We start from the raw sequence: 56,769 nt of genomic DNA, 5'->3' as shown, positions 1-56,769 counted from the left end.
AATCATACCGTCGAATGGAATCGCAGAAAGGCCTTCTGTACCGTTGAAGTTGCCTTCTTGCGTTGCTGTTAGCAGCGGGTGAAGCACTTTGATTGGTGCTTTGAACATCTCAACGAATTCCATTAAACCTTGGTTTGCTTTACACAGCGCACCGGAGTAGCTGTAAGCGTCTGGATCGTCTTGCGAATAGTGTTCAAGCTTACGAATATCGACTTTACCAACCAATGATGAGATATCTTGGTTGTTTTCATCGCCTGGTTCAGTTTTGGCAATACCGATTTGGTCAAGGATAGAAGGGCGTACTTTCACTACTTTAAATTTGGTGATATCACCACCAAACTCGTGAAGACGTTTAGCGGCCCAAGGAGACATGATCGAGCGAAGATAACGGTGCTCGATGCCATACTCTTTTTTCAAAATATCGCCATCTTCTGTGGCTTTGAATAGGCAGAATGGATGGTCATTCACTGGGCTGCGTTCGCCGTTAGCAGTAAGAACATAAATAGGCATCTGTTCCATCAGAGCCTTAAGCTTTTCTGCAAGCGAAGACTTACCGCCACCTACAGGGCCGAGTAGGTAAAGAATCTGCTTACGCTCTTCTAGGCCTTGCGCCGCATGTTTTAGGTAAGACACAATTTGTTCTATGGCATCTTCCATGCCATAAAAGTCTTTAAAGGTTTCATAACGAGAGATAACACGATTCGAGAAGATTCGGCTTAGTCTCGGATCCTTTGCCGTATCGATTATCTCTGGTTCACCAATCGCCATCAGTAGGCGTTCTGCTGCATTAGCATAAGCGCTTTTGTCATCTTTACACAGGGCTAAAAACTCCTGTAACGACATCTCTTCATCTTTTGCAGCTTCATATCTTGATTGATAGTGGTCGAAAATACTCATGTCGCTTTCCCCTTTAATAGTCAGTCTACCGACGAACGTTGATTCAGGCTTTCCACCAACAGTTATGCTCGTTGTTGTTTGAATATACGTCCTGTTATCACATTTGGTTCGTACAGAATGTAAGATTGGCGACACCAAAGACTTTGCTTTATGGACGGTTTTTTCGTTACAACGGTGAGCGGTGGATATGAATTTTTCAATCACAGCCTTTCTCTACTTAAGCCTAGTCGGGGATTTGCAATTTTGCTTAACAATTATGAATTTATTGTAAAAGTGACATTTGAATCACTCTTTTATTAAGGACGAATTTATGTCGTGAATAGGTGCAATAGAAATCAAATATTTGGCAAAGACGGAAGAGTCTCAGTGATTCGTTGTTCTACATTGAGCAAGGCAAGTGAAAGAGGTAGGAAGAGAGCAAAGTCTTAGATAAGTTTGTGACAGGGTAAATAACAAGGAGAGCGGGCGCTCTCCTCATTCTTAGACGACCATTTTATGCGCTGAAGATTTGCGCTAGTTCGTTTTCACATAAATGATACTGACGAGGGCAGTTACGCCAAGTTTGCAGCATACGGCGGTATTTATCTAGCATCGGCATTTGGCTGTTAAAGTGATGATCTGCCTTGTCAAACTGAGGGTACAAACCTTCAGAATCGATGAGAAAACGTACGTAATGTACTTGTTGCGCTTCTGAAGCGATATCAAATCCCAAGAACTTCAAGCGACGTTGATCCACGTTGCTGCGATCTTCATCGTCTAGCATGTTGTAAGACTCTTGCATCGCATGATACATCTCCATAACGTCGATGATCTCACGACACTCTGCTTCTGAGAGGCAGCCGAAATCTTTGTTCAACTCTCGCATTTGTAGTTCATAACCACGTTCAACGATCGTTTGTAAGCGTTTGTATTTGGCCGCATTACTTGGATCAAGTTGAGACATAAGGTTGTATTGGTTTGATAGAATCAAACGTTGAGCGTTTGACATTTCCATGGTGACCTCACTAGATATCTAATACATTTTTAATGTGCTTAGGTTAACGCTTAAGACATGAGTGAAACATGATCTCAACACATATTTAATACTAAAAAATGGCAAGAACTGTCACTTTTGACCAGTTTGAAAACACTTATTTATGGTAATGATTGTATATGTAGTCTCGGTCTGAAAATACTCTCAGCCACTCTGGCTTGAATACGGTTAAAACCGCCAGTGCCATACCATTTAATAGACCTTCTGGAAAGGCGAGCAACGGCACAAAAACAAAGTAGTTATGTTGAATGGTTTCCCAATCGTAGTGACCAACTGATAGGTGATAAAAAGAGTTAATGATGAGGTGCAGACTTCCTGTTATCGCGCCATTGAAAAATCCAGCAACGAAGATGAAAACAAAAATGTTTCGTGGCAAGTAGTGGTAACTCAGAAGAAACACTAAGTAACTAATGAAAATCGGAATTAGGGCAGATAGAACTAACGACGTGGGTAAGAGTAGCAAGGACACATCATGTAGTAGGTGGTTGACCAGCATTGCAGGGATACTGAGTAGAAATGCCATACGCCAACCATACATCATCGTCAGCGTTGTTAGCGCAAGAAAATGAATCTGTAATCCTTCTTTTACACCTGCTTGAGCTGTCCATAAAATACTGAAAAAGAAGAGCGTTGCAAAAACGAGGTGCTGAAATCCTTTCTCTTTTTCCAGTTTGGGCCAAACGACTTTTTTCCAATCTGGTAGGCAGTAGACTACTACTATCCAAATTGAGACAACAAGAGAGCCTAAGTTAAACAAATCCATGTTACTTCCTTCCTATGCGAACATGACGCAATCATTTCTATCGTTCTTTTTCTACCTAAATGACCGCAGAGAAACTCACTGATAAGGCTTAGATATAATCAAAAAAATACCAGCAATAAGCTGGTATTTTAAAGAGGTTAGTCTTGCGGTTCACTTAGTATTTTACGTTATCGTTGTATTGAGCAAGAATGGATTGAATTTCATCCATGGTTTCTTTCGGTGGCGGGTTTACGCCTTCGAGTGGGTATTCTAAGCCTAACGCTTCCCACTTATGAGCCCCTAATTTGTGGTAAGGAAGTAACTCGACCTTTTCGATGTTATCCATGTCTTTAATAAATTCACCAAGCATGTGTGCTGCTTCTGGGTCATCTGTGTAACCAGGCACGACGACATAGCGAATCCATGTTTTCTTTCCGATTTTTTGTAAGTAACGAGCAAAGTCCAATGTGCGTCGGTTGGATACACCGATGAGATCTTGGTGCACTTCGTCTTTCATGTGTTTGATGTCAAGCATGACTAAGTCTGTTGCATCCAGTACTTCATCGATAACATCAGTGTGCTTACGAACATAACCGTTAGTATCTAGACATGTATGAATGCCTTCGGCCTTAGCAGCGCGGAAAAAATCACGTACGAATTCCGGTTGAAGCATCGCTTCGCCGCCAGAACAAGTAACGCCACCACCTGATGCATTCATGAAGTGGCGGTAACTTTTCGCTTCGGAAATGATTTCTTCAACCGTGACTTCTTTGCCATCATGCGTGTCCCAAGTATCGCGGTTATGGCAATACTTACAGCGCATTAAACAACCTTGCAAGAAGACGATAAATCGAATACCAGGTCCGTCTACGGTACCACATGACTCAAATGAGTGAATACGACCAGCTGTTGACATCTTTTGCTCTCATTACTAGTAAATTCTAGCTGTTATTTTATTACAAAAAGCAGGGTTAAAACAGCTTTGTCGGTACTAAAGGCAAGGTTATTTGAAGAAAGAAAATAGATGGAGCCAATCTACATAAACGCTTGAACACGAGGTGGTTAATACCTACCCCGAGAACTTGCCGTGTATCTAGATTGACTTCGATGCTGGGATAATCCAGTTTTTAGAAAAAGGCGAACACGGAGAACGAGCCTGTCCCATAAACATCGGTTTGGGCTTCTTCATAATCCGGTGTTTTAATTGTAAAGGTGATGCTTGCACCGTAATTTTGGTTGTACCAAGATACCCCCGCGACGGCACTTGCTTGCCAATTTTGCAGTGTGACGTCGTATGGCGCTGACGGTTCAGGAATGCCAGGACGATCTCCTTCGATAGTCATGTCATTAAAGCGGTAACGACCTTCAAACCCGGTGAACAAGAACCAACTCGACGTATTCTGAGCGATCATACTTGCTGAAAAAGGGCTTTCGACACTGATATTGGCGGCTCCGATGCTATTCGCTAGGTTTGTACCCCAACGAAACATGACGCCTTGAGAGACATCACTACGGAAGTTACCCGCATTGATGTCGTTAATGTTGGTGATCTCCCATTGTGTTTTTTGTTCTTCGCTGCGCATCAATTTGTTAAATACGCGGTAACCAAGGCTGAACGCAACTTTATCTTCAATCTGGTAATCCCAACCTTGAGGGTCCGTCGATCCTGTTATGCCGTGAACGATTTCTTGCGCCTTTTCTGATAGCGAACTTTCACCCGTAGCTCCTATGGTGAAATTGTACCGTACAGCTTTGTCACTCGTTAGGGAAAGGTAGTTGATTTCGGTGTGTAGGTAACCGGCATATGGGCGATCATTGATTAGTGGATAATCGGCTTCAATGTCGCTTGGAGTCCACATTTTGTGGCCAAGAACCAACTCTATTTTATCGATATTGGCGTGCTCTGAGTTAGCTAGACTCAGCCATTTCCATTGGCTTTCTTGTATCAGTTGGTCTGTCGCGTACGAAAGGAAAACACCATTCGTATAGTCTTGATCGACGCCAAAAATACCATCGTTGTCGATGGTAAAAGAAACCGTAGACTTAGTGGATGCTATTGCAACTGGAGAAAGAAGGGTAAGAATAATTAATTTACTAAATCTCATAGACTTTATTTGCTAACTTTTTTCGCATCATACGTAAGAATGCGGGCAAAAGTCTTTCGCGATATCACAACTTTCATTCAAGAAATAAAAAAAGGCTGATGCTACTTAGCATCAGCCTTTGTTGTATTACTAGAACGTTATTTCGCTATAGTCTTATAGAGACTCAGTGAATGTACGTGCGATTACGTCAGCTTGTTGCTCTGCAGTTAGAGAGTTGAAGCGAACAGCGTAACCAGATACACGGATTGTTAGCTGAGGGTATTTCTCTGGGTGCTTAACTGCGTCTTCTAGAGTTTCACGGTTAAGAACGTTCACGTTTAGGTGTTGGCCACCTTCGATACCCGCTTCGTGGTGGAAGTAACCATCCATCAGACCAGCAAGGTTAGCGCGTTGTGAACCCTCATCTTTACCTAGTGCGTTAGGTACGATAGAGAATGTGTAAGAGATACCATCTTGTGCGTCAGCAAACGGCAGTTTAGCAACTGAAGTTAGTGATGCTACAGCACCTTTCTCGTCACGACCGTGCATTGGGTTTGCACCTGGAGCAAATGGAGCACCAGCACGACGACCGTCAGGCGTGTTACCAGTTTTCTTACCGTAAACCACGTTTGAAGTGATAGTAAGAATTGACTGAGTAGGGATTGCATCACGGTAAGTCTTAAGCTTACGGATTTTGCCCATAAATACAGAAACAAGTTCACATGCAATGTCATCAACGCGTGGGTCGTTGTTACCGAATTTAGGGTAATCGCCTTCGATTTCGAAGTCGATTGCTAGACCGTCTTCGTCACGAATTGGCTTAACTTTTGCGTATTTAATTGCAGATAGTGAGTCAGCTGCAACAGATAGACCAGCAATACCACAAGCCATAGTACGCTTAACGTCACGGTCGTGTAGAGCCATTAGCGCCGCTTCGTAGCTGTACTTATCGTGCATGAAGTGGATAGCGTTTAGTGCAGTCACATATTGTTTCGCTAGCCAATCCATGAAGTGGTCCATTTTCTCCCACAGTTCATCGTAGTTAAGAACATCGCCTTCGATCTTAGGCATTTGCGGGCCAACTTGGATTTTTAGCTTCTCATCCACACCACCGTTGATGGTGTAAAGCATTGTTTTCGCAAGGTTCGCACGAGCACCGAAGAACTGCATTTGCTTACCAACAACCATTGGAGATACACAACATGCGATCGCGTAGTCGTCGGAGTTCATGTCTGGACGCATTAAGTCGTCATTTTCGTACTGAATAGAAGAAGTATCGATAGATACTTTCGCACAGAACTTCTTGAAGCCTTCAGGTAGTTGCTCAGACCAAAGAACAGTGATGTTTGGCTCTGGAGAAGGACCCATAGTGTATAGTGAGTTTAGGAAACGGAAGTTTGTACGAGTAACTAGCGTACGACCGTCAAGACCCATACCCCCCATAGACTCAGTTGCCCAGATAGGGTCGCCAGAGAATAGATCATCGTACTCAGGAGTACGTAGGAAACGAACCATACGTAGTTTCATTACGAAGTGGTCGATCATTTCCTGAGCTTGTTCTTCAGTTAGCTTACCAGCCGCGATATCACGTTCGATGAAGATGTCTAGGAATGTAGAAGTACGACCTAGAGACATAGCCGCACCGTTTTGAGATTTAACAGCAGCTAGGTAACCGAAGTAAGTCCACTGAATAGCTTCTTGCGCAGTTTCAGCAGGACGAGAAATATCACAACCGTATTTTGCAGCCATTTCTTTGATTTGACCTAGAGCACGGTGTTGCTCTGCGATCTCTTCACGAAGCTGCATTGTCATTTGTAGGTCTTCGCCGTTCTCAAAACGCTCTTGTAGAGAAGAGAACTGCGCGAATTTATCCTTCATTAGGAAGTCAATACCGTATAGAGCAACACGACGGTAGTCACCGATGATACGACCACGACCGTATGCATCTGGAAGACCAGTCAGTACGCCAGATTTACGACACGCCATGATTTGAGGAGTGTAGATATCGAAAACGCCTTGGTTGTGAGTTTTACGGTATTCTGTGTAGATTTTTTTAACTTGTGGGTCTAGCTCGCGGTCGTAGGCTTTGCATGAACCTTCAACCATGCGGATACCACCGTTAGGGATGATCGCACGTTTTAGAGGAGCGTCAGTTTGAAGACCTACGATAGTTTCTAGGTCTTTTTCGATGTAGCCTGCATCGTGAGCAGTGATGGTAGAGATAACTGAAGTATCAAAATCAACAGGAGCGTGAGTCGCGTTCTCTTGTTTGATGCCTTCCATTACCTTAGCCCAAAGCTTGTTAGTCGCTTCAGTACCTTCAGAAACTAGGAAAGATTCGTCGCCTTCGTACGGAGTGTAGTTCTTCTGAATGAAATCACGAACGTTTACTTCGTTTTGCCAGTCGCCTGCAGCAAAACCTTCCCAAGCTTTAGCAAATTGCTCTGCCATGACATACCTACCTTTTTAGTAGAAAAAAATACGTACTGCTTCGCCGTTGAGCCAGCTATCCCCAGATAAAAGAGGGGAACAGTACACTCTTATGAATAACAATATTTATAGTCTTAAATTTACGTATTCGATTTACAAAACTATAAATATTGTCACTAGTTTTAACGTTTCTCTTTTTAAGCAACAGTTAGAGGTTAAACTAAAATTTTTTTGCAAACCTTAAACTAAATCAATAAATCCTCAAAAATCTCGATAAAAATGGGGTAGCGACGAGCGCTACCCACAAATTTCTGGACTGCTAGCTTATAGCCAAGCTTGGATGCCATACTGGCCTTCAAGCATACCAACTGCAAGCATAGCAACTAAACAGATAACAAGTACGCTTACTGGGATCACAATCTTGTCTACAAATGATAGGCGAGACGCGCGCTCTTTATCTCCAATTAAACCGTTGTTATCTAAAAGCATAGTTAGTGCCCAAGCTAGAACTGGGTTAACAACGGCAGAACCAAAGATACAGATACCTGCTGCTTGTGAGTCTTTCGAGTCCTTCACCATCTGCATGCCAGCTTCAAGCAGTGGTAGAGATACACCAACGAGAAGAGCAACGCGCATAACTGGAGGCCATACTGCAACGTCCATAGGAAAACCAAGGATTGCAACAATAATACATAGAGAGCCTAGTAAGATGGCACCAGCAGGAATAGGGCGTTTCGCGATTGCAGCAGGGATCATGTAAGTCCCCCAAGATGATGTGATGTTACCACCACCCACTGCAGTACCGACCATTTGGCGAACGGAACACATTGTCATTGTGTCATCAACGTCCATCAGCACTTTCTCACTCTTACGTGGGTAGTTCATCTCTTGGAAGATACGGTGACCCAAGAAGTCAGGTGACCACATTGCTACCGCAAGAATGGCGAATGGTAGTGAAGCGATGAAGTGTTCCATATTAGGAAGACCAAGCATCCAACCTTCTTCTGTTGAACCCCACCAGTAGATTGGATTTAGGTTTGGAAGGCCTGTCTCGGTTACGAATTTAATATCGAAGCCTGCGCCAAGAGCAAGTGCGATTGCAAGGCCAGTGAAGGCACAAACAGGGATCGCTAGCCAGCGTTTGTTCACTTTAGCAAGGAACGCGTATAAGCCAATGGTAACCGCAAGAACAATTAGACCGATGTAACCCATGCTACCAGCGGCAACCGTATCGGATTGCAAACCAACAGCCCAAGCTTGAATAGAGTTAATTTGGCTCATGGTTCCGGTTAAACCTAAGAAAATAAGAAGGCCACCAGCCGTACCTTCAGAGGTGAGGTTAACCAGTTTTGACCCACCTTTTAAGAGGCTCAAAATCAAACCAAACACACCAATGAGAATTGCTAATGCAAGAGGATGAGCACCAGCAAGAGCGATGGTACCAATAAGAGGGATCATTGGGCCGTGGTTGCCTGCTAGGTTGGCTTTAGGGTTAATAAAACCAGAGGCAAGTACACAGAAAAGAAGTGCAGGGATGAGCATTTCTACACGCGCAACTTCGATAGCAAAGTCCTTGCCTAAGTTTACGTGGTCCCATGCTGCAGTAAGACCTTCAGCCCAAGACATCATTACCGCAGAGTACATTGCGATAATACCGATAGTACCAGCAAGCGCTGGAACAAGGTCTTCAAGCTCAAAGCGGAAGTCACGACCTGGCAAGTTCAAGCCAAAACGACGTGGCTTCATAATTTGTAGTTCGTGGTCTAGGTAGTCTGAACGGCTTGCGAACTCAGATGCTGGACGATGAAGCTCACGGTAGCTCTTGGTCTCGATATCTGAATCAGAGTGCGTTTTGTTAACTGCGTCTGACATAGATTCCTCATATATTTAAAAGTTATGAATTCTTCATTCAATTGTGTTAATCCGCATCCTGCGGCACGCTTATGCTAGCTATTGTTAGATTTGTTACACGTCGACACTGTGCCTAAGCATAGCTAATAACTTATTGTGTTGAGGCACAAAAAAAGCCTCATCTTTTGGCAGGAGTCTAGCAAGATAGCCATTTAGGGTGATTGATTTAGATCACTTTAAGAATGGTTGTGAAATAAAACTACAGAAAGTTTCTGGCATGCGAATGAGATGCGGAGATCTTGTGTAATTTCATTACACAAGTTGCATAAAATTAGAACTTTTTGTCCTTTTGCACGAGATGCAGATTAAATGTCAATATTCACGGTGATTATATAAAGCTGGCTTTATTCTTGCTTTGGACAGAGCAAAGACAATTTTTTGGCTAATCATTGCCGCTCAGTTTAGGAAAAAGACATGAAACAGCTTAAAGTACTGCCACTAGTGGCAATCATCTCAGGGTTAATGGTCGGTTGCGGCGGCGGTGGCGGCGGTGGCGGTGGTGCAGCGCCGAAAACTGCCTTTACTTTTGATTTTGCTATACCAGCAACAATGACTGAAAGTGAAGCAACTACGAAAGGTTGTACTGTATATGACCACAAAACTGAGCTGAACGGCGATAAAACGGTTTTAACCTATAGTGCAGCGTCAAAAGAGCAAGTGACCAACTATGTTATCGGTTACTACTCTGATGCCGATGGCAAAAGATCCGGAGACATTATCAAACCTACCACTGATAACTTTAAGTTTTATCTTGAAGATATCCCTGACGGCGGCTTTGTAACGTTTCAAGCAATAGAATTTAACGGCAAAGAAGCTCGCGTAAACACGTTTTCAAAAGAGTTCTTGCAAGATAAGAAACTACGTAATGCTACTTTTGCACTAAACCGAGACTCTTTGAACAAATGCTTTACTGGCGGTAACTTAGCAAGCAATAAGTTTACTAACTTAGATTACCGAAACGCTGAATCAGGTGGCGGAGATTACAACTTTGTCTCGCAAACCGATATTTTCACGTCTCCGAACCCTGATATGTTGCCTACTGATGAACTGATGGGGCTTAAAGGTGAACCAACGGCATTGTTTCAGTATGAATCAGGTTCAAGCGACAAAGCGCTTTACCAGTATGGTATTGGTTCGTGGGGAACTGGTGAGATAGCCTTAGTTAGAGCGGATAATACGTCAAACATTTATTCGTCTTCTGACTATACTTACGACTCGCTCAACATTGGCTTTGTTACTAACGGCTTTGCATATGACGCGTTGAAGCTGGATAAAACGGCCGTTGAATATAATCGCCCTAGTGCAACGAATAAAGAAACTTGGGTATACATGGCGTTCTCAGAGAATCAAGTTAATGGTTGGGAGTCTCTACTTAACGAAACGATCTCTGACGGATGGGATATTGACGTTGATCCGAGTGCTTACTTAAATATTGATAACCTGCCGAACACAAAACCAAGTGTATCAACGCAAGGAAGTGCAGAGTCCGTGATTGATCTGGACATGGGCTTAACATCGTCTACTGAAGGCTTTACTCGTGTCGCTTACTTTGCAACTTCAGGCGACTACAGGGTCACACATCGCATTTTCACAACAAGTGATAGTGATTCTGTTGTTGTTCCAGAATTGCATTACTACAACTTCCCAACATCGGCCGTTAACGGTTTGAAAGTTTCAGCTTCGGACGATTTTAATCGCACTGCTTTGGTAGTGAATGAAGATAGTAATATTGATTCTAAAGTTTTCATGAGCTTCTTCTCCAATGGTGAAGCGTCAGAGCCTGAACTAGATGAAGACCTAGATGGCATCATTACTTCTGAAAAAGAAGGCTTAGAAAATGAGGTGACATTACGTACTTCAAACTCGTTGGTAGTCAGTCGTTTTAATTAATTCATTGCGACCTCGAATAGGTTTCAATTAACACTTTTGTAAATTTACTAAGCCCCTTTGAAAGGGGCTTTTTTATATTTAATATTCAACTTTTGAAGAATATGTTGCTATATATTGCATATTAATTTGTCTATAGTATCTTTCTATTCGAATTATTTAGGTTAATAATTTGTTGCAAGTTTCAAAGGGCGGTGCTAATTTGTTCCGAATTAGAGAGGGCGGAGTCCCTTAATTGCAGTGACAAAAACACAGGGAGTAGGGCGCATGAATGATGTACCAGCGCTAGATATAAAAGACCTGCACAAAACATTTGGACAAAATGAAGTTTTAAAAGGCATTTCACTTGCCGCGCACAAAGGAGATGTTATCTCCATCATTGGCTCTTCCGGCTCAGGTAAGAGTACCTTTCTCAGATGTATCAACTTGCTAGAAACGCCTACCGCGGGCGAAATTTGGGTAAATGGTGAATTAATCCAAATGAAGAACAACAGAGCAGGTGAATCTGTTCCTGCTAATGAAAAGCAAGTCCAACGTATTCGCTCACGCCTGGCAATGGTTTTCCAAGGTTTCAACCTCTGGTCTCACCTAACCGTACTAGAAAACGTGATTGAGGCGCCTGTTCATGTCTTAGGCGTGCCAAAAGCTCAAGCGATTGAAAATGCAGAAGTCTTGCTTAAGAAAGTAGGCTTGTATGAGCGTAAAGATTATTACCCTGGGCACTTATCTGGCGGCCAGCAGCAACGTGCAGCTATTGCCCGTGCGCTAGCAGTTGACCCAGAGGTGATGTTGTTTGACGAGCCAACTTCTGCGCTTGACCCAGAACTTGTAGGAGAAGTTCTGGGGGTAATGAGAGATTTGGCAGATGAAGGGCGAACTATGCTGGTGGTCACGCACGAAATGGCGTTTGCGCGTGACGTATCAAACCATGTGATGTTTTTACATCAAGGCTTAGTGGAAGAACAGGGAAATCCAGCTAAGCTATTTACAAACCCGGATTCAGAACGATTACAGCAGTTTATCTCATCCATTTACTAATATTTGTTAGGCGGCAGACTATTGCCTCCTAAGCCAACACAACAAACAAAACGAAATAAAATAGCAATCACAGGAGTATGGAAATGAAAAAGTGGTTATTAGCAGCAACGATTGCTGCAACGGCAGTATCAGGTGTTGCCCAAGCGAAAGAATGGAAAACAGTTCGCTTTGGTATCGAAGGTGCTTACCCTCCGTTTAGCTGGACAGAAACTGATGGCTCAATAAAAGGCTTTGACGTAGACATGGCAAATGCACTCTGTGAAGAGATGCAAGTGAAGTGCAAAATCGTCGCTCAAGATTGGGATGGTATTATTCCTTCTCTGCTTGCACGTAAGTACGATGCCATCATCGCAGCAATGTCTATCACTGAAGAGCGCAAGAAAAAAGTCGATTTCACTGGCAAGTACGCACAAATTCCAAATAAATTTATCGCTAAGAAAGGTGCGGGTCTAGATTTTGATAATCTTAAAGATGTCAAAATTGGCGTGCAACGTGCGACGACACATGACAAGTACTTAACTGACAACTACGGCGATGATGTTGAAATTGTGCGTTATGGCTCTTTTGATGAAGCGTATCTTGATCTAGAAAATGGTCGAATTGCTGCTGTTTTAGGTGATGCTTCTGCTCTAGAAGAGGGGGTGATCAACAAAGCAGGTGGCGAAGCTTATGAGTTTGTTGGACCATCGTTAACCGATCCAAAATGGTTTGGCGAAGGTATGGGTATCGCTGTTCGTAAACAAGACAAAGATCTAACGAAGAAACTCGACGCAGCAATTATTTCACTACGTGAGAAAGGTGTTTACCAAGAAATTGCTGGTAAATACTTTAACTACGATGTGTACGGTGAATAAACCGTAATTAAGCGACCGTTGGCTTGTTCCTAGAAGTAGTCAACGGTCGATTTTTTGAGTTTAGGGATTAGGAACTCACCTATGCTAGATTTACAAGGATACGAAGCTTCGATTTTGAAAGGAGCTTTAGTAACAATAGAAGTTGCAGTGCTTTCACTCATTCTCGCCATGGTCTTAGGCATGCTTGGCGCATTAGCTAAGTTAGCACCTTACAAATGGGCAAGGGCGATTGCCACTCTTTACACCACAGTCATTCGCGGCATTCCAGATTTGGTTCTGATGATGCTAATTTTCTTTGGTGGACAAATACTTTTAAATAACAGCCTTTACTCCATCAACGAAACGCTCAACGAGTGGTTTGCCTCGAGTGATCCAAACCATGAATGGACGTCTTACTTACCTGATTATATTGATGTCAGCCCATTTATAGCTGGTGTACTCACGATTGGTTTTATCTTTGGCGCCTACATGGCGGAGACTTTTCGTGGAGCGATCATGGCGGTGGACAAGGGTGAATTAGAAGCGGCGAAAGCTTATGGGATGAGTTCTGCTTTATCGTTTAGAAGAATCTTGCTTCCTCAGATGATTCGTCATGCATTACCTGGATTTGGTAATAACTGGTTAGTGTTACTTAAGACCACTGCGTTAGTTTCCATTATTGGTCTGGATGACATGGTGAGAATGAGCTCATTGGCAGCAGGTACGACCAAAATGCCGTTCACCTTTTACATGGCTGTCGCGCTCATCTTTCTATTTTTTACCAGCGTTTCGACCGGGCTACTCAAGCTTGTTGAGCGTAAGTTCAGTATTCATGCGAGGTAAGTTATGGACTTTTCTTTGATTATTGAAAGCTTTCCAACTTATCTTCAGGGACTTTGGACAACAGTTTGGTTAGTGGGATTAGCGTTGGTTATTGGCTTGTGTGTCTCTATCCCATTAGCCGTGGCACGCAATAGTACCAATTACGCTCTAAGCTTACCTTCTTGGGGATTCATTTACTTTTTCCGTGGAACGCCGCTATTGGTTCAGCTGTATTTGATTTACTACGGCATGGATCAGTTTTTCCCTGTGAAAGATACCTTATGGGAGAACGCTTGGTTCTGTGCTTTGGTCGCTTTTATTCTGAATACATCGGCTTACACCGCAGAAATTATTCGTGGTGCGATTAATGGTTTGCCGAAAGGTGAGGTGGAAGCTGCGAAAGCGTATGGCATGAGTAAGTTTATGACATACAGACGTATTATCTTGCCGAGTGCATTGCGTCGAGCATTACCAGCTTATTCAAACGAGGTCATATTTATGCTGCACGGAAGTGCAGTCGCGGGCATCGTTACCATCATGGATTTAACTGGTGCTGCGCGTCTAGTTAACTCGCGCTACTATGCACCATTTGAGTCTTTCCTGACGGCGGGGCTGTTCTACATGGCACTGACGTTTATGATTTTGTGGTGTTTCAAAGTGGCAGAGAGGCGTTTCTTAGCTTATCTACGTCCTTTAAGCTAATTATCAATAGAGGCAATAGCACCGGAATGGGTGCTATTGCTTTTGATAATTTTGTTATCTTCATTCCTATTTTTCCAGCCGATATAAAAGACTCTTTCTTATTATTCATTAACTTACATTAACATTCAGTAAACTCATTGTTTAGTAAGTAAAAATGAAAAAAACAATTCTATCGTTGGGCATTGCCGCCTTAGCCACAGGATGTGGTGGGGGAGAGGGAGAATCACAACCTAATGCTCAAGTAAAACCAACGCCAGCTCCAGTTCAACAAGCTCTGGAAACTGGTAATGCACTGCTCGTTTCTGACCCGAGCGATTTCATTCGTAAAAGTCATCAGGTTGTGGAAGCTCACAAGATGCAGTCGAATACGATCAAATCTGCAATTGCGAAAAGCCTTTCAGGTCTTTATTGGGATCCAACCCATGATGCCGCGATCTTGGCACCTCAGTATGGCTTCAACGACACCATCTTGATGACCAATAAGGCCATGGCAAGCGGTTACAAAGATCAAGCTCTGTCAATTGGCGTTGCCGGGGAAAAGTCTAATGGTCAACGTTACGCACTATTAGGTAGTAACCCATTTAGAACGGCACAACGTTTTCCCGACTCTTCCAACGCAGCGATGACGCAATGGTTAAGTAACCTGGTCACTTGGTTGTCGGGCGGAGTTACTTCAAACGTCGTCATCGCGCAAATGGATCAGTCTTATTACTTTCCGGATGAGCAAGCGACTCGGAATTGGCTGAAAGACAATGTTTCACAAGAGCTGGCGTTTAACGAGGCCAACCTATGCGATGGTTCGAAGCTACTTAGCTGCTTGCAAACCAATACTCCAAACTTATTGATCTTGTCACAGCATCTGCAATCTGGAGATACCAACAAACCAGTACTCGAAGCTTTGGAATACGCTGAGCAAGCCCAAATTCCTGTTCTATACCTGCATTGGGATGGAGGACTAACTGATCTTGGCCAAGACATTTTGGAAAAATTCCATGTTGATTATGTGGGAGATAACTATTGGCGTAAGTTAGGCTTGGTCGACTGGGAACCTTCATCGTTGATGAACGTTGTGCCGGACTCTGTCATCACACAACAAGCGCTGTTGTCTCGTTTTGAATCTCAAAATTTCAACGTTGACTTGTCAAAGTGTGATGACAAATCCTGCCCTGACACTGCGAATATGGACAGTCAATTTTATGCAGGGGCAAACAGCATTCGCCATTGGTTGCAAAAGCTTGATGAACAAAAAGTAGATTTGTTTAATCAAAACGGCTACCAATACGAAAAACTCATGGTATTGCTGGCTGATCATTATCGTCAAACGGTTGTCTTCCCGATGGACAAACAATCAACCCAAACGACCGAATTCCTAAAGTCGTACTTTGCCGATTACGTGCAATACAACAGCCGAAGCGTAAACCCAAAACAACCAAATATGGGGAACTTCAGCCGTAGTGAGTTTAGCCCTGACATAAAGAGAATCAGTGCAACGATTAATATGGAATCAAAGCGTAACTTCCGTTCGGCTGGTGTGTATGCGCTTCCTGGGGAAACCTTTACGGTTAAACGTAATGACAGCAATGATGTGGCGACTAAGATTGTCATCAACACTTTAAGAAGTGGTGCAACTCATGAGTTCAGCAAAGATGGATACACGCGACCAAAACTGCTGACTTCATTCGGCTATGAAGTAAAGCCGGGTGAAACCATCACGCTGACTTCTCCTTATGGTGGTCCAGTACAGGTTCACTTTGACAAAAATGATGTTCCGGTTGAACTGAAATTTAATCATGTGGCACAGCATCCAGTTTGGAGAAGTGAGAAGGACAACGACGCTTTTATTCAACAGTTAGAAGCCAATTTATTCGATTGGGCTGAGCTGATCACTCCTGGGTTTGAAGTACACTCAAAGCGCGACAAAATGTTGGAGTCGGTCAACGATGAAATGTGGTCTACCCCTTCGGAAATGGCGCTTGCAACAGAAGAATATGTTCACAACTACCCGCATGTGCTGGCAGGTTTCCAAGGGCCGGGCATAGATGAAGTGCCTGAAATTATTCAATACGCCCAAAACCAAGGTTGGGAAATCGCCAATATTGATATAGTGAAGCACATGAACGCTGACCAAGCGACGTGTGGTTATGGTTGTTCGGGTAACCCTTACGATGCTTACTGGTCATTCAGCCCACTCGGTCACGGTGATTTACATGAGCTTGGTCATGGTTTAGAAAAAGGTCGATTCCGATTTTCAGGCTGGGAAGGGCATTCAACGACCAATTACTACTCGTATTACAGTAAGTCTCGTTTCTTCCAGAATACGGGAAAAGTTTCAACTTGCCAAAGCTTGGATTTCAAAGGCCAGTTTGAATTATTGCAAGCTAGCCGAACTCAAGCGGATCCAAACGCATACATGGCTGCGCAAAATCAAACCAGTTGGAGTTGGGGCGCTCGTGTTTACATTCAAATGATGATGGCGGCGCAGCATGAAGGTGTGCTTAAAAATGGTTGGCATTTATTGGCGCGCTTGCACCTGATTGAACGTGAGTTTAACCGCTTAAAATCGGACGACGCGCTTTGGGATGAGAGACGATTGAGCATTGGTTTTGCCAACTACTCTCGGGAAGAAGCAAATAGCATCTCGAACAACGACTGGTTGCTTATTGCTCTGAGCTACATCTCTCAGCGAGATATGACTAGCTATCTCGATATGTGGGGGTTCTCGTTCACAGAAAAAGCGAAACAGCAGGTTGTGGCGCTGAATCTACCGCCGATGCCGCTCACTTACTTTGCAAGTAGTAATACAGGCTACTGTCTGAACGAATTTGCTCAAACACCGATAACTATTGATGGTCAAACGGTTTGGCCGCTAAATCAGTGATTAACTGGTAATTTGTATGAAAAGGGAGACTGAGTCTCCCTTTTTATTGGACTAAGCTTAGCGTTGAGTCTCGCTTATAGCTTTGCAATATATTACTTAAATGTTGACCAGATTGGTGCGTGATCTGAAGGCTTCTCGATACCACGAAGCTCATAGTCGATACCAGATTCAATACACTTTTCCGCTAGAGAAGGGGTTGCCAAAATGACATCAATTCGTAGGCCACGGTTATCATCAAAACCGCGAGAACGGTAGTCAAACCACGAAAATTGATCGTTCACCTCTGGGTATAGCTTACGGAAGGTGTCCACAAAGCCCCAGTCTAGTAAGGTTTTCAACCATTCGCGCTCTTCAGGTTGGAATGAACATTTACCTGTTTTTAGCCAACGTTTACGGTTTGGTTCGCCGATACCGATATCTGCATCAATAGGGCTGATGTTGATGTCACCCATAACAATCAATTGCTCGTCGTTATTGTGATGATCGTTTAGGTAGGTCATCAGATCTTTATAGAATTGGCGCTTGTATGGGAATTTGGTTTCGTGGCTGATGTTATCCCCTTGAGGGAAATAGCCGTTTAGCACAGTGACCTTTTCGCCGTTTTCATTTAAAAACGTTGCCATGATCATGCGCTTTTGATGTTCCTCGTTATCCGTCGGGAACCCTTTTTGTACGTGTAGAGGCTCTTGCTTACAAAGCATTGCTACGCCGTAATGTGCTTTTTGACCATGGAAATACACTTTGTAGCCCATGGCTTCGACAGCTTCAATCGGGAATGCTTCATCGTGAACTTTAATTTCCTGAAGACCAATCACATCAGGTTGGTGTTTGTCGATTAGCGCTTGGAGTTGGTGCAGTCGCGCACGTAGTCCATTGATGTTAAAGCTGATTACTTTCATATTCTTTTAAACCTATTGTTATCCCTTGCAATGCCTTTTGGCTAAAGGGTTTTTAAAAACTACTAAAATGTATGTTGATGGATAATAGTGAAGTTTGTTGAGCAATGCCGCCACTTTGTCGCCATTTATGTCGTTATACTTTAAGGCTGCTGATAGGGTTGAAATTGACTACCGACGAAAGGTGATCTGGCGAAAAATGGGCGTAAACCATCGTTTGTTCAATTTTGACATGGCCTAGTGCCGCTTTCAAATCGAGGATGTTACCGCCATTACGCATGAAAGCCGTGGCGAAAGTATGGCGCAAAACGTGAGTAGCTTGTCCCTTAGGTAATTCAGGTAACGCTTTATCAATCCACTTATGCGCGACACCATAACCACATGTAAATATTCGACCGCTGGATGTGGGGTTAAGCTCTGCAAACAACTCTTCAGAGATTGGAATAGTTCTGTTTCGCTTACCCTTGGTATTTACAAACGTTATCTTATTACCGAATACATGCTCACCTCGGAGTAAAACCGCTTCATTGATGCGAGCACCAGTGGCTAAGCAGATTTTATAAATCAAACGCAGTTCGTCATGTAGCCAGCTTTTCTTAATCGTTTCAAAGAGGCGGATAATCTGTTCTTCCCTTAAAAACGTCAATTCAGATTGCGCCTTTTTGACAGGCTCGATGCCTGTCACGGGATTTGGGTTTCGCCACTCATTGAGTGCTATCAAGCGATTGAACATTGATTTCAACAGCGCAATGTCACCGTTGTTAGAGCTGATCGCCATTTCCCTGTTTTCACGGCCGCGACCTTTATTGACACGAGCAGCCCGGTAATGGGCGAGGTCATTAGAAGTCAGTAAAGACGCAATCGGGTTATTTAGTTCTTTGGCCGTAAGCATCATGCGGTATCTTGAACGCTCGCCGGATTTCAGGTTCTTACCGTGCAGTTGGTACCACAGTTCAATCACATCGGTTAAGCGGCGGTGATCGGGCTTATCGCCAAGCCAGGGCTTGTCGTTAACTTCGCGCATGGTGAATTGTTCAAAGGAAACTGCTTCACCTTTTGTGGCAAAGCGTTTGCGAATGCGCTTACCGGCTCGGCCCTGTGGGTAGCACTCACAAAGCCAAGGATTCTTGCTGCCGTCTTTGAGGTTACGAACTGACATCGGTCATATAACCTGCAAAATTTAAGAGAGAAAAGTAGTCGTTTCTAACTGCATGTTTGTCGGATTCTAAGTTGGTTCTGTAAACATGTGAAAATGCTTCAATAATGCTTACGACTTTACCTCCTGTTAGTGAGGGATTAATTTCAGCACTTATATATGAATTTATGTAGGTCATATCGTTAATATCTGAATTTGTTTTAATGTTACGAGATAGTTGATACAAAATATGATTTACAGAAACTTTTCCTGAAGAGTGTTTGGTTAATTGGAAATGCGGAACAATACTAGACTGATTTATTCTATCTTTACTATGAGAATTTGGAGAATTGTATGGTGATTCGTGTCGAGTATATAGTTCTCTGTAAAACTCTGGATAACGATGACGAAGAATAGAGAGAATAACTAGAGGCAGCACTCTATAAGATTTCTTTTGTGTGCATGCTACTTCAATATCATTCAGTATTTTTTTTACTTCACGTAATGATGTAATGCCATGCCATGTAAGGATATGAGAGATAAGTTCAAAATGCTCGTATTCTCCGGGGATAGGACCAACTATAGACGTCAGTTCAATTTCAATGAACTGCTTTAACGTCGGCGCTGAAAGTGTAGCGCTTCTATCAAAAAAACGACTCAAATAGCTAGTTGAATCAAACCCTTCACCATATACAGCTCTAATTGAATGTTGTAACTGCTCGGTATCCGTAGCCAGCACAAAAACAAAGTTTTTTGTATTAAAGAAATGCTTAACTGATTCAATTACTTCTATAGCGTAAGTCGGTCTGCAGCGGTCAAGTTCATCAATCAGGACATAGATAGGAGTAGATTTATCATTGTGAACCTTTATATATGCATCACTTAATTCAACAAGAGTCTGTTTAAAGTCATTAATGCCTTCTACCTTTTGCTTTTGTTCAAGCATGGAGGAGAAAGTGTCTTTAAGTGAATCGGTTAAATCGCTAGTTTCTAGACCAAGATCTTTTAGTCCATCTGATATGTCTGAAAACAGTGAATCATCAGCTTCCATTCCCCCTTGGCGTTTTACGAAGCCAAGGATTAACTTCCATGAAGTATTTTTGGCAAAATGTTTGCCACCTTCCATTAGTTTGTTTAGTAGGTCTTTGTTCTCTGTAATCGCACTCATCAGCTGTGAATGAAAAGCCTCAAGTAACGCTAACATAGCGTCATGAGTAAAATCAGACTTCCATGCATCAAAGTAAACAACAGGGTGTTTTTCTTTCAGCTCGTTATACCAGCACTGGAGGAAAGTAGTTTTACCCGCTCCCCATTCAGCATTGAGGTTAAGAACGTAGCCATCTTCAGCTTTTTCGTTGAGGAAGTCGGTTAGATGTTCGGCATAAGACCTACGATCGATGACTGGAAATTTCTCGAAAATTATGTCTGATGGGACTTCATGGATGTTAGACATAGTACGGCCTTTAATGTGTTACGCATGCAGCTTTCTATAGCTCGGTATAAATCGCCACTGGTTCGATTATGATTTCGTTGTGCTCCAAGCCATAGGTAAATTTGCTGACACCTATCATCGAAGACGAAATAGCTCTCATTTTAGACTTCATATCACCAACATCATCAGATGAAGTAACTTGAGCTAAGGGGTGTTTTTCTTGGAAAGGATCATCAGAGCACTTGTGGCTGATGACACCAAGTACAACAAACTCTCTTTGTGTCAGCCTTGAGTACTTTTTGATAATTGAATTTAAAGGCTCTCTTAGATGGTCTCGGTCTAGATACGATGAGAAAAGAGTATCGTGCAATAACTGATGAAATTGAAGAGCACCATTTTGGCCAAATTCAAGCAACTCAATAAGAGACTCCTGAAACAACTTAGGCTGTCTTAAGTTGGATTCAAGCGCTTGTTTTTCGATGTTATGGTTTTTGAAAAACTCTTTAGACACCGCAGAGTCTTTGTCTTTAACGTTTGAACTTAAATGCTTTTGCTCAAGTATTGTTAACTCAGTTTGCATCTGGGAGATGATTATATTCTCACCAATGCGATTAAAGTTTCGATAGATATTTAGTACTTCTTGCGAATCCGCGACCAGCATTTGAGCCTTGATTTTGACAAAGGAATAATCGGAAATTGAGGAGAGGATATCCTCTGTAGAGGCCAGTGAATTTATGTCAAGAAGCTTGCTTTCTTCTTCTAATCGTTTTTGAAACAGGTTGAATGAGTGATCGTGAAGGAATTTCTTTGTTGTTGAAGAGGATGTTTCTCTAATAACATCCGCAATGATTTTTCCAGAGGCTAGTTTACCTTTTTGTGTGTGCTGATCGGTGTGTTCAACATGATGTTCGTTGAGGACGTATTCGGTAACGCCTTCGAAGAGTTGAGAGGAGAAAGAATAGAGTTTTGGTTCATCCAAATAGATAAAGTTTTTAATCATTTTCCTAGCCTAGTTTTATCTTTATGCCGTTTTAGCGCAGCAGATAAGCGCTCTTTTTTAGATTCGTTAAAAGCGTCGATAGAGTATTTGCGTTTGGTATCGATAAATGTCCAAACGGAAAATGTGACAGTTAATATTACCGCGATGATGCCGATTGCATTGATAAGGATACTCAACATGTAACTTCTCCACCTGTTTGCTCGTGCTGTTCAGATTTTGCTTTTGAACTGAGTCTAAAGAAAATGACAAAGCAGAGTATAAATGAACAAGCGGCGAGAACCATAGACGAGTTGGTTAAATGTTCGACATTGATACCTTTAACACCCGATTCGAGCATCAATAATAAACACGTCAGCGCTCCGTAAAAAAAGATTGCGACAATCGACCCGGCGTTACTCATTGTTTTCCAGGTTTGATCGCCTGACATATGTTCCAATTCATTGAAAATGGATATGTGTAGTACAAAACCTACAGCGATAAAGTCTGCCGCGTTGAGTGGCTTAACTGTTTCCATAAACGAACAAAAGAACAAACGTAACCCTATTGGTATTAGCCCAATGATTACGGTATACCAAAGCCATTTCGTTAACTTCGACACCTCAGATGATTTGCTTTTAGTCACGATATTCCCTTATAGTTTTGCGTCACCGTACTATCGATTAGTTGAATCAAATAGCCAACCTACTCAGTAACTTTCTTTCGATCTTCCTGCTTTTGCTGCGCAACACCAATAAGGGCCTGCATACGTTGTTCACGTTCATGCCTGTTGATGTACCACTCTTTAATGAGAATTTCTAAAAGGTTGATTAACAGAGCTGCTTCTTCTGGCTCGACATCAACTATCACGTTAATGTCTTTTTCCATATGAGCGCCGATATTCCCGATACCACGGACACCGTCAATGGCTGCCCATGTAAGAGGGTCAATTTTGTCTTTAATACTCTTGATTTCATCTACTAGACGCGCAGGTTTAACTTCCCAAAAATCTCGCAAGATTCCCTGTAAACATCTGCGTGCCAATGTTGCCGATGACTTCGGGCTAAGGTCTCTAATTAAGCATGCTTCTTCATAGTCGGAGAGAATTGCTTTTGGAATGTAATCTGGAAAAGTCTTCGCTGTTGAATTTGGTTGAAGCTGCCAAGAGCGTAGTACGGCATCTGGCTCTTGGTCTATGTGTGCATATTTTTTGACCAAAATTGCAGAAATCGAAATTTCGCGGCAATTTGGGTTTGGGCAAGTAGTCACCTCAGTTTCAATCATGAGCGCCACCTCGAATTTATTACCGTGGTCAAAACTGTGGCGATCAATACTCAAGTGATGTCCATCGATAGTTGCATTATGATTGCAGTATGGGCATTGCCATGAATGAGCCATTTCAAACTCCTAACCAATTTAATTATTAATCTTTCCTCAAAGTCGTCGCCAAGCGGGCAAGTATTTTGAGGTATTTTTCTGAAACTTCTAGTTGGCGATACCAACCAAAGTGTCATAAAAATCACCTTCCACTGTTAGGGTCTTACCACCAAGTGCAAGCTGTTTGTCGAAGTCTTTCGATGAAACAAGAACAAGGTTATAGCTAAGCGTTAGCTTTTTAGCTTCTTTATCGTTTTCGATGACTTCTACATCAAAACGAGTCTTGTGCTTATTTGAGATAACGAAATATTGACCATCCATGTTTGCAGTGGCCTCAAGGTCTAAGTTATCTCTCATGTTGTTGGTCAGCTGATTACCATTTAAAAGCGCTGATAGAGATTTGGTGTTGAAAGTGTATTGGATGCAGCTTTGCTCGTCGCTAGTGCAGTTATAGATGGTGGCTGCTGGTTGATTGTTTTTAGTGAAACCATCACCAACTAATATCACTTTCATATCGTCTTGCGCGTAACTGAATGCAGCACACAGCCCAAGAGCTAAGCCAATTACATATTTCATTATCTTTCCCTAGCCAATTTTTATTATTTAAGTTTTGTTTCTAACACTACCTTACCGATTACCTCGATATCACCGTCCTGAACTTCAATCGTTTGTCCGTCGAAAGCGATGGCGAGTTTGCCGGGTAGGCGTTGAACCTGGTTGATTGAGTATCGGCCGTCGATGCCAATGAGGTAATTACCATTCATTGCGTCGTTCTCTTTCTTATCGACCAATACCACACTTTGGTTGGTTTCAATTTCAATGAGATCGGCATTCTGTAAACCAAAGCCATTAATGCGGCGAACTGGATACGGCACTTCACCTGTATCTAGAAGCTTTCCATTAGTTAAGCAGAAGCTTTTGATAATGACCGAGCCGTGCTGCGGGTTTTCCACACACTCAGCGCTATGATAAGTAGCCGCTTTTTTTGCTCCGTCACTGCTTCTTACTTTATCTCGGTCTTCCGGTTTTAAAGCCAACTCTTCAATAGGCACACCCAAAGCTAAATGAAGCCGAACCATTAACTCATGTGACGTGCGATTGTGAGTGTTCCATGTGCTGAAAGTTGTTTTTGGAACGTCAAGCAACTCGCTTAGTTCTTGGAAATCATTGCAATCAGTTAAAAGCTTTAATCTCCTCGTGAAATCACTACCTTTCAAATAGTCAAACGGAAGTATTTTTCGTTCTTTCATATGGCAAATTTGTCCAATATCTCAGAAATAGTCATTTAACTATTTACACAAGTCGCATGACGATCTAAGATTCTCGTGTCTCAAGATTAGTGAGAATAATCGTGAGTACAGTGAAATGTTATTAAATCAACTAAGTAGGATACCACCATGTTGTCATACAACCCAGTATTACCCGTGCCATTTGTGACGTTTGAGGAATACTCTCGCATCACTGGTCTCAAGCTTGAAACGATTCGAGACTACGTGCGTAAGGGCAGAATTATCATCCAAGAAAAAAGAGCCCCAAAAGAAAAGCCGCTGGTAAACCTCATTGCAATGAATGAGATAGCTGCTCGTGAAGCGCTGGCAAAACTAGGATAAGCCATGCGTTTTTCCTCCCTGATTCCAACCAAAACTTACTGCCCGCTTTGGCTTCATTTATTCGCCTGGGCAGTCATTTGCATTCCAACGTTGCTATAAGGATTGTCAAACATGGACGCAAACATCGCCATGTGCAGATTACGTGAGGCCAAACAAAACGCGTTTGACGAGGCGTGCTGCGCATTTGCAACCAATCACAACATGGCTGGATTAGCCAGAAAGATGGACATGGGCGAAACCATGCTGCGCAACAAGCTCAACCCAGAGCAGCCGCACAAGCTATACGCCATTGAGTTAGCTTGGTTGTGTTACCACTCCGGCGACTACTCAATCCATAACGTTCTTTATAGCAACTTGGGCACCGTGACCGTGGCACTGCCACAGGAATCAGAACAGAAAAACTTCATTGAGCGCACGTTACTCAACAACGCGCTAAGCGGCGAGCTTTCTGGCGATGCAATGCAAATGTGCACCGCAGAGCGCCTGCCGCGTTCAACCAAAAACAAGACCTTAGCCAAAGCGCATGCCGCACTCGGCAACCTTGTTTTGATGATTTCCGATTTAGAGAACCGCACGACTGGCGCGACACCCATGTTGTCTATGGGGCTGGATTTCTTCGCCAACGGTGCGCCCATTCCCGGTTTAGCCTAAGGAGAACCGAATCCAATGAGTCAGTTAGCTATTCAACAAGAACAATTACAACAAGCACCCAACGCCAACGAGAGCATTGCTGCATGCAAAGCGCTTTTCAACGGTTCCGCTACACGCGGCAAGTTGAGAAAGATGTTCAACGAGCTGCCAGACAAAAGCCGCGGTTTGGTTCTTATCGCTGGCGGCATGTCTCCAAAAGATTACCAACGTGAGTTTGAGTCGTTCGACGATTTAGAACTGCAAAAAATCCGCTCAGGTATGCAGTACCTAAAAGAAATGATCGTGGGCTTTGATAACACGCTCGGCGATGTTCGTCGCCTCAAACACTACCAATTCAGCAACACCCATTAATCACCAAGCCAGCCGTTTTGCCCCCGCTGTATCCATGGGGGCCTTTTTTTCGTCTAAGCGTAGGAGCATAGAGATGAATACCAATCAAAAGTTAACCGAAGCAAGAAACCTCATAGACCAAGTTCTCAACCGTAATGTCGGCACTATTGGGCATGCGGATTTACCTGCAGAAGCACTAGCGCAAAAGCAAAAGCTATTTAGCGGCCTGAACACCAACCGTGATGTGTTAGACATTGTGAATGCTATTAATGCGCTGGCGATCAGTAATCAGGATGTAATTGAAATTCACACCGGCTTTGTAGCCAACGTAAATTGGTTCGAGACAATTGCTTATGTGAAAGGATGTAAGTACGAACCGGGTGCAAATAGGTTGTTTCAGAAGCGCGTTCGACTCGGTGAAGAAGATGCTTTTGCCCAACTATTAGCAATCGAAAGCGAGATAACGGAGCTCGTCATTGAAGCCCGTGAAGAAGCCGAAGCAAAAGCGGAGGTGGGAGCATGAGTTCTACTAACGGGAAAGTGCAACCTCGCGAGCTGTATCCAACGCCGCCAGAAGTAGTCGACGCACTTCTATCTAAGTTGAAGGTTCGCCCAACCGACAAGTTTTTAGAACCTTGCTACGGTACAGGTGCGATCTTCGACAAGATAGATTTGCCAGAAAACCAAAAGTCATTTGCTGAAATCGAAAAGGGTATTGATTACCTAGCGACTGAGTTTGGTCAGCAGGACGTGATCATTACTAACCCGCCTTTCTCTTTGACGGAAGAGTTCATTCGCAAAAGCCTAAGTGAACTGGCACCGGACGGCACCATGGCTTACTTGCAACGTGTTAACTATCTCGGTTCTAAAAAGCGCCTGCCGTTCTGGTTTGAAATAGGCTTTCCGCCAAAGTGCCCAATCATCGTTCCTCGCCCTCGCTTTGTCGGCGGCGGGTCAGATTCTTGCGAATACGCTTGGTTTATTTGGGATAACGGCAACCGCTTCGATATTCCTCAAGGTTTAAGTCATATCGTTTCAGTTGGTCATGAGGTGGCAGCATGAGATCAGATTACATCTACGAACTAGACGGCCACAAAGGTCAATCCGCGATCGCGAAAGCGTTTGGCGTTCCTCTGGGTACTTTGAAATCTCGCTTACGTAACGGCAAGACGATTCGTGAAGCGGTTCATTTTGTTGATGGCCGTGAGAACAATTGCGGCGTTGCTACTCACGAGTGGAAGGGCATCAAAGGTGTCGACAATATCGCTAAAGCTATTGGTACCACGCACACCACAATCTACAAGCATTTGAAAGCAGGTTGCACCATAGATGAAGCGGTAGCGAAGGTTCAGAAAAGCCATAAGCGAGCTGAGCAAGTTCGCAAGCTTCGCGCTAAATCAACAGCCAAGCCAATTGAACAGGTTGGCATCAAGAAACCAACTGAAGTTCCAGAGCTATGGCGTTTGGCCTTAGGTTTTGGTGGATAAGAACAATCGTGTCGAAGTACCTAAGCGAACCAACAGAAATCGAACTATTAGACTTAGATAAGTTCGGTTTTGACCATGACTACAAACGTGCTGCTTCTCTGGCTTGTCAAAGTTGGGGAAGCTTGCACGTTTTTCCGCAAGCGCCAAAAACACTAGCGGATGCTTGCTTTGGTGCAAGACGTTTTGATGATTCGCAAGAACCTGACGACCTGAGTGTGCTCGAACGTAAACTGTTTGAAGCAAACCCAGATGACTTTGAGTGGGCGAAAGACAAAATCCAAGGTCTGCCAGACTACTTAACCAAGTACTTTGTTACTCGCTACATTTCTGTTTTCGAAAAGAAAGGTCGCAGAGAAGCAAACATCTTTTTGCGTGAACGAATGGGGCCAGCTGCAGAGCGTGCGCTGATGGTTTTACGTAAATACAAAAAACTACCTACAACACAAAAGGTTTCTTTGCTTAGTGAAGAGTTTAACGACACTGAGCAAAGCGACTTTTCATCCAATCAGCAAATGTTTTTTGACTTTGATAAGGCAGAGCGAAATCGCAAGCCTGTAAAAAGCCGAATACTTGCAGAGCTTGAGCCATCTGAAGTTAAAGAGATGGCTTACAAGATTTCACTTATTGTTGATCGCTTCACTCGATTAGAAGGCGATAAATACCACGCAAAGACCGAACTTGGTACCACAATGGCCGTGGTGTTCACCTATGAGCAAGTTGCTAAGTTCGTGACCAACACTTTCGGTGTTAAGCCTCCTCGCAAGTACAAAGACCAGTCCGAGCTATCTGCACTGCAAGACATTTCAAAACTGATCAGCGAGAAGTGGTGGTGTGGCCGTCTTAATAAAATCCGCAAAATCATGCGTGAGCACTTAGCCATTGCAATGGGCCAAGTGTCTTCTAAGGCTTCACCGTATGCGTCTTGGGATTGTGTTAGAGAGCACCAGGAGCAGCAAACGGCTAACTATGAATACATCAAACAGTGCCAGCTATTGGATGAAGAAACAGGTGAAGAAGCTGATTTGTGGGATATGGTCAAAAAGAGTGTGGCTAACCCTGCGATTCGCCGTCATGAACTAATGGTGCGCTGCCGTGGCTGTGAAGACATTGGCAATGAGCTTGGTTTACAAGGTTTGTTTTTAACGCTGACCACGCCAGCTAAATATCACAACTCATACAAGAAAGGCGGTTTCATTGGTCACTGGAACGGCGCAAGCCCACGCGATGCGCAAACGTACCTAAACAATGTATGGCAACGAATCCGCGCAAAGTTAGGTCGTCTAGAAATCCGTTGGTTTGGGGTTCGTGTTGCAGAGCCGCATCATGATGGCACACCGCACTGGCATTTGCTTATCTGGGTTAAGCCAGAACAGAAAGATACGATCACAGAAATATTTGTTGATTACGCAACGAAAGAAGATAAGCACGAGCTATTTGATAAACAGGGCAAGTTTGATTACTCGGCTCGTTGTGATGTAGGTGAGATTGACCCAGAGAAAGGCACCGCAACAGGCTACATTGCTAAATACATTTCCAAGAACATTGACGGTTTCGCTATGGACGATGAAGTGTCCGACGAAACAGGCAAATCCGTTAAAGACATGGCAAAGAACGTCAGCGCTTGGAAAAGTCGCTGGGCTATTCGTCAGTTTCAATTCTTCGGTGGTGCTCCGGTAACGACTTACCGTGAGCTGCGCCGCTTCGCTAGCCAAAACAAAAAAGCTTTTATGGAATACGTTTTCATGCAAGAACGCGCTGACCTGTTGGATATGTACCACATGCTGCACCGCCATGTGGTTGGCCCGGTAAAACCTGACCGCCTGTTAACCAACAAAGAGTTGGTGGAAGTGATCGGCAAAAACTACCAGGCACGAATCCAGTCTGATGAAGCTTGCATCGTAGACACAATGAAAGCTGCAGACCATGGTAACTGGCAAGGCTACATCATGGGGCAGGGTGGTCCATTCGTTAAGCGCGAAGATTTGCTGATCACCAATTCATATCAAGTACTTCCATTCGCATCACCTCACGGTGAAGACGTGCGTAAGGTGGAAGGTTTTCAAACACCGGAAGCGATCGTGAAAACTCGCACTAAAGTCTGGACGATTCAGAAGAAATCAAAGGTAGAAGCTGAAGTTGAAGCGATCACCCAAGGGAGCGCAGCGACCGCTATTGGAGCCTCTGGCTCCTCTCGGAGTTCTGTCAATAACTGTACGGAGCATCGCGAGGTACAGGTCAGCGATCAGCTAACCCGAATTTTAGACCCGGTGAATAGTCGGGCGAATAACCCGCCAAATATTGATGAAACGGCACTGGCCGCACTGCTAAAAGGCAGTTCAATTCGCATCGACGATGCAACCAGTATTCAAATCCGCCCTGCGGAGGTAGACGAACACGGCAATATACGTCCGGCACAGCTGGTCGAGGTAAGCCGTGCGCCTGCAGATGATCTTAAATGGATGGATTTCGAAGGTTGGGACAAGGTATTCGCCCAACCAGAACAGCAAGAGTATCAACAACCAGACCTATCGTTCTTCCCTGATGGGGACGACTGGCCGTTGGTTTAGGGGATTATATTTGCGAGGAGAGTTGACTCGAATCGGGTTTTAATTCGTCACATCTAGCTACGCATCGTTTAGCGGTAGCAATGCTTTCTGCAGCTTCTTCTTTACTGACATTGTCTTCTAAATCGTAGTCAGCTTCATTTCGTTTTGCGCGTTCTTGTCTCAGCATATACGAAAGGCCTTTCAGTTTGTTGAAAGGTAGACTTTCATCTAATTCGGCATCTGATTTTAAGTATTCGATTAACGATGCATGGTCCCCCAATCTAGGGTAACTTCTAGGTGGTTGATCTAAAATACTCAAAACTTTGTGATACATTGCGTAATAGCTTCGACTTATCGCACAACGATACTGGATTTCCGTAGAAGCGTTGCTAAAAATCGATTTACTCTCTTGCAGAAAGTCTTCCGGTTTAACTGACACCTAAACTCCTTACTTTGGGCATAAGTTCCTTTTGGATACTGAATCTAGCGACCAATGGAATGTCGTCTAACCCAGATTCAATAAGCTTCTCAGCTAGTTCCCAGTTTAAGTCTGCAACGTCTTCTGGAGCACTTTCTACAAAAAACACCATAGTCATTTCATTTTCTTCAAATGATTGATAAATACGACATTGATTGATGACTGTGTGGTTGTGTTCCTCTGTAACTTGCGCAGCAATCTCTGAAATAGAAGCGTATACATTTTCCTCTAGTCCATGTTTGGTAATGCCTTTGTGCATAAAGCTAGCTAAAGTCATCAGTGCTCCGTGAGTATCACCAAGTCGATCGTCAATTTGGCTCACTTCTATAGTATTTAGAAGGGTCATAATAAGTTCGTATGATGGTGCTTTAGTTAAAATAGCTGCAAATGCAGGGACATAACTAGGATTTGCAGCAAGCTCTTTGTTGCTCAATAGGATGTCGAGAGTTGTTCTCATATATCCATTAATACAGAGAGTTGAAATAGTATTCATGAAAACTGCAGAGCCAGCGCCATAATGATACGCTTTTAGAGCTGTTTCTTTTGCCTTTTCATTCTCATAATTTGCAGTATGGATTAGAGACTCGATTGTGTAAATCTGTTCATAATCCGGTAATTGCTGCGCTTTTTTCAAATAACGAGCTTTAGATACCTCATCAAGAGGAGTCTCACTCGCTATTGATTGCAACAACTGCTTCATTAGAGAGTTGTGTTCAGTCAGCGCGTTAGGAGAAGTCAAGCTATATACACCTTTATATAAGCACCCAAAACGGATGCAAGTTTCAACAGTACCGTATACACCATATATAGGATACTAAAGGAGCGTTACTATATATGAAGATGAAAATTCAAACAATGTGCGCATTGTCAAAACTTACTCAATATGCATCAACACTCACCAGTATTCGTCTGTTTTCTTATATACCACTGACTATTATAGCCAATACATACAGAGGCTTTTGATTCTTATTATTTCTCTGAAGCCAATTTGTTTCGAAACTTCCTGATAATCAATGAATATCATTTTTGTGATTTGTGTCAACTTTCTATGGCCTTGCGCGATCTGGAACCTAAGTTAGCTTGTTTTGGTAAACAACGCATTTACGCAGTTAGGAAATGCTTTACCGCCTGTTTAAATGATGTAGCAGCGTGATTTCTATTAACTCGAAGTAACAAAGGAAAATTCTTAATGAGTGAATTATGTCTAAAAACTACTGTAGAAACCTGTATGGATATACAGTATATTTCACTGGTCATTGGTAAGGGTGTTGATATGTCGAATAAAAATCAAAACGATATCATGTTGTCTGCGTTAGAAATCGTCATTGATGGCGTAGCAAATAGTGAGGCGACAGAAAGAACTCGAGCAGCAGGTGCGTACATAGCAGGTTTAATACTGGCGGATGCGAAAGGGCAGTTGGACTCCAAAAAACAAAAAGCCATCTTGAGTATTATCGAGATGGCTTGCGAAACGGAGAGTACTGCTTTTATGTCGAATTGATTTACAACATAGATAGTTGGTGTTTGAGCTGTTGCCGTGCCTCTGGCGGCAACGCCTTACACAAGTTGAATGCCAGTTGGCTTGTCGTTTTTGCCGATGGGCTCAACGTATGGCTATAAGACAAATTCATCACAAACGTGTGCCCACATTCGGGGTCACTGCAACTGCAATACAAATCTGAATGACTGTTGGTTAGGCGGTTGGATTTTTGGATACGGCTTTTGCTTCCACACTCTGGGCACAACACTCTCATAGTAAACACCTAGCTTATTGACTGACCTAATAATCATACGCCAATAAGCTGTGTATTTGTACAGTCTAAAACGAAAGTTTACGCAGCATCTCCAACAGTCAAATCAAACTGCAAGTGAAGGTTCGGTGGAATCTCTGGGTCATTGTTTACTGCATCCATAAAACGCTTACATACCGGAATCACTTCATACTTATCGTACACATTGCTCACCTTGATTGGGTCGGGGATGGTGCCGCCCGTTTGGGAGAACATGCCACCCATACCGGTTGGGAAACGGTGGCCGACAAACACATCCTGAGCTGTGATGTTTTTGATTCGCTCAAACTCATCTTTTGTGGCGATATCACCAACCGGAATCAGTTGAATGCCTTTCTCTTTGCCGTTTGGAATGTTCACAAACATACTGCGAAAATTACCCACGCCCTTAGAGCTCTGGATTTTTTGGCGCAACGCTTCTTCGTCTTTTTCATCCAGATTCGGGTCCGTTGCGTAGAAAATGAAACCCATGTGCGCACCGTTCAGGTAATAACGGCGGCGAAATAGTGTAGCATCGCGGTTTAACAAGCTGCTTTGAATACTGCCCAAGTAATCGGGTAAACCATACACCTGTTGTTGTGGGTCATACTGAGGTATGAAAACCACATCCTTTGCTTTGAATACCTTTTGCTTGTTATTGCTAAGGAGCTGGACAAAATCGCCGTTTCTGCGCTTTCGCATGTGTACCATTGGCAATGGGTGTAAACCAATCACCTTTTTCCAGTGATTTCGAAGTTTAACAAACGCCGCCATCCCTAAACCGAAGTAATCCCACGTTGCGTTATTCATTAAGAACATGGACATCGCCCCACCTTGTGAGAAACGTCCGGCAACATAGTTTGCTCGTGCTTTGAGTAATGAGCCGTGATAGCCATTGGCATTGGCAATATCAGCCAAGCCTTTGAGTGAGATTGGTGTTTCCCAGTAGTCTTCCATATCGTTGTAGACCAACTCACAATAGCGGGTCATCCAACTGTTGGTATCAACAGGTTCGGGAGTCGGGTCGAAACTGTATACCGATTTTGCTTCGGTTGGCGTATCTGCCGTTTCGGTTTGAATCATTTGCTCTGTCATGCTGCTAATTGCCCTTGTTCTGCGGAGAATGACCAACGCGATTTGCGTTTAGTACTGTGGTCGAGAGGTTCGTTAATGAGTGCGTGAGACAATGCCCAGAAGTCATCGGCATGACCAACCAACTCGCTTCGGTCTGCTTTGAACGTCATCATGTTGCCGCTGTTGGTCGATGTGCGTTTGATTGCCATAAATGACATGGCGGTTTCTTTCATGTTTGCGTCAAACTGCAAACGGTTACCGTCAATCACATCAATCATCTTCATCACCAAGCGGTTTTTGTTTTCGTTGGAATAATGAATGGCCACGGTTTCGCGTGGGTGCTTGTTGTACAGTAGGTCGTAAACACCTGCACCAATGCCTGTGATATCAATCCCGAGGTAAGTCACATTGAAGCGTTTGAAGACTTTGCTGATCTCATTGGCTTGATGTTGGAAGCTCAAACCACGCCAATTGTGTTTTTCCAGTATGCGGAATTTCTCCACGGCAACGATTGGTGGAGCGACGACCATCAACACGGCATTGTCTCGGGTTCGTGATGGGTCATACCCTAGCCATACCTCACGGTTACCAAATGGTCGCGCTTTCTTGACGTCGTAGTCTTGCCAAATAGAGGCATCCACCATGCACTTTTGAATCTTGTTGAATTCAAAGATGGAGCTGGCACCATCGACGAAAACACACATGAAGAGGTTGTTGAAGTCGGTTTCACTGTACTCTTCGCGCAGTTCGTCAATATCAAACAAGTCACAACCACCTGCGGCGGCATCTTCAATGGTGACTACGTAACGCCATTGTTTATCGGGACATAAACGACCACCCTTGCGGTAATCTTCGAATGTCGGGAACTCGATATTCTTGCGTGTGTCTTTACCCTCACGCCATTTGTCACCCGTCCAGAATGGATAAGCGGGGTGCATTTTGGTGGATGGTGTAGAGAAGTAGGTTTTGCGCCACTTCTTATGTGTCGCCATTGCCGATGCAACTTTGTTCAGATCGTCAAACTTACCAATCCAAAAGTACTCATCGACATAAACGTGACCGTGGTAACTCTGCGCCGTTTTGCCGTTGGTCGAAAGGAAGTGAAGTTCAGCCCCGTTCGATAAGGTGATCGGGTTGCCTTGCAGTTCAAGGTTTAAGAACTCCTTGGCTAGCGAGATGATATAACGACGAAATACCTCTGCTTGTGCGCGAGAAGCGGATAAGAAGATTTGGTTGTCACCAGTAAGGATGGCGTTTTCTAGCGCTTCACCACTGAAATAGTAAGTGGCACCAACTTGGCGAGATTTAAGGATGTTACGAATACGCTGATGCAGGTTGTTACGCATAACCACCTGGTATTCAAACAAAGAGTCATGCCAAAGCTTGAAACACTCTTCGGTGATCTCGCTGACATCATTCTTTCCTTTCTTCTTCGACTTACCAGGGCTGCTATTGCTGTTTGAATCGTCTTTAGCTTGTTTGGCGTTGTTGCCTTTTTCAGACGGATTGGCGGCAGGTTTTGGCGTTTCAGAGGCGCGGAGTTTCTTAAGTTTGACGTGATGGTCAATCAGCCGATCGAGCATATCCAATTGCGGTTTGCTTGGGTTTTCAATCTCAAGCAAGGTTTGGATACGATTCGCGATAGCTTCATCAATCGTTTGTTCACGCAGCATATCACGCCAACCAAACTTATCCGCCCAATAGTAGATGATGCGATCGTTATTGAGGTTCAGTTCGTCGGCGATTTCACGTGGCGTCCATGCCTTCAAATAGAGGGCGCGGGCGGCTTGTCTGATTTCGGGAGAATATGCCATAAGCGAATGATACGCCCCGAAAACACCTTGATTCGCCTACAAAAATTCCTTCCTTTTCCAGTTTTTCAAATATCCGAATTCACCCGAACACAAGTTGCTGAAAGCCTAAAAACTTGGGCGTATTGTTGCGGCATCTAAAGGCAACTTCGCATTAACCAGTAAGAGTGTTACCACATGCCAAAAACCAGTGATTGGGTAGTGGTTGCCACAGAAGGCAACACAGTAGACGGAAGAAAAATTGCCGCATCTTGGATTAAAGATATGGCGGAGCAGTATTCGAAAGAAGAATACACAGCTTTAATTTGGCCGGAACACTACCGCAGTGATTGGACACAATACAAAGGCAAGAACTGGGGCATTGTTGAAGAGCTAAAAGCAGAAGAGAAAGACGGCAAACTTCGCCTGTTCGCCAAGCTGACACCTAACCAATTCTTGCTAGAAGCAAACAAGGAAGGTCAGAAGCTATTCACTTCTATCGAACCAAATCCCGACTACAAGGGTGAGGGGCGTTGTTATCTTGAAGGTCTAGCTGTGACTGACTCCCCAGCCTCTACAGGTACAACGCTACTCAAATTCTCACGCTCTAGTAATGGGCAAGAAACGACTTTGGAATCTGACGCATTAGAAGAGGTCGATTTTTCTCAGTGCTTAACACGTTTCGAGCGTTTCTACTCGTTTTGTAACCACATCTTTAGTTCTGAGCATGAGCCAGAACAATCAGTAACACCTCAACCAGAGGATGAAGAACCAATGAACAAAGAGCAGTTCGCCAAAGTGATGTCGGCAATTGAAGGCATCGGTAACAAGCAAAATGAACTTGAAGAGAAGTTCAACACGTTTGGTAAAAATACGCCCGAAGCGCCAGAAGATGACGAAAGCAACCCAAAGCCGGAAGGTTTAACACCGGAGCAGTTTTCGACACTAACTGAGCAACTTGAAGGCATTGCGACTAAGCAAGGTGAGTTGGAAGAGAAGTTCAACCAACTGAGCCAGGAAGTACCAGACCAACGTCCTGATCCTGCGCCTGCGGGTGACGATTACATGCCTGTTTAATCACAGGCGCTTGAAAAACTAACCAGGAGCATCGCGTAATGTCGCAGATTCTTACTCAATCAGCTCGCGAGAATATGGACCACTTCGCTCAGAAATTAGCGAAAAGCTATGGCGTTACAAGCGTCGAGCAGTTGTTCAACGTTTCGCCACAGCTAGAAACCAAACTCCGTGCAGCGATTTCCGAGTCTGCCGAGTTTCTAAAAATGATCACTGTTACCACCGTTGACCAAATCGAAGGTCAAGTGGTTGATGTGGGTGTGAGCGGTTTGTATACGGGTCGTAAGGCTGGCGGTCGCTTCCAAAAACAAATCGGTGTTGGCGGTCACAAGTTCAAACTAGCAGAAACCGACTCATGTGCAGCTATCACGTGGGCAATGCTATGTCAGTGGGCAAACCAAGGCGGTCGTGATCTGTTTATGAAGCTGGTATCGCAGTTCTCTAACCAAATGTATGCGCTAGACATTATGCGTATTGGTTGGAACGGTGTGTCTGCCGAAGCAACAACTGACCCAGAAGCTAACCCACTAGGCCAAGATGTTAACGAAGGTTGGTATCACTTTGTGAAGACTCGTAAAGCAGCTCAAATCGTTGATGTTGATGTGTATTTCGATGCAAACGGCGATTACAAAACACTGGATGCGATGGCGTCTGACATCATTAACAACCAGATTCACCCAATGTATCGCAATGACCCTCGCTTAACGGTATTCGTTGGCTCTGGTTTGATTTCTGCTGCGCAATACAAACTGTATGACGCTGCTGATAAACCAAGTGAGCAAATCGCGGCGCAAAAAGTGGATAAAACGATAGCTGGTCGCCCAGCATACGTTCCACCATTTATGCCAGACAACGCAATGGTTGTGACGATTCCTGCAAACCTACAAGTGCTAACGCAGCACGGTACTGCGCAGCGTAAAGCGAAGCACGAAGAAGACCGTAAGCAGTATGAGAACTCATACTGGCGAATGGAAGGTTACGCAGTGGGTGTGTTGGAGGCGTTCGCCGCTTACAACCCAGAAAAAGTCCACATTGGTCCTAAACCTGCTGCATAGAAGGTAAAGCATGAACTTATCCCCTGCAATGCGCCATAAGTTGGCGATGGCTGAAAAGCAAAACACAGTGGCAATCGCTGCCACTGTGCCAAGCCCAGACAGTTTGCACTTGCGCTTAATCGAGTTTGAGCAAGACAAACTTAAGTTGAAAGACTTCGTTCAGATTTCGGAAAAGGTCAACTACAAGCGTGACGTACTGATCCCGAAATACAAAGAAGTCGCAGAGAAGTACTTGGCGGCAGGGGAAAGTTATCAAAACCCAATTTTCACGGATTTGATTATTTGGCTGTTTGATACCAAAGACCTTGAAACCGCGATTGATTGGCTGTTCAAAGCCATCGAGTTGGACTTGCCAACGCCGGAGAACTTCAAACGTTCTAGTTGGGCGGTGGTATGTGGTGACTTTGTCCTCGAATGGGCAGAAAGACAACTACCTAATGGACACTCGATTGAGCCGTACTTCTCTCAAGTGTTCGAGAAAATCGACAAAGAGTGGAAGTTGCCAGAGAAGCTTGAAGCCAAATGGTACAAGTTTGCGGGTTACGGGTTGCTGCTTAATGAAAAAGGTGATCCACAACCAAGCCAAATCGGTGATTCAGAGCAATTAGAGAAGGCGAAAAAGCTGCTCGAAATTGCCCATGAAAAGCACGACAAAATTGGTGTTCAAACCAAAATCAAGCAAATCGAGATGCGACTTAACGCACTCGCAGAAGGCAAAAATTTATAGCGTTTGTCTATAGACAGACTCCTACGCCACCGCACCTCGGCTGGCGAGGTTGGAATAACCTGCGTGGTTCATTCTAAACCGTCGACCCAGTGGCTAGAGGTGCCCTAATTCAGAAAGAGCTAAGGAAACGTTATGAGTTTTGGCGGCAAAGTTAACAGCGCACCAAATACCACCATACAAGGTGAAGGTTGGGTGGATTTATCCACCGATGAGTTCCGCAAGCTGCGCCGCATTCCTCATACGTTCGATAACGATTCATTGGCTTATGCGGTGTCCATCGCCGCGCTAAACATCCAAGGTCGATTGGATAGCCTGATCGAAAACGGCGAAATACCGACATTCAGTGGAGCTAAAGCCCTGCTGTACAAGCGAGCGGTTTACGGTCGTGCACACGCTGAGTTGATTAAAGAGTTCGCCACGCAAGACCGCCGCAAAGAAGGCGAAAGCGTGGCAACGGATGAACCGGAACAAGAGGCACGTTTTCTCGCACAAAGCACTCGTGATGTACGTGAGTTACTTGGGCTGAGTTCTAACGGGATTGAATCACTATGAGCGATACCACTTACAACAAAACCAAGCTTGAACACCTAACGGATTACATCGTTAGCCACCTCAATTCAAGCGTACTTGATAACAAGATAGAAGCTTGGCAAGAGAGGGCTGCAATTGTTGTAGATGGTGAAGACCGAGGCAATGGCGGTCACATCGCCGCTTATTGGCGATATGAAGCAATCATCTCGATTGAAGAGTTTCCTCACCGCTTGTTAGACCCTCGAAACGTGTTCGCGTTGCTTGCGTGTTGGCTCGCTGACTATGACAGAGAAAGGGATATTCACGAACTGGATGATCCTGAAATCACAGTAGATGTGATTAACGAAGAAAGCGCAGATGTTCTGATCGAAATCGAAATGATGGAACCCATCGAAATGATTCCTGATGAGCAAGGTTTGATTACTTGGCGCAACAAAAAGTATCGAGTTCAAGCTGTGCCAATTGATGTGGCTGAAGAGTACGAGCTGAGCAATGAGAATTGAAGTTGTCGGTGAAGATGCAATCAACGCTTCGAAAGCACTTGAAGCGCTGATGCTATCAAAGAAAAAACGCACTTGGATACTCAAAGACTTGGGGCGTTGGGAACGAAGAATGACGAGAAGTCGCCTTCGTCGCCAAAAAGACATCGACAACATCAAATTTGAGCAGCGGAAAAAAGGTGAAGGTGCGGTTCTTACTTCGTTTCAAAACGGGATGGAGCCTTATGTTCTGCATGATTCGACCGTGCTCGATTTGACTTGGGACATAAAGAAAAAAGCGAGAAAAGCCAGTGTTCATCAACAAGGTATGACACAGACCGTTACCGCAAGAGAACACATCAAAGAACAGACTAAGCGCCGAGGTGAGCCTGATTACGGTGCGCCTTGCACGAAAAAGCAAGCAATTGCGCTAAGGCGTCTTGGTTATCGAGTGAGGCGTAAAGACGGTAAAGGGTGGAATAAACCGAGTGTTAGAAACCTTGAGAAGCGTCTTACGTTGGGGCAAGCAGGACTCATTATTCGAATGATGAGAACGGGTAAGAGTAAAGGTAAGCAGTCTTGGAAGGTGAAAACTCCTCAGCGTCAAATGTTGGGAACTAAAGCCGTCAAAGTGCGAGAAAAGCTTATCAAAAACATCGAAAAAGCGCGTGTGAAGAAATAACCACGACAGAGGACATAACCAATGGCAACCGGAAAGGTAGAGGTTAACAACCTCAATTTAGGACAAGGCGGCATCCCAGAGATTGAACGCCATGTGCTTTTCATTGGGCGCACTGATAAAGCCGAACTGCAAGGCAAAGTGACCCGCATCAATAACATGACCAACCTTGACGAAGTCGTTGCGGACGATGCACTTGGTCAAAACGTGAAAGCGGCCCAAATCAACGGTAAGCAAAACTGGACTGGTGCGATTGTTGGCTTAGCGGCTGACGATACTTGGCAAGCTGCCGTGGACTTAGCAAACCTGACCGATTCGTTCGAAGGTATTGCCATCTGTGACCCAGTTACGGATAAAACTCAGTTCACTGATATGCAATCCAAAGCCACAGAGCTGACAAGCAAACTAGGTCGTTGGGTGTTCTTCCTTGCTGCGTGTCCGGGCATTGTTGCAGAAGGTGAAGGCGCGCAAACGTGGGCAGAGTATGAAACCACCATGATCACCTTGGTGAAAGATGTTGCTGCAAACTTGGTGACTCCGGTTCCTCAACTCAACGGTAACAACGTTGGTGTGCTTGCTGGTCGACTTTGTGACCGCAGCGTAACGGTTGCTGATAGCCCAATGCGTGTGGCGACTGGCAGTGTGCTTGATTTGGGTGACATGCCCACGGACAGCGCAGGCAAAGCCCTAGAAATGAGCACTATTGGCACGTTAGCCGAAGCACGTTACTCACTGCCGCAATGGTATGCCGATCTAGAAGGTATTTATTGGACAGACGCCACCACGCTAGAAGCAAAAGGCGGCGATTATCAATACCTCGAATACGTTCGCCCAGTTCACAAACTCAACCGTTGTGTGCGCATTAAGGCGATTCGTCGTATTGCTGACCGAATCCTTAACTCGACGCCTGCAAGCATTGAGTTGAACCGCACCTATTTCCGCACGGATATGCGTGAAATGTCCAAAGGTACAGAGATCGCGGGTATCACCTTCCCTGGTGAAATCATGAAGCCACGAGACGAAGACGTCACCATCCAGTGGATGACCAAAACCAAAGTGGTGATCGGTTTGATGGTTCGCCCTCACAACTGCCCGAAACACATTGTCGTCAACATCGCGTTAGACCTAAGCAACGCAGCAGATACGGAGGCGTAATCCATGAGCATGCGTATTTCTGGCAAGAACATGCATTTCTCTTTGGGTGATTACAAGCTCAAAGCAAACAAGGTGACGTTGTCCATCACGGACAACTCAGCGGTAAACAAAACGGGCGGTGTGCCTGATGGCTATGTCGATGGGGATGTAGAAGCCAGTGGTGAAATGGAGCTGACAACGCAGCAGTTCAACCAGTTGGGCAAAGCAGCAAAAAAAGCCGGTTCTTGGCGCGGCCTTCCTGCCTTTGATGGTCTGTTCTACGGAAAGATTGATAAAGACGAATTGAAGGTGGAAGCGTTCGGCTGTCGCATCAAGATTTCTGACCTGCTTGATATCGACACCAACGGTGGCAGCGCGTTGCTTCACAAACTGCCTTTTGACGTGACCAGTTCTGATTTTGTCCATATCAACGGTACTCCTTACCTACGAGAAGACGAAACCGAAGACCTAACGAACTAAGCAGGGGGAACGATGGCAGATGTTATCGACCATGCCTGCGGCCTTGAAGCCAAATTCACTGAAATGGCGCTTGCCAACCAATTGGCAGGGGCGAAGCGAATTGAACAACGGGAAAGCGCACATGAATGCGGCGAATGTGGCGACCCAATCCCAGAAGAACGCCGCCAAAAAGTACCAGGTTGCAAGTACTGCACCCAGTGTCAAAGCGAATTGGAGCGAATGAAACGATGAACTTAGCGAAGCTCTTTATTGAGCACATCATCAAACCAGTCCTTGACCATCTGGATATGGCATCCGGTGGTAAAGGCAAACTCAATACTCAAGCAGCAATCAATCTGATCTTGATGATTATTGCTCATGAGTCTGGAAAGTTTACTTACTCAAAACAAGTCCGTGGTCCAGCGTTAGGTTTCACCCAAATGGAGCCAGCAACGTTCAATTGGCTTATTGAGTGGCTCGGAAAAGGTCGACCGCATTTGCTCGATGCATTGGAGATGTTTGCACCAATTGACGGCTTAGATGCGCGTTACATGGTGATCTCACCTCAGTTTGCGGTAGCGGCGGCGCGGCTTAACTTGATTCGATTCCCAGAAGTGCTACCCGATGCCGATGACCTAGAAGGTTTAGCGCGGTACGCGAAGAAGTACTGGAACACAAGTGCAGGTAAAGCAACGGAACAAGATTACCTGTTGGCATATCAATCCTTGATCGGAGAAGCAGCATGAATTTCTTTGTTGGCATTGTGGGCAAAACCCTACTCGAAGTGTTGAAAGGCCTCGTCTTTCAAATCAGTTGGACAATCATCCTTGAACGCTTCGCAACTCGACTTGTGGTGTGGGGCTTGGAAACCTTGAAAGGTCTAAGCACGAACGATGTTCTTCAAGACACGGTTGACGACATTATCGCGGCGCTACAAGGCAAGCGCTTGAAAGAAGTCCCTCAGAAGGAATAGCAATGGATTCATCATGGGTATCGGCGATTGTGGCAACCGTTGCATTGTTTATCGCCATCATCAATGTGGTTTTCGGCAGAACGGATAAAGGGCAAAGCACCTCACAAGACCATGACCGTCGTATCCATGCCAATGAGCTAGCCACTGAGCGACTGCGTGGCGATGTCGCAGAAAAGTACGCCACAAAGCACGAACTACGCGAAGCCGTAGACGACATTAAAGAATCTATGGACGGTCGATTCGACCGCCTAGAAGCCAAGTTAGATAAGAAAGAGCGAGAAGCAGCATGAAAACAATCGTTTTAACCATCGGTGATGATCTAGAACTTCACTTTGCACCAACAGAAGCGGAATACAGCGACTACATGAGTGAAGTTGCTAAAGGCGAAATCGTTAACTCTGCTCACAACTTCCTGATGAATACGGTAACGGACGAAAGCAAAGATGCCTTCCGTAACCTAACCAAAGGTAACCCAGGTGCAGCACTTCAAATCGTTGGGGAAGTTCTGAAGGAATACACGCCGAAGCTGCAAATTAAAGTAAAAAAATAGACGCCCTTGTTCGGGCTATGGATTCCAACGAGCTCGAACAAATGCTTGCTTGGCGACGCAAGTGGTTGCCAAGCGAGACAGACAGCGAAGAGAACCTAGCAAGGGCGATTTGGTTAGAACAGCAGTATTGGAAAAACATGCAAGTCGCCACAGCAAATGGCGTAGCAAGAGCATTTAGCGGTTAGCTTTATTGGGCAAAAGGAAACATCAATGTTACCAGAAGCACTCAGATTCACCGTTGGACTTGTTGACCAGATTTCTAAACCTCTGGGCAACATTCAACGCAACTTGACCGATGTGGCTAACACGTATCGTGATGGCACTCATACCATGGTTGCAGGTGCGGCAGGGGTAGCAGGTGCAGGTTTTGCCCTACAAAGTGCATTGATGCCAGCCATTGAAATGGACCGCGCACTCGGTGAGGTGAAATCACTCGGTGTGGCTGATGAGCAGCTAAAAATGCTCTCAACTACTGCGATGGAATTTGCAACCGAATATGGCAAGTCAGCAGTCGAGTTCGTTTCGGCTTCCTATGATATTCAGTCTGCGATCGCAGGATTAGCTGGCAATGAGCTATCTGAGTTTACCAAAGCGTCTGGTGTGCTTGCAGCAGCGACTAAAGCCGACACCGCAACGATTACCAACTACGTTGGAACCATGTACGGCATTTTCCAAAATACTGCCAATCAAATGGGTAAGGCTGACTGGGTAAATATGCTCGGTGGGCAAACCGCTAAAGCCGTTCAAATGTTTAAGACAACAGGTGACCAAATGTCTGCCGCCTTTACCTCAGTAGGTGCGGCGGCAACTTCGGTTGGTGTTGGTATGACTGAACAAATGGCGATTCTAGGTGCGCTTCAATCCACAATGAGTGGCAGTGAGGCGGGTACTAAATATCGGGCTTTCTTAGCCGGTGCTGCAAAAGCGCAAGATACGCTGAATATGTCTTTTACTGACTCGCAAGGACAGCTACTTCCTATCGTCGATATCTTGGAGCAAATCAAAGGAAGATATGGTGACACGGTATCTGTTGCGGAAGCCGCAGAGCTGAGTAAAGCCTTTGGGACGCAAGAAGCCACGGCAATGATTCAATTGCTGATCCAAAACACGGATGGTCTAGCGACTTCTATCGACGCACTAGGTCAGGTGAAAGGACTTGATGTCGCTGAGCAAATGGCGGGAGCAATGACAGACCAATGGGAACGACTTGAGCAAGGTTTATTCTCTGTTCGTGCTGCCTTTGGTGCTGCGCTGCTACCTGCATTACTTCCCATCGTTGGCGCTTTAGCTGATGGTGCTTCCGTTGTGATTGAGTGGACTCAATTGTTCCCGAATATCACCAAGATGATCGGTTACGCAGGATTGATGCTGCTTAGCTTTGTAGCTATCAATGGTTTGGTGACTATGGCTGTAGGCATAGCAAGGCAGGCGATGGCATCTTACGCGATAGTCACTAAAGGTTACGGTTTGGCGGTCGCGGGTGTGAACAGTATTTTGAAAGCGTTCAAAGTGGCAATGTTGGCAGCAAACATCGCAATGATGGCGAACCCAATCGGTTTAGTGGTTGGTGCCGTTGTCGCAGCCATCGCCGCAGTGGGCGCCTTGATTTACTACTGGGATGATCTAAAAGCATCGTTCGGCGACACAACATGGTTCCAAATCATCGAAAGTGCGCTTGCTCTTATCATGCTGCCATTCCAAACCCTATTCCAGTTCCTGAAAGCTGGTTGGCAATGGGTAATGAGCGGTTTTACCGACACGAGCGGTTTTGCCTTCATCGGTGACATGGCGAACTCAATGAAAGACATGTTTGCAGGTGTGTTCAATTGGATTACTGAAAGCCTTGCGGGTATTTGGGAGTCGGTAAAAGGGCTTGTTGATTGGATACCGGGTCTTGGCAGTGACGAAGACCTACAAGTGAAATCGTCCTCAATGAATAACGCTTCGCCACGTCTTCAAGTTCAACCAGGTGGCGCGGCGAAGAACATCGCCAATTATCAGACGAGCTCAACCAACTACGGCGGTGTGTCGATTTATCCAACTTACATGAGTAGCCCACAAGACATGGCGACTGAATTAGAGATGGCGGCAGGCTAATGGCGGAATACAAGTACCAAGATATTTTGATTGAGAACGGTGACGTGGTGCTCGATGCAGGTCGAAACCCTATTTTGATTCAAGACCGAGCGGTGATCGCCCAAGACATCAAACACGCCATCATTGAGAGCAACTTAGCGGTGGATTTAATCGCTGAGCGAAGCCCATCAAAGAAAGCAGATATTCGCACCAAGTTGGAGTTGCTCGTTGAAGAGGACGTTCGACTGGTACCAGGTACCGTGCGTTTGGAAGAACCAACCGAAGGCACGATTTACGTGTTCGCAACCACCATTGATTTTGGTGACATGCAATTTGAAATAGTGAACAACGGAGAGCGTTAATGACTGATATTCCAAAACCAGATTATTCCGAACTGGTAAAGCAATCCGGTATTCCAACCGATCAAGCCGGTTGGAAGAAGGTGCTCAAGGAAGAGATGAACAAAGAAGAATGCATCATTTCTAACGACTCGCCGTTCTCTCCTTTCTGGCGCCTCATAGAATCAACAGTGGTTAGCGTGACTCTGTGGCTGATTAACACTCTGTTGGTTGGCTATGTTCTACCAAACATGTTTGTCGCAACGGCGGTTGACCAATGGCTCGACCTGTTGGCATGGCAGTGCAAACTCACTCGAAAAGGCGCGACAAAAGCCAAAGGCATGATCGCGTTTCAGCGTTCAGCGTCGAAAGGCCCTGCTCTGGTTATTCCGAAAGATACTTGGATTCAGACCGAACCAATTAACGGCACCATCTACCGTGTGAAAGTGCTTGCTGATACCACGATGCCAGAAAACGAAACCATGGTAATGGCAGAGGTAGAAGCCGAAAACGAAGGCGCAGGCTACAACCTAGGCGAAGGTTATTACCACATTTTGCCAACGGCGATACCGGGCATTGGTGCGGTGACCAACCCTGCAGAATGGTTGAACGAGGCGGGTTCAGATAAAGAAAGCAATGATGAACTGCGTTTACGTGTTCGCAACCAATGGAGCGCGGTTGCACGATGGCATATTGACGCGGCTTACCGTTCGCTACTTACCAGTCGCGCAGGCATCAACGACGACAACGTGTATTTTGAGCATAACGCCCCACGTGGTCCGGGTACCGCCAACGCGTTAATTCTTCTCGATACGGGTGAGCCTTCATCCGACATGCTTGCCGATTTGAATGAGTACATTCGCATTGAAGGGCAACACGGTCACGGTGATGACCTGCAAGTTCTAGCGATGCCAGAAACCACTCACGATATTAGTTGCCGAGTTTGGCCGCAGCGTTCTTTGACGATGGAAGACCGCGAAGCGTTACGAGTGAAGGTGGAGCAATTCATCGGAGCAGCATTCCGACAAAACACGGACTACTCGCCAACGGTGACCAATCCGGTGCTTCGATTCAGCTTCTCGCGCTTAGGACAAGAGTTACACGCCCAGTTCTCAGAGATTGAATCACTCGAATTTGATAACGCTGACATCATCAACAATCTGACCGTGCCGCGCATTAATACGTTGGAGGTGTCGATTGAACATTCCTGAGATAAAGCTGCGTTACTGGATGGGTAGAGGCGAGCTGGCAAAGTTCGCCCGAGCCATGCGCAACTATTGGGGACATGTAAAGGCGGCATTCGAAATGCCACTGCAACAACATGACCCACTCACCGCACCAATGGCACTGGTGAATATCCTTGCTTGGCAACGTGAGATTGAACGACTAGGGCAAGAGCCGGAAGAGTTATTTCGGATCCGTGTGGCGCATGCCTACGGCTTTGCGCGTGATGCGGGTTCGATTGCAGGTTGGGAAGACATGTTCGCCAAGTTGGGCTATCCGCATATTGGACAAGACGAACGTTTAGTCAATGTGCCTTGGGATGTAATCAGCTTAAAAATCAGAGACGGCGATTTAACCAACGTTCCTAAGCTGCTAGATACAGTAATCAGACAGTACGGCAGAACCTGCCGTCGTTATCAATACACCAGTTATGTAGAAATGCCTTTGGCAGCGCGAAGCAAGAACGTAGAAGCGCAGTATTCAACATCACACATCAAAACTCGACTAAACGTTGGCATGCTTCCAAATGTGCTCAACGTTGATTGCGAATATTACCAAGCCACAGTGAAAGGGTAAGGAATTTTAAAATGGCAAACAGCACCGATAAGTCAATTTTAACCGCCGCAGGTAAAGCACTGTTGGCACAGCTCAACGCAGAAGAAAAAGCACTTGTGATCGACAAGATGATTTTCGCCAATGTGCCGAATCGTCCAGAGTACCCACAACCAGATGATGTGGTACCAACTGACCACATCGTTCACCAAGAACAAGTGGAGCAGCGCGGTCGCCTTTCTGCAGACTCGGTAATTTACAGCACTACTTTGACCAGTGATGTTGGTCCGTTCGATTTCAACTGGACAGGCGCATACTGTTCCGAATATGGCGTGTTGGTGACCATTGACCACCATGCACTCACACCAAAGACAGCAGATGAACCAGGTGTCGCAGGTAATACACTAGTGCGTTCGGTTGTTCTTGAATACAAGGACATTGCCGAGATCACCAATATCACCGTGGATGCATCAACATGGCAATACGATTCTAGAAAGCGTCTTGAAAAAATGGATGTCGACTCTGCACAAGCAATCGTTGATCAAAATGGTAAAGATTGGTTTATTGATAGCTCCTTTCAAGTCATTCCGAATGGCGGTTCATTCAATATCAAAAATGGTGTTGGGTACGTATCAGGGCTTCGAGTATCAATGGAATTTGATAGAAATATTCAAGTTTCTAGCAAACCATCATATGTATACATTGATGCATACCGTGGCGGGGCTCCAACCGGAGAGCAAGTCGTATCATTCGAGTTTTTCATTTCCTCCCAAGAAAAGGATGATTATGTCGATAAATCAACAGGAAAAGAGATTAAACACTACCTGTGTAAAATTGCGAAAGTGCATGAAGATGGGACTGTAAGCGATCTTAGACCTGAGCAAAGTAAAGCAGATAAAAATTGGACAACGAGCACTTTTCCAAGAGTGATTAGTGATGTTATATCCCTCAAAGCTTACTCCGGTCTTGTGGATGGACAACAAATTGAATTATTAGGCTACTACGAGGAAGGCGATGGCGGCGGTGGTTCTTTGATTTGGAGCTCAGATATAGATATACCTACCGACAATGCGATTGTTTTTGAGGCTGAAGGTGGGGCTTGGGTTCGCCGCAATAAGACAATTACTCCAGTACAAGCAGGGTGGAAAGCGGATAAAAATGGCCCTCAAAGAATTAGAGAGTTACTGAATCTTGGGGTTTCATTTGCTAAGCCTAGTCGTCTGACTTCTCTGCAAGGTCAAGCGGCAAGGTGGGCAGCAGGTTTAAAAGCGCCAATTGGATTTTATGGAGATTCAACCACCGATGGGAGGATTACAACAATTGACGGTATCAATTTGGCAACCAAGTGGAATATTGATCGTCTAGTAAGTAATGCTGTGCCTGATGGTTTAGTGTATGACCATGATGATCGAGAAGTACCGAATGCTTACCCTAATATAATGCAGAGAATGCTGAGAGAGTTTCATAATAATACGTTGATTCGTGTATACAATGCGGGATATCGCGGTAAGCAAGCTCAAGATGGTTGGGCCGTTAATAATGTTCACAATGCTGTATACGGAAACAAAACGTATTCGGATGTAGAATGGATCGGGATTATGTTTGGTTTAAACGATTCAAATGCTTCGAGCGACCCTAAGCTACTTGAGCGTAGAACATATATAGAAAACCAAGCATTGATTATTGACGCCTTTGCTCGCGGTGTTCAACCTGCTTTGATGTCGTGCCCTCCAAGCAATAATACCGCAACATCTGGCGACTATGGAAACAACAATGAAGTAAATGAACTCGTAGACCAAGTAAAGAGAAGGCTTGCAAACGAGTATGGTATTGAGTTTATTGATGTGAACAAAGCAATTAAGCATTGGATTTACAACAATGGAGACAAGATTGCATTTGCTGAAGCATCAAGCGATGGTTTGCACCTAAACGACATTGGTCATTTAAAAAAAGCAGAGTTTCTGTTTAAAACTGCGGAGCAGGATAACGTTCCAAGTCTAGTTAACGAAAGGCATTGCTTTGACGTCGTGCATTCTGCGATGCGTTACGCCTTGAGTCGCAATGATATAAGCTCAGGAGAGCCACTGCGTGGTGCGAATAAACTATATCAAAACGGGGTAATACAACAAAATGACATTGAGAAGGTACTAGGAAAAAATGTTGTCGACCTTTGGGTTTGGAATGAATGCCGAGATCATTCTCTAGTTTATCGTGCATATAAAAGTAACGCTGTAGCTTTTGGCGAAGCAAATAGAGAAGACCTATTACACGTAGTGTTAGAATCTCAGCTGTTTACCGCGGAAGACTTTCATAAAACAACGATTTTTAATTCTCCAACACCTGAAAGTATCGGTTATGTTGGGTCAGGACGAGCGGACTTTCCATGTTTTGTTGGCAAACTAAAATATGGATTAAATCGCATTCGAATCTATGTCCCAAGTACAGCAGGCAATCTTTTCTCTAGCGGCGTCGTTCAAACATATCTAACGGTTGGGTGGTTCGACTTTATATCTAATCGTCAAGAAAATCGTTATCCGGTGATGCATTATAATTACGGGTTTACTTATATGGATAGAGCGCATTGGCGTGACGTTATCGCCGGTAGAGGTCGTGTAGTCCATCCGCCTATTAGCTCAAATACGCCGAATTCCTTTGTAAGAAATATCACTTCTCCTTCACTTGAGGGATACAATTCATATTCGTTAAGTCAACCCGGTGATGTAGTTGAATTTCGGTTTGAAGCAAATTTTCCATCAGGAACTGGTGTGGTTTTGAGTTGGAATAAGTGTGACGACTACGGTATATACCCTGATGGATACGATAAGAACAGTATGTATTCCTCTGGTGGGATCTTTATGTTCTATGCAAATATATCGGAAACACCACTTGTAAGGTTTGCTTATCTTAATCCAGAAAATGAAGGTGTCCCAAGTATCCCCCTATTTGAAACAGGTGTAGATATTTCCGAAATCCAAAATAAAACACTGATAGTACGAATGCAGTTGCTTGATACATATCAGATTCACGTAACGTTGCTGACCGCAGATTTAACACAACTGTTTGAAGGCACTATAACCGACCAAAATGTTCTGGGTGAGATAGCCACTGCGTATTGTGGGGGATCTTTTAGCAATGGCTCGTCAGCTAAAGGCACGTTCGAGTTGGAATACCTTCAATTGCGCGAGTATCGAGTTTGAGTATGCTAACCCTAAACGGCATTCAAATCTCACTAAAGAACCTGCGCATTAGCGTTCGCCAACAACTCGCCGGACAGGATATGTCCGGTCAGTCCTCGGCGACCGACCAAGCGGAAACAGGTAACAAGGGAAAAGTGTTGGCTGTGAGTGGTATTATCCCTTTCAGTAAACCAGAGATATTGAGCAACCTTTTCAATATGGCAGGTGGGCAGCAAGAAAGCGCCCGCCAAATCTACCGTATTAGTAACAAAACCGCGTCGACGCTCAAAGTTCGTGAGGTGAAGTTTCAAGGCACTATTCGAGCCGATGAACAAGAAAGCCTGAGACAATGGAGCGTCGCGTTTGAATTGGTAGAATATCTTTCGGTACCGGAACGAGTTGAGCAACGTCAACAAGACCAGCCTGCAACACAGCAGCAAGTCCAAGGGGTAACCACTCCGGTTGAAGCTGGACAGAGTGAAGACGTGCCACCGGACACAAGCATTGAGTTAACAGGTGTAATGAAAGTGCTCAAGTTAATTGATGATGCTTTGTCTTAAAGGTGACTTATGACGATAAACAACAAATTCACGTGTCGTGCTTATATCGGTAGTCAAAAGGTAAAGACGAAAGACCACCGTGTTCTTTTTGATGTGAACACGCCAGCTCGTTGCTCCATCAAGGTGGAAGGTTCACCGAAAGTGAATACTATCGTTGCGGTCGATATCGGTTGGGGTGACAACATATCGCGTGTCTTTCTTGGGTATGTAGAGAGAGTCCAACCTGCAGAAAAAGGATGGTCAGAATTGTTTTGCCGCGAACTAGCGGCATTACTTTTCAAGCCACTCGATGTCACGCTAAGGCACCCAACCTTGATGCAACTGCTCAGTGATGTAACCAACAAAACGGGGTTGCAGTTCGTGGTACCAGAAGCAGCCTACAGCAAAACATCAATCCCTTGCTTTTACAGTGACGGTAATGGTTACCGTGTCATGGATGAATTGGCGCAAGCTTTTAGCATTGATGACTTGTTTTGGCAGCAACAAGGCAATGGTCAGATTTACGTGGGAAGTTGGAAAGATTCATATTGGGCTGATAAGCCGGTTAACATCCCTGATAATTTAATGACCAACCGAACAGCGTCTAAATCAGTGAAAGTTCCTGCCATTCCTAAACTAAGACCCGGTGCGATAGTCAACGGTCACCGTTTAGTTGGCGTTGATTTTCAAGGAACAGAGGTAAAACTAACATGGATGTAAAAGCGATTCAGCGCATCATTTTTCGTTTGTTCCCAGAATTAACCGGACGATGGCATTTGCCACGATGGGGAAAGGTGGTTGCATTACCAGAGCTGCCAGAAGAGGGTGACATATCTGATCGCTTTTATCCTCACTACGCAGTGGATGTTCAACTGTTGGATGAAAGGGGCGTGGAGTTCAAGAACAAAGCACCACTCCAAGCGGTGCCATTACCGATACCAGGTGTTGGTGAGTATGCAGGAAGACTGGAACCACCTGCGATCGGTAGCATCGTAGAAATCGGTTTTATGTTCGGACAGCCAGACAAACCTTTTATCCGTTGTGTTCTTCCGCTTGGGTTCAAGTTACCTGGTATCAAAGAGGGTGAAAGCCGATACCAACAACGCCAAGGTGTTTATCAGTTAGTCGATAAAGCAGGCAACTTTGAACGTAAGACCGACAAAGACGAAATCATCGAATGCTTGAATAAACGGGTGCAAGTATTGGAAGACCAGATTGTTCAAATCAACAACAACCACACGGAAGTCGTCAAAAACCTAAAGTCCACGTCCGCAAAGAAAATCATTGAAGTCGCTGATCTCATCACCATGAACGGCGGCACTGGTGTTTGCACTGGGCAATCCATTTGCCCGTTCTCTGGCAAGAATCATGTTGATGTATCTAAAACAGTTAAGGCAGGTAAGTAACATGGCAATGAGTAAAGAGTCACTCAAACAGAAGTTAGAAAGCGAATTGGAAGCACAAGGCTTCGTCCTTACTGGTGAATTCGCGATGGCAGGCAAGATGGCAGAGGCGATTGCCAATGCTGTATATGATGAAATCACACAGAATGCCAAAGCAGATGTAACAAGCGGTAGTTCAAAAGGAAAGTACTCAATCATCTAGATAACGTTTTAGCCACACCAAAGCGCCCACAAAGGGCGCTTTTATTTTTGTCTGAACATCGAGCGCAATCCCAAACACCGAACGTTTGAGTGGCAACCAGAAACGCTGAGCCACGTAAACGAACCTTTCGGTGACGTAATCCGCACTCCTCCTCCCCACCTGCGACGTTTTCGGATCGCGTTTTTTACAGTTTTTAAATGTCGAAATTAAGGCACCAGAGAAAAGCACAGTGTACACGCTAAAGCCTTAGCAATAGCGCGCTTCGAGAAAATAAAAGACCTCTGAGAATCGCTTATAGAGTGTTTTTAAAAAATTTCAAAATTTGAAAAAAATTTCAGAGAATTGAGATTTAGATGATCTGAAAAGATCTCTTATCTATTTGTAAATTGTTGAAATATATAGGATTAGTATAGATTTTGTGATGATTTGTAATGATCTGTCGTTGAAATTGAAGATCAAAAAGAAATGCGCAGGAGCCTTTTTCCATAAGGGATGAAAGCGATTTTTGAAGATAAAACAGTTTTTCAATTTTCTAGACAGTATAATTTGACAACAAGACAGCAAATCAGTCAAAACTAACGCAAAAAATCCCCGTTTTCGTGGAGGTTGCATGGGAAGAACTAAGGCTCATAAATACATACCAGTACAGGCGGAGTTGGTAGAGTTCATCTGTCCGAGGCAAAGCCCTTTACCGGATAACTCGTTAACTTCGAAGCACAAACCAAGCAATTAACTTTCAACGTGTCGCCATTTTGCCGCCATTATTAATTTAATTTCATCTTAAGTTAATGAAAATTAAAGGATAAAATATAAAAGCAATATTAAAGCTGATTACTTTCATTATTTATCCTTTTGGGGGCGTACTTTTTTATGAATAGTATCATTGTGTAAGAGCACTGAAAATGAGTCTCGGTGAAAGGATTGAAACGCTCTGAGCTACTTTGCTTTTAATTTGTTTTCTAAGTCGTTTTGCACGATCTTTAAAGCGTTAAGCGCAACTTCTGGATCTATCTCATTGCTCTCAAGCAAATAGATTAAATCGACAGCCAGTTTGATCTCTTCAGGTGCGTCATCTAAAGGCGAGGTTGGTTGATCAGCCATTATTGATGTTTTTCCCTATGTGTAATTTGGTTCTCTAGCTTAAGAAGTGCTGCTTCACAACGCGCTAAACGTTGCTCGGTTGCTAGTAATACTTTTTGAGCGTCGGCACGCATAAAACTCGGAGCGCTTTCGACAGCACGTTCTTTTTCTAACACCATCTCGCGCAAGCGTCTTGCCCACTCTTGGTGTTGAGCGAGTTCCTGATAAAGCACGTTGATAGGCTTGCGGAAATAGCTGCTATGTTTGATTTCATTCTTACGAATTTTAGTGGTAGAAATCTCGCGTTGAATTGCACCGATTTGCGCCACTAACCGTTCAGTGAGGTACTCAGCACGCAAAGCGGTGAGCTTACCTTCATTTTGCTCACGCACAATCGCATCCAGCGTGGCTTTTGCTTCTTTTACGCAAGGAGTAAGTAAGCGAGAGCGGCAACCAAATAAACGCTCATCAAAAAGCGGAACATGATGTTCGCCTCTTTGACTGTCAAGAACAGCGGCTTGCTTCGCCATTTGTTCTAGATTTTCCTGGAGTTGAGAAATGTTCATGACAAACCTACAAACCATGCGTCATAAGCCAATTTAATAGCTAGTATGCTGACGACAGTAACAAATACAGGACGAATGAATTTAGAACCAAATCTAATAGCGGAGTGCGCGCCAACAAAAGCACCAGCCATTAAACATACTCCCATTGTTAAGCCTAGCACCCAGTTGATATGTCCGAGGAATGCAAAAGTGATCAAAGAGGTAAAGTTACTGGTAAAGTTCATTGCTTTTGCTAAGCCAGAGGCGAGCAAGATATTCAGCCGGTACAGGGCCATTGAACTTACTGTCCAAAAAGCCCCAGTTCCAGGCCCTGCGAGTCCGTCGTAGAATCCTATGGATAAGCCTTGCATGTACTGTTTTTTATGAAGTTTTGGGCAAGGCTCGGGTATTGGACTTTGATGAGCAGAGTGGGGTGTTTTATGAAAAACGGTATACAACGCTGCCGCCAAAATAACAAGCGGCAATCCTTTTTCCAGCCAATCCGTACTAATCGCATCTACAAATAGCGTACCTAATGTCGCTCCGACGAGTGTTGCCACGAATGCACGCCGCCAGCATTGAGGTTTGAATAGACGTTTTTTGTAGTACGTAAATGCTGCAGTAGAAGAAGCAAAGGTAGCGGCAAGTTTATTGGTGCCTAGTGCAATATGAGGCGGCAAGCCCAGCGAAAGTAGAGCAGGTACGGTAAGCATGCCACCACCACCGGCAACTGCATCAATAAATCCTGCGACAAAAGCGACAAGCGCCAACACCAACAGCATGGTTGGCTCAATCATTTCCATAAATGGTGATTCTTCTAATATTCTATTTTACGTTTAAATGGAGGTAGTGAGTCGATTAAGGCTTGTCCGTATCGCTTAGTGACTAGGCGTCGATCAAGAATCGTTACTCTACCAGAATCTCTCTCTTTACGCAGTAAGCGACCTACGCTCTGGATCAGCTTTTTGCTTGCGTCTGGTACAGTTATTTGCATAAACGGGTTTCCTCCTTTTTTCTCAATGTATTCGGAATGAGCCTGCTCAACAGGGGAGGTTGGAACGCCAAATGGAATTTTTGTAATCACCAAGTTTTCAAGTAATTCGCCAGGTAAGTCTAGCCCCTCAGAGAAACTGCCAGTACCAAATAAGACGCTGGTTTTATTTGATGCTATTAACTTTTTATGTTTTTTTAGAATTTCTTGACGTGAGCTTTCACCTTGAACTTGCAACGCCCAGCCTTTTTTTATGAACTCCGAAGAGAGTGCCTTCGCGACTTGGTTCATCTGCCAATAGGATGAGAATAATACTAAGTTGGCTTTCTTGTCTTCCAAGTACTTAGGCAATATCTCGATAAGATATTCAGTAAATTGAGGCGCTGGTGGTTCATATTTCATCGCAGGGATGAGCAATTCTGCCTGGTTTTGGTAATCGAATGGTGACGCAAGCGCTAAAAACTGAGTGCCTGATTCTGGTTTTCCATCAATACCAACCTGATGGCAAAAGTAATGGAAAGAGTTTAATGCACGCATCGTTGCGGAAACCAAAATGGCGCCAATACATCTGCTCCAAATCTGTTGGTCGAGTTGCCATCCAATTTCAAGTGGCGAAACACTCACAATGAAATCACCCTCGCGATCGGGGTGGGTTTCTAACCAGCGAGCTAAAGGCGCACCTTTTTCACGAGTTGGTTCAGCCATTAAATGCCATACTTGCGCTAGGTTTTCTAACCTTTGAATGTAGAAACCGAGCTCTGCAAGCGCTGGTTCAGCCAACCTTGTCGCAAGCTCCCCGTCTTTTACTCTTTCCGCAATAAGGTCGGCAATTTTTGCCACGCTCTGATTTGCTTTTTTACTGAACTGTTTTAGTTCTTTGGATTGGTTCTCTAGCCACTCAGGTAGTTCACCGTGTTCGAAGCGGTAGATACCCTCTTCAAATTGAGCTGGGTCGAACTGTTTGGGCAATTGAGTCAGTGCCGGTATCAAGTTCTGAACCGCGTCTTGAAGGTCGTTGCGAAATCGAGCTACGCGTTTCTCGTCTGCGAGTGATGAAAACTTACTAATCGACAGATTTAACTTCTCAAGCCATGCTGCCGCACCTTTTAAACTCGCAGATGCTGAAGCATGGTCACGAGCGACGTGAGGTAAGTGATGTGCCTCGTCGAAGACGTATATCGTATTTTCTGGCTCAGGTAAAATCACGCCGCCACCTAAATCTGCGTCTGCCATGACGAGAGAGTGGTTAGCAATGATGACATCGTTTTTATCCAACTCTGAGCGCGCTTTTTGGAATGGGCAGCCGCGGTGGCCTGGTAAACTGTTATTGCAACTGTGTTTATCACTGACAATCAGTTGCCAAAGCTTATCGTCGATGGGTTTAGGCCAAGAATCACGGTCACCGTCCCATTTACCTTGCGCAAGAGAGCGATGCATTGTTTCTAACAGCTCTATATCTTTTTGCTTAGGTTTGGTTTCAAACATGGCTAACTGGCCACCATCAGCACCGCTAGCAGTAGCGAGCTTTTCTGCACAACAATAGCGTTGACGGCCTTTTGCCAAAATAAAAGAAAACTCTCGGTCGGTAATCCGACGAAAAAGAGGGAGGTCTTTGTTTATGAGCTGCTCTTGCAGAGCGACGGTCGCCGTTGAGATAACCACTTTTCTATTGTTATGTACAGCCACGGGAATGGTCGCCATTAGATAGGAGAGCGATTTACCAATTCCAGTCCCTGCTTCTGCAACGAGTATTCGGTTAGATTTGTGATACTGACCGCACAGCGTTTTTGCAATCTCTGCAACAAGGTAGTTTTGTGCTCTTCTAGGCACAAAGTTATCAAGTTGATCTTGAAGGTTTTGATAGCTATTACGAATCGATTTTTGAATGTTACTGGTCAGCATACGGGCCTCAAATGCGTTGGAGGCGAATAGTAGCACACATCACTAGTTGTACAGTAGTTCACAAAACGGAATGCTTTTATAAGGAATGTAGATCTCCTTCACAAAAAAATATTGAACCTTATCTTAATGAAATTAATTTCATTATATGAAAAATATAAAACTCCAACTTGGTCTGATTTGTGGGTTTTTATTCTTTTTTTTGTTTTCAGCCCTAAACCACCTACTTCAGTAGGTGGTTATCATCCGTTTCGGCTTTGCCTGTAAAACTACTC

General features: G+C 44.5%; 62 protein-coding genes (1 of these 62 only partly in view). 38 read left to right on the top strand and 24 right to left on the bottom strand.

What is annotated here, in order from left to right:
* The 7 genes from R8O70_RS19090 to R8O70_RS19060 all read right to left on the bottom strand — a co-directional run.
* On the bottom strand, positions 1–897 hold the start of the coding sequence (locus R8O70_RS19090; protein WP_005378447.1) for a PrkA family serine protein kinase. 1,038 nt of this gene lie to the left of the window's left edge; the window shows 897 of its 1,935 coding nt (coding positions 1–897); the start codon lies at positions 895–897; the stop codon falls past the left edge of the window.
* 493 nt (positions 898–1,390) lie between these two features.
* On the bottom strand, positions 1,391–1,891 hold the full coding sequence (locus R8O70_RS19085) for a YfbU family protein (protein ID WP_005378446.1): 501 nt from the start codon (positions 1,889–1,891) through the stop codon (positions 1,391–1,393).
* 136 nt (positions 1,892–2,027) lie between these two features.
* The gene (locus R8O70_RS19080; protein WP_005378445.1) at positions 2,028–2,693 is read right to left on the bottom strand and encodes an energy-coupling factor ABC transporter permease; all 666 of its coding nucleotides are present in this window, start codon (positions 2,691–2,693) and stop codon (positions 2,028–2,030) included.
* A 154-nt stretch (positions 2,694–2,847) separates the two neighbouring features.
* Entirely contained in the window at positions 2,848–3,588 is a 741-nt protein-coding gene (gene pflA / locus R8O70_RS19075) for a pyruvate formate lyase 1-activating protein (protein WP_005378444.1), read from the bottom strand.
* 211 nt (positions 3,589–3,799) lie between these two features.
* Positions 3,800–4,777: a lipid A deacylase LpxR family protein gene (locus R8O70_RS19070; protein ID WP_053303245.1), complete on the bottom strand. Its 978-nt coding sequence runs from the start codon at positions 4,775–4,777 to the stop codon at positions 3,800–3,802.
* Between the two features lie 153 nt (positions 4,778–4,930).
* Positions 4,931–7,207 (bottom strand): formate C-acetyltransferase, encoded by a 2,277-nt coding sequence (gene pflB, locus R8O70_RS19065; RefSeq protein ID WP_005378442.1) that lies wholly within the window; start codon positions 7,205–7,207, stop codon positions 4,931–4,933.
* A 303-nt stretch (positions 7,208–7,510) separates the two neighbouring features.
* Entirely contained in the window at positions 7,511–9,058 is a 1,548-nt protein-coding gene (locus tag R8O70_RS19060) for a DUF3360 family protein (protein WP_005378441.1), read from the bottom strand.
* Between the two features lie 453 nt (positions 9,059–9,511).
* Here R8O70_RS19060 and R8O70_RS19055 point away from each other — a divergent pair, with 453 nt between their 5' ends.
* From R8O70_RS19055 to R8O70_RS19030, 6 genes are all read left to right on the top strand, one after another.
* Complete coding sequence (locus R8O70_RS19055; RefSeq protein ID WP_017820023.1) at positions 9,512–10,987, top strand: hypothetical protein; 1,476 nt, start codon at positions 9,512–9,514, stop codon at positions 10,985–10,987.
* A 264-nt stretch (positions 10,988–11,251) separates the two neighbouring features.
* Positions 11,252–12,022, top strand: coding sequence for an ABC transporter ATP-binding protein (locus tag R8O70_RS19050; protein ID WP_005378438.1), 771 nt, complete (start codon positions 11,252–11,254; stop codon positions 12,020–12,022).
* A gap of 83 nt (positions 12,023–12,105) precedes the next feature.
* The gene (locus R8O70_RS19045; protein WP_005378437.1) at positions 12,106–12,876 is read left to right on the top strand and encodes an ABC transporter substrate-binding protein; all 771 of its coding nucleotides are present in this window, start codon (positions 12,106–12,108) and stop codon (positions 12,874–12,876) included.
* An 81-nt stretch (positions 12,877–12,957) separates the two neighbouring features.
* Positions 12,958–13,698 (top strand): ABC transporter permease, encoded by a 741-nt coding sequence (locus R8O70_RS19040; protein WP_005378436.1) that lies wholly within the window; start codon positions 12,958–12,960, stop codon positions 13,696–13,698.
* Positions 13,699–13,701: 3 nt separating this feature from the next.
* On the top strand, positions 13,702–14,379 hold the full coding sequence (locus tag R8O70_RS19035; RefSeq protein ID WP_053303243.1) for an ABC transporter permease: 678 nt from the start codon (positions 13,702–13,704) through the stop codon (positions 14,377–14,379).
* A gap of 154 nt (positions 14,380–14,533) precedes the next feature.
* A complete protein-coding gene (locus tag R8O70_RS19030; RefSeq protein WP_258480120.1) occupies positions 14,534–17,257 on the top strand; it encodes an ImpA family metalloprotease in 2,724 nt (907 codons plus the stop codon).
* Between the two features lie 92 nt (positions 17,258–17,349).
* Here R8O70_RS19030 and xthA read toward each other — a convergent pair whose 3' ends face one another.
* The 5 genes from xthA to R8O70_RS19005 form a co-directional block, all read right to left on the bottom strand.
* Entirely contained in the window at positions 17,350–18,156 is an 807-nt protein-coding gene (gene xthA, locus R8O70_RS19025; RefSeq protein ID WP_005378433.1) for an exodeoxyribonuclease III, read from the bottom strand.
* 133 nt (positions 18,157–18,289) lie between these two features.
* A complete protein-coding gene (locus R8O70_RS19020) occupies positions 18,290–19,312 on the bottom strand; it encodes a tyrosine-type recombinase/integrase (protein ID WP_318184318.1) in 1,023 nt (340 codons plus the stop codon).
* Positions 19,299–20,741 carry a P-loop NTPase fold protein gene (locus R8O70_RS19015; protein ID WP_252094131.1) on the bottom strand — a complete coding sequence of 481 codons (1,443 nt, stop codon included), beginning with the start codon at positions 20,739–20,741 and terminating at the stop codon, positions 19,299–19,301. The genes R8O70_RS19020 and R8O70_RS19015 overlap by 14 nt, the downstream gene beginning before the upstream one ends.
* Before the next feature lie 34 nt (positions 20,742–20,775).
* Positions 20,776–21,720 carry a hypothetical protein gene (locus R8O70_RS19010; protein WP_252094132.1) on the bottom strand — a complete coding sequence of 315 codons (945 nt, stop codon included), beginning with the start codon at positions 21,718–21,720 and terminating at the stop codon, positions 20,776–20,778.
* Entirely contained in the window at positions 21,717–21,899 is a 183-nt protein-coding gene (locus R8O70_RS19005) for a hypothetical protein (protein ID WP_252094133.1), read from the bottom strand. Before R8O70_RS19005 ends, R8O70_RS19010 begins: the two co-directional genes overlap by 4 nt.
* Before the next feature lie 273 nt (positions 21,900–22,172).
* On the opposite strand from R8O70_RS19005, the gene R8O70_RS19000 reads away from it, so the two are divergent.
* Complete coding sequence (locus R8O70_RS19000) at positions 22,173–22,412, top strand: hypothetical protein (RefSeq protein ID WP_252094134.1); 240 nt, start codon at positions 22,173–22,175, stop codon at positions 22,410–22,412.
* Here the strand turns inward: R8O70_RS19000 and R8O70_RS18995 are convergent.
* The 3 genes from R8O70_RS18995 to R8O70_RS18985 form a co-directional block, all read right to left on the bottom strand.
* On the bottom strand, positions 22,402–23,094 hold the full coding sequence (locus R8O70_RS18995) for a DUF4145 domain-containing protein (protein ID WP_318184317.1): 693 nt from the start codon (positions 23,092–23,094) through the stop codon (positions 22,402–22,404). The two genes, R8O70_RS19000 and R8O70_RS18995, sit on opposite strands and share 11 nt — an antisense overlap.
* Before the next feature lie 87 nt (positions 23,095–23,181).
* Positions 23,182–23,649, bottom strand: coding sequence for a hypothetical protein (locus R8O70_RS18990; protein ID WP_318184316.1), 468 nt, complete (start codon positions 23,647–23,649; stop codon positions 23,182–23,184).
* Between the two features lie 23 nt (positions 23,650–23,672).
* Positions 23,673–24,218, bottom strand: a complete 546-nt coding sequence (locus R8O70_RS18985) for a helix-turn-helix domain-containing protein (protein WP_412034575.1) — start codon at positions 24,216–24,218, stop codon at positions 23,673–23,675.
* 252 nt (positions 24,219–24,470) lie between these two features.
* Here R8O70_RS18985 and R8O70_RS18980 point away from each other — a divergent pair, with 252 nt between their 5' ends.
* The 7 genes from R8O70_RS18980 to R8O70_RS18950 all read left to right on the top strand — a co-directional run bounded on the left by R8O70_RS18980 (position 24,471) and on the right by R8O70_RS18950 (position 29,718).
* A complete protein-coding gene (locus R8O70_RS18980; protein WP_045588167.1) occupies positions 24,471–24,683 on the top strand; it encodes a hypothetical protein in 213 nt (70 codons plus the stop codon).
* A gap of 111 nt (positions 24,684–24,794) precedes the next feature.
* On the top strand, positions 24,795–25,334 hold the full coding sequence (locus tag R8O70_RS18975) for a phage regulatory CII family protein (protein WP_140130709.1): 540 nt from the start codon (positions 24,795–24,797) through the stop codon (positions 25,332–25,334).
* Positions 25,335–25,349: 15 nt separating this feature from the next.
* Positions 25,350–25,685 (top strand): hypothetical protein, encoded by a 336-nt coding sequence (locus R8O70_RS18970; RefSeq protein WP_025587973.1) that lies wholly within the window; start codon positions 25,350–25,352, stop codon positions 25,683–25,685.
* A gap of 73 nt (positions 25,686–25,758) precedes the next feature.
* A complete protein-coding gene (locus tag R8O70_RS18965; protein ID WP_318184314.1) occupies positions 25,759–26,187 on the top strand; it encodes a hypothetical protein in 429 nt (142 codons plus the stop codon).
* Positions 26,184–26,726, top strand: coding sequence for a DNA methyltransferase (locus R8O70_RS18960; RefSeq protein WP_318184313.1), 543 nt, complete (start codon positions 26,184–26,186; stop codon positions 26,724–26,726). Before R8O70_RS18965 ends, R8O70_RS18960 begins: the two co-directional genes overlap by 4 nt.
* Positions 26,723–27,151: a hypothetical protein gene (locus R8O70_RS18955; RefSeq protein WP_318184312.1), complete on the top strand. Its 429-nt coding sequence runs from the start codon at positions 26,723–26,725 to the stop codon at positions 27,149–27,151. Before R8O70_RS18960 ends, R8O70_RS18955 begins: the two co-directional genes overlap by 4 nt.
* On the top strand, positions 27,121–29,718 hold the full coding sequence (locus tag R8O70_RS18950) for a replication endonuclease (RefSeq protein WP_412034574.1): 2,598 nt from the start codon (positions 27,121–27,123) through the stop codon (positions 29,716–29,718). Before R8O70_RS18955 ends, R8O70_RS18950 begins: the two co-directional genes overlap by 31 nt.
* 4 nt (positions 29,719–29,722) lie before the next feature.
* On the opposite strand, the gene R8O70_RS18945 is transcribed toward R8O70_RS18950, so the two are convergent.
* Positions 29,723–30,136: a HEPN domain-containing protein gene (locus tag R8O70_RS18945; RefSeq protein ID WP_064376263.1), complete on the bottom strand. Its 414-nt coding sequence runs from the start codon at positions 30,134–30,136 to the stop codon at positions 29,723–29,725.
* Positions 30,126–30,914, bottom strand: coding sequence for a hypothetical protein (locus tag R8O70_RS18940; RefSeq protein ID WP_064376262.1), 789 nt, complete (start codon positions 30,912–30,914; stop codon positions 30,126–30,128). Before R8O70_RS18940 ends, R8O70_RS18945 begins: the two co-directional genes overlap by 11 nt.
* 450 nt (positions 30,915–31,364) lie before the next feature.
* On the opposite strand from R8O70_RS18940, the gene R8O70_RS18935 reads away from it, so the two are divergent.
* Positions 31,365–31,676 carry a hypothetical protein gene (locus R8O70_RS18935; RefSeq protein ID WP_031858241.1) on the top strand — a complete coding sequence of 104 codons (312 nt, stop codon included), beginning with the start codon at positions 31,365–31,367 and terminating at the stop codon, positions 31,674–31,676.
* Position 31,677: 1 nt separating this feature from the next.
* Here R8O70_RS18935 and R8O70_RS18930 read toward each other — a convergent pair whose 3' ends face one another.
* The 3 genes from R8O70_RS18930 to R8O70_RS18920 form a co-directional block, all read right to left on the bottom strand.
* Positions 31,678–31,929 carry an ogr/Delta-like zinc finger family protein gene (locus tag R8O70_RS18930; protein WP_079765352.1) on the bottom strand — a complete coding sequence of 84 codons (252 nt, stop codon included), beginning with the start codon at positions 31,927–31,929 and terminating at the stop codon, positions 31,678–31,680.
* A gap of 78 nt (positions 31,930–32,007) precedes the next feature.
* On the bottom strand, positions 32,008–33,039 hold the full coding sequence (locus R8O70_RS18925) for a phage portal protein (RefSeq protein WP_064376261.1): 1,032 nt from the start codon (positions 33,037–33,039) through the stop codon (positions 32,008–32,010).
* Positions 33,036–34,832 (bottom strand): terminase large subunit domain-containing protein, encoded by a 1,797-nt coding sequence (locus R8O70_RS18920; protein ID WP_318184311.1) that lies wholly within the window; start codon positions 34,830–34,832, stop codon positions 33,036–33,038. The genes R8O70_RS18925 and R8O70_RS18920 overlap by 4 nt, the downstream gene beginning before the upstream one ends.
* 174 nt (positions 34,833–35,006) lie before the next feature.
* Between R8O70_RS18920 and R8O70_RS18915 the strand changes: the two genes are divergently transcribed.
* The 23 genes from R8O70_RS18915 (at position 35,007) to R8O70_RS18805 (ending at position 51,979) form a co-directional block, all read left to right on the top strand.
* Positions 35,007–35,885 carry a GPO family capsid scaffolding protein gene (locus R8O70_RS18915; protein WP_140273454.1) on the top strand — a complete coding sequence of 293 codons (879 nt, stop codon included), beginning with the start codon at positions 35,007–35,009 and terminating at the stop codon, positions 35,883–35,885.
* Between the two features lie 38 nt (positions 35,886–35,923).
* Complete coding sequence (locus R8O70_RS18910) at positions 35,924–36,937, top strand: phage major capsid protein, P2 family (RefSeq protein WP_029559275.1); 1,014 nt, start codon at positions 35,924–35,926, stop codon at positions 36,935–36,937.
* Between the two features lie 10 nt (positions 36,938–36,947).
* Positions 36,948–37,664, top strand: coding sequence for a terminase endonuclease subunit (locus R8O70_RS18905; protein ID WP_029559274.1), 717 nt, complete (start codon positions 36,948–36,950; stop codon positions 37,662–37,664).
* Between the two features lie 132 nt (positions 37,665–37,796).
* Positions 37,797–38,216, top strand: a complete 420-nt coding sequence (locus R8O70_RS18900) for a head completion/stabilization protein (protein WP_318184310.1) — start codon at positions 37,797–37,799, stop codon at positions 38,214–38,216.
* Positions 38,213–38,698: a phage tail protein gene (locus R8O70_RS18895; protein WP_140374169.1), complete on the top strand. Its 486-nt coding sequence runs from the start codon at positions 38,213–38,215 to the stop codon at positions 38,696–38,698. Before R8O70_RS18900 ends, R8O70_RS18895 begins: the two co-directional genes overlap by 4 nt.
* On the top strand, positions 38,688–39,356 hold the full coding sequence (locus R8O70_RS18890) for a hypothetical protein (RefSeq protein WP_140374168.1): 669 nt from the start codon (positions 38,688–38,690) through the stop codon (positions 39,354–39,356). The genes R8O70_RS18895 and R8O70_RS18890 overlap by 11 nt, the downstream gene beginning before the upstream one ends.
* A 21-nt stretch (positions 39,357–39,377) precedes the next feature.
* On the top strand, positions 39,378–40,508 hold the full coding sequence (locus R8O70_RS18885; protein WP_318184309.1) for a DUF2586 domain-containing protein: 1,131 nt from the start codon (positions 39,378–39,380) through the stop codon (positions 40,506–40,508).
* Positions 40,509–40,511: 3 nt separating this feature from the next.
* Positions 40,512–40,967 (top strand): phage protein, encoded by a 456-nt coding sequence (locus tag R8O70_RS18880; protein ID WP_318117199.1) that lies wholly within the window; start codon positions 40,512–40,514, stop codon positions 40,965–40,967.
* A gap of 12 nt (positions 40,968–40,979) precedes the next feature.
* On the top strand, positions 40,980–41,198 hold the full coding sequence (locus R8O70_RS18875) for a TraR/DksA C4-type zinc finger protein (protein ID WP_029559268.1): 219 nt from the start codon (positions 40,980–40,982) through the stop codon (positions 41,196–41,198).
* Complete coding sequence (locus tag R8O70_RS18870) at positions 41,195–41,692, top strand: hypothetical protein (protein ID WP_064376252.1); 498 nt, start codon at positions 41,195–41,197, stop codon at positions 41,690–41,692. The genes R8O70_RS18875 and R8O70_RS18870 overlap by 4 nt, the downstream gene beginning before the upstream one ends.
* The gene (locus R8O70_RS18865; RefSeq protein WP_318184308.1) at positions 41,689–41,919 is read left to right on the top strand and encodes a hypothetical protein; all 231 of its coding nucleotides are present in this window, start codon (positions 41,689–41,691) and stop codon (positions 41,917–41,919) included. Before R8O70_RS18870 ends, R8O70_RS18865 begins: the two co-directional genes overlap by 4 nt.
* A gap of 2 nt (positions 41,920–41,921) precedes the next feature.
* Positions 41,922–42,209, top strand: a complete 288-nt coding sequence (locus tag R8O70_RS18860; RefSeq protein ID WP_029559265.1) for a hypothetical protein — start codon at positions 41,922–41,924, stop codon at positions 42,207–42,209.
* Positions 42,206–42,469 (top strand): putative phage tail assembly chaperone, encoded by a 264-nt coding sequence (locus R8O70_RS18855; RefSeq protein WP_213872585.1) that lies wholly within the window; start codon positions 42,206–42,208, stop codon positions 42,467–42,469. Before R8O70_RS18860 ends, R8O70_RS18855 begins: the two co-directional genes overlap by 4 nt.
* Positions 42,470–42,486: 17 nt before the next feature.
* Positions 42,487–42,654, top strand: a complete 168-nt coding sequence (locus tag R8O70_RS18850) for a DUF6890 family protein (protein WP_162564173.1) — start codon at positions 42,487–42,489, stop codon at positions 42,652–42,654.
* Positions 42,655–42,679: 25 nt separating this feature from the next.
* A complete protein-coding gene (locus R8O70_RS18845) occupies positions 42,680–44,566 on the top strand; it encodes a phage tail tape measure protein (RefSeq protein ID WP_213872586.1) in 1,887 nt (628 codons plus the stop codon).
* Complete coding sequence (locus R8O70_RS18840) at positions 44,566–44,907, top strand: DUF2590 family protein (protein ID WP_029559262.1); 342 nt, start codon at positions 44,566–44,568, stop codon at positions 44,905–44,907. The genes R8O70_RS18845 and R8O70_RS18840 overlap by 1 nt, the downstream gene beginning before the upstream one ends.
* The gene (locus tag R8O70_RS18835; protein ID WP_029559261.1) at positions 44,907–46,094 is read left to right on the top strand and encodes a baseplate J/gp47 family protein; all 1,188 of its coding nucleotides are present in this window, start codon (positions 44,907–44,909) and stop codon (positions 46,092–46,094) included. Before R8O70_RS18840 ends, R8O70_RS18835 begins: the two co-directional genes overlap by 1 nt.
* Positions 46,081–46,683 carry a phage tail protein gene (locus R8O70_RS18830; protein WP_049879367.1) on the top strand — a complete coding sequence of 201 codons (603 nt, stop codon included), beginning with the start codon at positions 46,081–46,083 and terminating at the stop codon, positions 46,681–46,683. The genes R8O70_RS18835 and R8O70_RS18830 overlap by 14 nt, the downstream gene beginning before the upstream one ends.
* Before the next feature lie 11 nt (positions 46,684–46,694).
* Entirely contained in the window at positions 46,695–49,856 is a 3,162-nt protein-coding gene (locus tag R8O70_RS18825) for a phage tail protein (protein ID WP_318184307.1), read from the top strand.
* A 2-nt stretch (positions 49,857–49,858) separates the two neighbouring features.
* Entirely contained in the window at positions 49,859–50,395 is a 537-nt protein-coding gene (locus tag R8O70_RS18820; protein WP_318184306.1) for an adenine glycosylase, read from the top strand.
* 9 nt (positions 50,396–50,404) lie between these two features.
* Positions 50,405–51,094: a hypothetical protein gene (locus R8O70_RS18815; RefSeq protein WP_318184305.1), complete on the top strand. Its 690-nt coding sequence runs from the start codon at positions 50,405–50,407 to the stop codon at positions 51,092–51,094.
* Positions 51,085–51,780: a hypothetical protein gene (locus tag R8O70_RS18810; RefSeq protein WP_318184304.1), complete on the top strand. Its 696-nt coding sequence runs from the start codon at positions 51,085–51,087 to the stop codon at positions 51,778–51,780. Before R8O70_RS18815 ends, R8O70_RS18810 begins: the two co-directional genes overlap by 10 nt.
* Position 51,781: 1 nt before the next feature.
* Positions 51,782–51,979 carry a hypothetical protein gene (locus R8O70_RS18805; protein ID WP_318184303.1) on the top strand — a complete coding sequence of 66 codons (198 nt, stop codon included), beginning with the start codon at positions 51,782–51,784 and terminating at the stop codon, positions 51,977–51,979.
* Positions 51,980–52,915: 936 nt separating this feature from the next.
* Here the strand turns inward: R8O70_RS18805 and rsmS are convergent.
* Genes rsmS through dinG form a run of 4 tightly spaced genes read right to left on the bottom strand, consistent with a single transcriptional unit; the run spans position 52,916 to position 56,497 of the window.
* Complete coding sequence (gene rsmS / locus R8O70_RS18800) at positions 52,916–53,080, bottom strand: pleiotropic regulatory protein RsmS (protein WP_005378432.1); 165 nt, start codon at positions 53,078–53,080, stop codon at positions 52,916–52,918.
* Entirely contained in the window at positions 53,080–53,625 is a 546-nt protein-coding gene (locus tag R8O70_RS18795; RefSeq protein ID WP_318184302.1) for a primosomal replication protein, read from the bottom strand. The genes rsmS and R8O70_RS18795 overlap by 1 nt, the downstream gene beginning before the upstream one ends.
* Positions 53,622–54,407 carry a sulfite exporter TauE/SafE family protein gene (locus R8O70_RS18790; RefSeq protein ID WP_005387866.1) on the bottom strand — a complete coding sequence of 262 codons (786 nt, stop codon included), beginning with the start codon at positions 54,405–54,407 and terminating at the stop codon, positions 53,622–53,624. The genes R8O70_RS18795 and R8O70_RS18790 overlap by 4 nt, the downstream gene beginning before the upstream one ends.
* A 14-nt stretch (positions 54,408–54,421) precedes the next feature.
* A complete protein-coding gene (dinG, locus tag R8O70_RS18785; RefSeq protein ID WP_085569615.1) occupies positions 54,422–56,497 on the bottom strand; it encodes an ATP-dependent DNA helicase DinG in 2,076 nt (691 codons plus the stop codon).
* Positions 56,498–56,769 lie beyond the last annotated feature (272 nt).

Origin of the sequence: Vibrio sp. 779(2023) (genome assembly GCF_033344285.1) — a bacterium.
GTDB lineage: Bacteria > Pseudomonadota > Gammaproteobacteria > Enterobacterales > Vibrionaceae > Vibrio > Vibrio alginolyticus.
The sequence above is the reverse complement of the archived record's forward strand: the minus strand, read 5'-3'. Positions and strand labels throughout refer to the sequence as shown.

Excerpts from the sequence above, each read along its gene's own strand:
- R8O70_RS18820 (WP_318184306.1), top strand. The coding sequence starts at position 49,859 with ATGCTAACCCTAAACGGCATTCAAATCTCACTAAAGAACCTGCGCATT.
- R8O70_RS18955 (WP_318184312.1), top strand. The coding sequence starts at position 26,723 with ATGAGATCAGATTACATCTACGAACTAGACGGCCACAAAGGTCAATCC.
- R8O70_RS19085 (WP_005378446.1), bottom strand. The coding sequence starts at position 1,891 with ATGGAAATGTCAAACGCTCAACGTTTGATTCTATCAAACCAATACAAC.
- xthA (WP_005378433.1), bottom strand. The coding sequence starts at position 18,156 with ATGAAAGTAATCAGCTTTAACATCAATGGACTACGTGCGCGACTGCAC.
- R8O70_RS18920 (WP_318184311.1), bottom strand. The coding sequence starts at position 34,832 with ATGGCATATTCTCCCGAAATCAGACAAGCCGCCCGCGCCCTCTATTTG.
- R8O70_RS18855 (WP_213872585.1), top strand. The coding sequence starts at position 42,206 with ATGAAAACAATCGTTTTAACCATCGGTGATGATCTAGAACTTCACTTT.
- R8O70_RS18825 (WP_318184307.1), top strand. The coding sequence starts at position 46,695 with ATGGCAAACAGCACCGATAAGTCAATTTTAACCGCCGCAGGTAAAGCA.
- rsmS (WP_005378432.1), bottom strand. The coding sequence starts at position 53,080 with ATGGCTGATCAACCAACCTCGCCTTTAGATGACGCACCTGAAGAGATC.
- R8O70_RS18815 (WP_318184305.1), top strand. The coding sequence starts at position 50,405 with ATGACGATAAACAACAAATTCACGTGTCGTGCTTATATCGGTAGTCAA.
- R8O70_RS18885 (WP_318184309.1), top strand. The coding sequence starts at position 39,378 with ATGGCAACCGGAAAGGTAGAGGTTAACAACCTCAATTTAGGACAAGGC.
- R8O70_RS19010 (WP_252094132.1), bottom strand. The coding sequence starts at position 21,720 with ATGATTAAAAACTTTATCTATTTGGATGAACCAAAACTCTATTCTTTC.
- R8O70_RS19080 (WP_005378445.1), bottom strand. The coding sequence starts at position 2,693 with ATGGATTTGTTTAACTTAGGCTCTCTTGTTGTCTCAATTTGGATAGTA.
- R8O70_RS18995 (WP_318184317.1), bottom strand. The coding sequence starts at position 23,094 with ATGGCTCATTCATGGCAATGCCCATACTGCAATCATAATGCAACTATC.
- R8O70_RS18990 (WP_318184316.1), bottom strand. The coding sequence starts at position 23,649 with ATGAAATATGTAATTGGCTTAGCTCTTGGGCTGTGTGCTGCATTCAGT.
- R8O70_RS18895 (WP_140374169.1), top strand. The coding sequence starts at position 38,213 with ATGAGCGATACCACTTACAACAAAACCAAGCTTGAACACCTAACGGAT.
- R8O70_RS19005 (WP_252094133.1), bottom strand. The coding sequence starts at position 21,899 with ATGTTGAGTATCCTTATCAATGCAATCGGCATCATCGCGGTAATATTA.
- R8O70_RS18915 (WP_140273454.1), top strand. The coding sequence starts at position 35,007 with ATGCCAAAAACCAGTGATTGGGTAGTGGTTGCCACAGAAGGCAACACA.
- R8O70_RS19055 (WP_017820023.1), top strand. The coding sequence starts at position 9,512 with ATGAAACAGCTTAAAGTACTGCCACTAGTGGCAATCATCTCAGGGTTA.
- R8O70_RS19000 (WP_252094134.1), top strand. The coding sequence starts at position 22,173 with ATGTGTAGTACAAAACCTACAGCGATAAAGTCTGCCGCGTTGAGTGGC.
- R8O70_RS19050 (WP_005378438.1), top strand. The coding sequence starts at position 11,252 with ATGAATGATGTACCAGCGCTAGATATAAAAGACCTGCACAAAACATTT.
- R8O70_RS18810 (WP_318184304.1), top strand. The coding sequence starts at position 51,085 with ATGGATGTAAAAGCGATTCAGCGCATCATTTTTCGTTTGTTCCCAGAA.
- R8O70_RS18865 (WP_318184308.1), top strand. The coding sequence starts at position 41,689 with ATGAATTTCTTTGTTGGCATTGTGGGCAAAACCCTACTCGAAGTGTTG.
- pflB (WP_005378442.1), bottom strand. The coding sequence starts at position 7,207 with ATGGCAGAGCAATTTGCTAAAGCTTGGGAAGGTTTTGCTGCAGGCGAC.
- R8O70_RS18860 (WP_029559265.1), top strand. The coding sequence starts at position 41,922 with ATGGATTCATCATGGGTATCGGCGATTGTGGCAACCGTTGCATTGTTT.
- pflA (WP_005378444.1), bottom strand. The coding sequence starts at position 3,588 with ATGTCAACAGCTGGTCGTATTCACTCATTTGAGTCATGTGGTACCGTA.
- R8O70_RS18795 (WP_318184302.1), bottom strand. The coding sequence starts at position 53,625 with ATGAACATTTCTCAACTCCAGGAAAATCTAGAACAAATGGCGAAGCAA.
- R8O70_RS18935 (WP_031858241.1), top strand. The coding sequence starts at position 31,365 with ATGAGTGAATTATGTCTAAAAACTACTGTAGAAACCTGTATGGATATA.
- R8O70_RS18870 (WP_064376252.1), top strand. The coding sequence starts at position 41,195 with ATGAACTTAGCGAAGCTCTTTATTGAGCACATCATCAAACCAGTCCTT.
- R8O70_RS19020 (WP_318184318.1), bottom strand. The coding sequence starts at position 19,312 with ATGTCAGTTCGTAACCTCAAAGACGGCAGCAAGAATCCTTGGCTTTGT.
- R8O70_RS18965 (WP_318184314.1), top strand. The coding sequence starts at position 25,759 with ATGAATACCAATCAAAAGTTAACCGAAGCAAGAAACCTCATAGACCAA.
- R8O70_RS18900 (WP_318184310.1), top strand. The coding sequence starts at position 37,797 with ATGAGTTTTGGCGGCAAAGTTAACAGCGCACCAAATACCACCATACAA.
- R8O70_RS19030 (WP_258480120.1), top strand. The coding sequence starts at position 14,534 with ATGAAAAAAACAATTCTATCGTTGGGCATTGCCGCCTTAGCCACAGGA.
- R8O70_RS18970 (WP_025587973.1), top strand. The coding sequence starts at position 25,350 with ATGAGTCAGTTAGCTATTCAACAAGAACAATTACAACAAGCACCCAAC.
- R8O70_RS19015 (WP_252094131.1), bottom strand. The coding sequence starts at position 20,741 with ATGTCTAACATCCATGAAGTCCCATCAGACATAATTTTCGAGAAATTT.
- R8O70_RS18910 (WP_029559275.1), top strand. The coding sequence starts at position 35,924 with ATGTCGCAGATTCTTACTCAATCAGCTCGCGAGAATATGGACCACTTC.
- R8O70_RS18925 (WP_064376261.1), bottom strand. The coding sequence starts at position 33,039 with ATGACAGAGCAAATGATTCAAACCGAAACGGCAGATACGCCAACCGAA.
- R8O70_RS18850 (WP_162564173.1), top strand. The coding sequence starts at position 42,487 with ATGGATTCCAACGAGCTCGAACAAATGCTTGCTTGGCGACGCAAGTGG.
- R8O70_RS18930 (WP_079765352.1), bottom strand. The coding sequence starts at position 31,929 with ATGAGAGTGTTGTGCCCAGAGTGTGGAAGCAAAAGCCGTATCCAAAAA.
- R8O70_RS18880 (WP_318117199.1), top strand. The coding sequence starts at position 40,512 with ATGAGCATGCGTATTTCTGGCAAGAACATGCATTTCTCTTTGGGTGAT.
- R8O70_RS19035 (WP_053303243.1), top strand. The coding sequence starts at position 13,702 with ATGGACTTTTCTTTGATTATTGAAAGCTTTCCAACTTATCTTCAGGGA.
- R8O70_RS18805 (WP_318184303.1), top strand. The coding sequence starts at position 51,782 with ATGGCAATGAGTAAAGAGTCACTCAAACAGAAGTTAGAAAGCGAATTG.
- R8O70_RS18975 (WP_140130709.1), top strand. The coding sequence starts at position 24,795 with ATGGACGCAAACATCGCCATGTGCAGATTACGTGAGGCCAAACAAAAC.
- R8O70_RS18890 (WP_140374168.1), top strand. The coding sequence starts at position 38,688 with ATGAGAATTGAAGTTGTCGGTGAAGATGCAATCAACGCTTCGAAAGCA.
- R8O70_RS19040 (WP_005378436.1), top strand. The coding sequence starts at position 12,958 with ATGCTAGATTTACAAGGATACGAAGCTTCGATTTTGAAAGGAGCTTTA.
- R8O70_RS18875 (WP_029559268.1), top strand. The coding sequence starts at position 40,980 with ATGGCAGATGTTATCGACCATGCCTGCGGCCTTGAAGCCAAATTCACT.
- R8O70_RS18845 (WP_213872586.1), top strand. The coding sequence starts at position 42,680 with ATGTTACCAGAAGCACTCAGATTCACCGTTGGACTTGTTGACCAGATT.
- R8O70_RS18980 (WP_045588167.1), top strand. The coding sequence starts at position 24,471 with ATGTTGTCATACAACCCAGTATTACCCGTGCCATTTGTGACGTTTGAG.
- R8O70_RS18840 (WP_029559262.1), top strand. The coding sequence starts at position 44,566 with ATGGCGGAATACAAGTACCAAGATATTTTGATTGAGAACGGTGACGTG.
- R8O70_RS18950 (WP_412034574.1), top strand. The coding sequence starts at position 27,121 with ATGGCGTTTGGCCTTAGGTTTTGGTGGATAAGAACAATCGTGTCGAAG.
- R8O70_RS19060 (WP_005378441.1), bottom strand. The coding sequence starts at position 9,058 with ATGTCAGACGCAGTTAACAAAACGCACTCTGATTCAGATATCGAGACC.
- R8O70_RS18835 (WP_029559261.1), top strand. The coding sequence starts at position 44,907 with ATGACTGATATTCCAAAACCAGATTATTCCGAACTGGTAAAGCAATCC.
- dinG (WP_085569615.1), bottom strand. The coding sequence starts at position 56,497 with ATGCTGACCAGTAACATTCAAAAATCGATTCGTAATAGCTATCAAAAC.
- R8O70_RS18905 (WP_029559274.1), top strand. The coding sequence starts at position 36,948 with ATGAACTTATCCCCTGCAATGCGCCATAAGTTGGCGATGGCTGAAAAG.
- R8O70_RS18790 (WP_005387866.1), bottom strand. The coding sequence starts at position 54,407 with ATGGAAATGATTGAGCCAACCATGCTGTTGGTGTTGGCGCTTGTCGCT.
- R8O70_RS19070 (WP_053303245.1), bottom strand. The coding sequence starts at position 4,777 with ATGAGATTTAGTAAATTAATTATTCTTACCCTTCTTTCTCCAGTTGCA.
- R8O70_RS19045 (WP_005378437.1), top strand. The coding sequence starts at position 12,106 with ATGAAAAAGTGGTTATTAGCAGCAACGATTGCTGCAACGGCAGTATCA.
- R8O70_RS18960 (WP_318184313.1), top strand. The coding sequence starts at position 26,184 with ATGAGTTCTACTAACGGGAAAGTGCAACCTCGCGAGCTGTATCCAACG.